The organism is uncultured Phocaeicola sp., from assembly GCF_948499155.1.
Classification (GTDB): domain Bacteria; phylum Bacteroidota; class Bacteroidia; order Bacteroidales; family Bacteroidaceae; genus Phocaeicola; species Phocaeicola faecalis.
Genome location: NZ_CAOOSE010000002.1, coordinates 173,014 through 230,684 on the forward strand (window position 1 = coordinate 173,014; position 57,671 = coordinate 230,684).

57 protein-coding genes (1 of these 57 running past the window's edge) are annotated in these 57,671 nt (G+C 43.2%); 35 read left to right on the forward strand and 22 right to left on the reverse strand.

Annotated elements, in window-relative coordinates:
• Positions 1-108: 108 nt before the first annotated feature.
• Positions 109-348 (reverse strand): DUF4248 domain-containing protein, encoded by a 240-nt coding sequence (locus QYT14_RS02615; RefSeq protein ID WP_005940567.1) that lies wholly within the window; start codon positions 346-348, stop codon positions 109-111.
• A 210-nt stretch (positions 349-558) separates the two neighbouring features.
• On the opposite strand from QYT14_RS02615, the gene QYT14_RS02620 reads away from it, so the two are divergent.
• From QYT14_RS02620 to QYT14_RS02630, 3 genes are all read left to right on the forward strand, one after another.
• Positions 559-1,032: an HU family DNA-binding protein gene (locus tag QYT14_RS02620; RefSeq protein WP_005940569.1), complete on the forward strand. Its 474-nt coding sequence runs from the start codon at positions 559-561 to the stop codon at positions 1,030-1,032.
• 68 nt (positions 1,033-1,100) lie between these two features.
• Positions 1,101-1,205, forward strand: coding sequence for a smalltalk protein (locus QYT14_RS02625; RefSeq protein ID WP_005940571.1), 105 nt, complete (start codon positions 1,101-1,103; stop codon positions 1,203-1,205).
• A gap of 19 nt (positions 1,206-1,224) precedes the next feature.
• The gene (locus tag QYT14_RS02630; RefSeq protein WP_005940574.1) at positions 1,225-1,680 is read left to right on the forward strand and encodes an N-acetylmuramoyl-L-alanine amidase; all 456 of its coding nucleotides are present in this window, start codon (positions 1,225-1,227) and stop codon (positions 1,678-1,680) included.
• Between the two features lie 255 nt (positions 1,681-1,935).
• Here QYT14_RS02630 and QYT14_RS02635 read toward each other — a convergent pair whose 3' ends face one another.
• The 19 genes from QYT14_RS02635 to QYT14_RS02725 all read right to left on the reverse strand — a co-directional run bounded on the left by QYT14_RS02635 (position 1,936) and on the right by QYT14_RS02725 (position 21,758).
• Complete coding sequence (locus QYT14_RS02635) at positions 1,936-2,229, reverse strand: nucleotidyltransferase family protein (protein WP_117463100.1); 294 nt, start codon at positions 2,227-2,229, stop codon at positions 1,936-1,938.
• 152 nt (positions 2,230-2,381) lie between these two features.
• Positions 2,382-3,512 carry a glycosyltransferase family 4 protein gene (locus QYT14_RS02640; RefSeq protein WP_288324235.1) on the reverse strand — a complete coding sequence of 377 codons (1,131 nt, stop codon included), beginning with the start codon at positions 3,510-3,512 and terminating at the stop codon, positions 2,382-2,384.
• 2 nt (positions 3,513-3,514) lie between these two features.
• Complete coding sequence (locus tag QYT14_RS02645; protein ID WP_288324234.1) at positions 3,515-4,498, reverse strand: glycosyltransferase family 2 protein; 984 nt, start codon at positions 4,496-4,498, stop codon at positions 3,515-3,517.
• Between the two features lie 59 nt (positions 4,499-4,557).
• Entirely contained in the window at positions 4,558-5,355 is a 798-nt protein-coding gene (locus tag QYT14_RS02650; RefSeq protein ID WP_270535159.1) for a glycosyltransferase, read from the reverse strand.
• A complete protein-coding gene (locus tag QYT14_RS02655) occupies positions 5,352-6,155 on the reverse strand; it encodes a glycosyltransferase (RefSeq protein WP_288324233.1) in 804 nt (267 codons plus the stop codon). Before QYT14_RS02655 ends, QYT14_RS02650 begins: the two co-directional genes overlap by 4 nt.
• A complete protein-coding gene (locus QYT14_RS02660) occupies positions 6,148-7,212 on the reverse strand; it encodes an EpsG family protein (protein WP_270535161.1) in 1,065 nt (354 codons plus the stop codon). Before QYT14_RS02660 ends, QYT14_RS02655 begins: the two co-directional genes overlap by 8 nt.
• Positions 7,213-7,217: 5 nt before the next feature.
• On the reverse strand, positions 7,218-8,432 hold the full coding sequence (locus QYT14_RS02665; protein ID WP_270535162.1) for a glycosyltransferase: 1,215 nt from the start codon (positions 8,430-8,432) through the stop codon (positions 7,218-7,220).
• Between the two features lie 636 nt (positions 8,433-9,068).
• Complete coding sequence (locus QYT14_RS02670) at positions 9,069-9,482, reverse strand: adenylyltransferase/cytidyltransferase family protein (protein ID WP_270535163.1); 414 nt, start codon at positions 9,480-9,482, stop codon at positions 9,069-9,071.
• Entirely contained in the window at positions 9,479-10,615 is a 1,137-nt protein-coding gene (locus QYT14_RS02675) for a CDP-glycerol glycerophosphotransferase family protein (RefSeq protein ID WP_270535164.1), read from the reverse strand. The genes QYT14_RS02670 and QYT14_RS02675 overlap by 4 nt, the downstream gene beginning before the upstream one ends.
• The gene (locus QYT14_RS02680) at positions 10,606-11,586 is read right to left on the reverse strand and encodes a glycosyltransferase family 2 protein (RefSeq protein WP_288324232.1); all 981 of its coding nucleotides are present in this window, start codon (positions 11,584-11,586) and stop codon (positions 10,606-10,608) included. The genes QYT14_RS02675 and QYT14_RS02680 overlap by 10 nt, the downstream gene beginning before the upstream one ends.
• A 59-nt stretch (positions 11,587-11,645) precedes the next feature.
• Entirely contained in the window at positions 11,646-12,728 is a 1,083-nt protein-coding gene (locus QYT14_RS02685; protein WP_288324231.1) for a glycosyltransferase, read from the reverse strand.
• Between the two features lie 11 nt (positions 12,729-12,739).
• Positions 12,740-13,909: a glycosyltransferase gene (locus QYT14_RS02690; protein ID WP_288324230.1), complete on the reverse strand. Its 1,170-nt coding sequence runs from the start codon at positions 13,907-13,909 to the stop codon at positions 12,740-12,742.
• Between the two features lie 97 nt (positions 13,910-14,006).
• Positions 14,007-15,122, reverse strand: coding sequence for a glycosyltransferase (locus tag QYT14_RS02695; protein ID WP_288324229.1), 1,116 nt, complete (start codon positions 15,120-15,122; stop codon positions 14,007-14,009).
• Positions 15,119-16,663, reverse strand: coding sequence for a hypothetical protein (locus QYT14_RS02700; RefSeq protein WP_288324228.1), 1,545 nt, complete (start codon positions 16,661-16,663; stop codon positions 15,119-15,121). The genes QYT14_RS02695 and QYT14_RS02700 overlap by 4 nt, the downstream gene beginning before the upstream one ends.
• A gap of 15 nt (positions 16,664-16,678) precedes the next feature.
• Positions 16,679-17,353 (reverse strand): CpsB/CapC family capsule biosynthesis tyrosine phosphatase, encoded by a 675-nt coding sequence (locus QYT14_RS02705; protein WP_288324227.1) that lies wholly within the window; start codon positions 17,351-17,353, stop codon positions 16,679-16,681.
• 6 nt (positions 17,354-17,359) lie between these two features.
• Positions 17,360-19,732 carry a polysaccharide biosynthesis tyrosine autokinase gene (locus QYT14_RS02710; RefSeq protein ID WP_288324226.1) on the reverse strand — a complete coding sequence of 791 codons (2,373 nt, stop codon included), beginning with the start codon at positions 19,730-19,732 and terminating at the stop codon, positions 17,360-17,362.
• A 20-nt stretch (positions 19,733-19,752) separates the two neighbouring features.
• Entirely contained in the window at positions 19,753-20,538 is a 786-nt protein-coding gene (locus QYT14_RS02715; RefSeq protein ID WP_288324225.1) for a polysaccharide biosynthesis/export family protein, read from the reverse strand.
• 95 nt (positions 20,539-20,633) lie between these two features.
• Positions 20,634-21,164 (reverse strand): UpxY family transcription antiterminator, encoded by a 531-nt coding sequence (locus QYT14_RS02720; protein ID WP_288324224.1) that lies wholly within the window; start codon positions 21,162-21,164, stop codon positions 20,634-20,636.
• A 369-nt stretch (positions 21,165-21,533) separates the two neighbouring features.
• Positions 21,534-21,758 carry a tyrosine-type recombinase/integrase gene (locus QYT14_RS02725; RefSeq protein WP_354668511.1) on the reverse strand — a complete coding sequence of 75 codons (225 nt, stop codon included), beginning with the start codon at positions 21,756-21,758 and terminating at the stop codon, positions 21,534-21,536.
• 166 nt (positions 21,759-21,924) lie between these two features.
• Between QYT14_RS02725 and QYT14_RS02730 the strand changes: the two genes are divergently transcribed.
• From QYT14_RS02730 to QYT14_RS02765, 8 genes are all read left to right on the forward strand, one after another.
• Positions 21,925-23,052 (forward strand): site-specific integrase, encoded by a 1,128-nt coding sequence (locus tag QYT14_RS02730; RefSeq protein ID WP_288324222.1) that lies wholly within the window; start codon positions 21,925-21,927, stop codon positions 23,050-23,052.
• A gap of 303 nt (positions 23,053-23,355) precedes the next feature.
• Positions 23,356-24,501, forward strand: a complete 1,146-nt coding sequence (locus tag QYT14_RS02735; protein ID WP_004319337.1) for a site-specific integrase — start codon at positions 23,356-23,358, stop codon at positions 24,499-24,501.
• A gap of 63 nt (positions 24,502-24,564) precedes the next feature.
• The gene (locus QYT14_RS02740; RefSeq protein ID WP_004319338.1) at positions 24,565-25,341 is read left to right on the forward strand and encodes a hypothetical protein; all 777 of its coding nucleotides are present in this window, start codon (positions 24,565-24,567) and stop codon (positions 25,339-25,341) included.
• Between the two features lie 147 nt (positions 25,342-25,488).
• The gene (locus tag QYT14_RS02745; protein WP_004319339.1) at positions 25,489-25,851 is read left to right on the forward strand and encodes a helix-turn-helix domain-containing protein; all 363 of its coding nucleotides are present in this window, start codon (positions 25,489-25,491) and stop codon (positions 25,849-25,851) included.
• Positions 25,848-26,297: a helix-turn-helix domain-containing protein gene (locus tag QYT14_RS02750; protein ID WP_004319340.1), complete on the forward strand. Its 450-nt coding sequence runs from the start codon at positions 25,848-25,850 to the stop codon at positions 26,295-26,297. Before QYT14_RS02745 ends, QYT14_RS02750 begins: the two co-directional genes overlap by 4 nt.
• On the forward strand, positions 26,294-27,382 hold the full coding sequence (locus QYT14_RS02755) for an AAA family ATPase (protein WP_004319341.1): 1,089 nt from the start codon (positions 26,294-26,296) through the stop codon (positions 27,380-27,382). The genes QYT14_RS02750 and QYT14_RS02755 overlap by 4 nt, the downstream gene beginning before the upstream one ends.
• Positions 27,383-27,445: 63 nt before the next feature.
• Positions 27,446-28,327, forward strand: a complete 882-nt coding sequence (locus QYT14_RS02760; RefSeq protein WP_004319342.1) for a toprim domain-containing protein — start codon at positions 27,446-27,448, stop codon at positions 28,325-28,327.
• An 80-nt stretch (positions 28,328-28,407) separates the two neighbouring features.
• Entirely contained in the window at positions 28,408-29,844 is a 1,437-nt protein-coding gene (locus QYT14_RS02765; RefSeq protein ID WP_004319343.1) for an RNA-binding domain-containing protein, read from the forward strand.
• Between the two features lie 57 nt (positions 29,845-29,901).
• On the opposite strand, the gene QYT14_RS02770 is transcribed toward QYT14_RS02765, so the two are convergent.
• Positions 29,902-30,216: a hypothetical protein gene (locus tag QYT14_RS02770; protein WP_004319344.1), complete on the reverse strand. Its 315-nt coding sequence runs from the start codon at positions 30,214-30,216 to the stop codon at positions 29,902-29,904.
• A 76-nt stretch (positions 30,217-30,292) separates the two neighbouring features.
• Positions 30,293-31,426 carry a DNA polymerase III subunit beta gene (gene dnaN / locus QYT14_RS02775; RefSeq protein ID WP_288324221.1) on the reverse strand — a complete coding sequence of 378 codons (1,134 nt, stop codon included), beginning with the start codon at positions 31,424-31,426 and terminating at the stop codon, positions 30,293-30,295.
• Between the two features lie 481 nt (positions 31,427-31,907).
• Here dnaN and QYT14_RS02780 point away from each other — a divergent pair, with 481 nt between their 5' ends.
• The 24 genes from QYT14_RS02780 to QYT14_RS02895 all read left to right on the forward strand — a co-directional run.
• Positions 31,908-32,327 (forward strand): hypothetical protein, encoded by a 420-nt coding sequence (locus QYT14_RS02780; protein WP_004319346.1) that lies wholly within the window; start codon positions 31,908-31,910, stop codon positions 32,325-32,327.
• Entirely contained in the window at positions 32,317-32,652 is a 336-nt protein-coding gene (locus QYT14_RS02785; protein WP_004319347.1) for a DUF4134 domain-containing protein, read from the forward strand. Before QYT14_RS02780 ends, QYT14_RS02785 begins: the two co-directional genes overlap by 11 nt.
• A 54-nt stretch (positions 32,653-32,706) precedes the next feature.
• Positions 32,707-33,072, forward strand: a complete 366-nt coding sequence (locus tag QYT14_RS02790; RefSeq protein ID WP_004319348.1) for a DUF4134 domain-containing protein — start codon at positions 32,707-32,709, stop codon at positions 33,070-33,072.
• Between the two features lie 6 nt (positions 33,073-33,078).
• Entirely contained in the window at positions 33,079-33,381 is a 303-nt protein-coding gene (locus QYT14_RS02795; protein WP_004319349.1) for a hypothetical protein, read from the forward strand.
• Complete coding sequence (locus tag QYT14_RS02800) at positions 33,378-34,922, forward strand: hypothetical protein (protein WP_004319350.1); 1,545 nt, start codon at positions 33,378-33,380, stop codon at positions 34,920-34,922. The genes QYT14_RS02795 and QYT14_RS02800 overlap by 4 nt, the downstream gene beginning before the upstream one ends.
• Before the next feature lie 21 nt (positions 34,923-34,943).
• On the forward strand, positions 34,944-35,357 hold the full coding sequence (locus tag QYT14_RS02805) for a hypothetical protein (RefSeq protein ID WP_004319351.1): 414 nt from the start codon (positions 34,944-34,946) through the stop codon (positions 35,355-35,357).
• Between the two features lie 5 nt (positions 35,358-35,362).
• Entirely contained in the window at positions 35,363-38,071 is a 2,709-nt protein-coding gene (locus QYT14_RS02810; RefSeq protein WP_004319352.1) for a TraG family conjugative transposon ATPase, read from the forward strand.
• Between the two features lie 12 nt (positions 38,072-38,083).
• Positions 38,084-38,407 (forward strand): hypothetical protein, encoded by a 324-nt coding sequence (locus QYT14_RS02815; protein WP_004319354.1) that lies wholly within the window; start codon positions 38,084-38,086, stop codon positions 38,405-38,407.
• Between the two features lie 22 nt (positions 38,408-38,429).
• Positions 38,430-40,994 carry a hypothetical protein gene (locus QYT14_RS02820; protein WP_032837722.1) on the forward strand — a complete coding sequence of 855 codons (2,565 nt, stop codon included), beginning with the start codon at positions 38,430-38,432 and terminating at the stop codon, positions 40,992-40,994.
• Positions 40,966-41,721 carry a hypothetical protein gene (locus QYT14_RS02825; protein ID WP_004319357.1) on the forward strand — a complete coding sequence of 252 codons (756 nt, stop codon included), beginning with the start codon at positions 40,966-40,968 and terminating at the stop codon, positions 41,719-41,721. The genes QYT14_RS02820 and QYT14_RS02825 overlap by 29 nt, the downstream gene beginning before the upstream one ends.
• A gap of 31 nt (positions 41,722-41,752) precedes the next feature.
• The gene (locus QYT14_RS02830; RefSeq protein ID WP_004319359.1) at positions 41,753-42,493 is read left to right on the forward strand and encodes a DUF5045 domain-containing protein; all 741 of its coding nucleotides are present in this window, start codon (positions 41,753-41,755) and stop codon (positions 42,491-42,493) included.
• Positions 42,494-42,541: 48 nt separating this feature from the next.
• Positions 42,542-43,390: a phage antirepressor Ant gene (locus QYT14_RS02835; RefSeq protein WP_004319361.1), complete on the forward strand. Its 849-nt coding sequence runs from the start codon at positions 42,542-42,544 to the stop codon at positions 43,388-43,390.
• A 3-nt stretch (positions 43,391-43,393) separates the two neighbouring features.
• Positions 43,394-44,524 (forward strand): hypothetical protein, encoded by a 1,131-nt coding sequence (locus tag QYT14_RS02840; RefSeq protein ID WP_004319363.1) that lies wholly within the window; start codon positions 43,394-43,396, stop codon positions 44,522-44,524.
• Positions 44,525-44,603: 79 nt separating this feature from the next.
• Positions 44,604-45,218: a conjugative transposon protein TraK gene (traK, locus tag QYT14_RS02845; RefSeq protein ID WP_004319365.1), complete on the forward strand. Its 615-nt coding sequence runs from the start codon at positions 44,604-44,606 to the stop codon at positions 45,216-45,218.
• A 1-nt stretch (position 45,219) separates the two neighbouring features.
• On the forward strand, positions 45,220-45,561 hold the full coding sequence (locus tag QYT14_RS02850; protein WP_004319367.1) for a hypothetical protein: 342 nt from the start codon (positions 45,220-45,222) through the stop codon (positions 45,559-45,561).
• Entirely contained in the window at positions 45,539-46,789 is a 1,251-nt protein-coding gene (traM, locus tag QYT14_RS02855) for a conjugative transposon protein TraM (protein ID WP_004319369.1), read from the forward strand. Before QYT14_RS02850 ends, traM begins: the two co-directional genes overlap by 23 nt.
• A 131-nt stretch (positions 46,790-46,920) precedes the next feature.
• On the forward strand, positions 46,921-47,766 hold the full coding sequence (traN, locus tag QYT14_RS02860; RefSeq protein WP_004319371.1) for a conjugative transposon protein TraN: 846 nt from the start codon (positions 46,921-46,923) through the stop codon (positions 47,764-47,766).
• Between the two features lie 11 nt (positions 47,767-47,777).
• Entirely contained in the window at positions 47,778-48,299 is a 522-nt protein-coding gene (locus tag QYT14_RS02865) for a hypothetical protein (protein WP_004319373.1), read from the forward strand.
• Between the two features lie 182 nt (positions 48,300-48,481).
• The gene (locus QYT14_RS02870) at positions 48,482-49,126 is read left to right on the forward strand and encodes a hypothetical protein (RefSeq protein ID WP_080599531.1); all 645 of its coding nucleotides are present in this window, start codon (positions 48,482-48,484) and stop codon (positions 49,124-49,126) included.
• Between the two features lie 18 nt (positions 49,127-49,144).
• Complete coding sequence (locus QYT14_RS02875; RefSeq protein WP_004319377.1) at positions 49,145-51,328, forward strand: type IV secretory system conjugative DNA transfer family protein; 2,184 nt, start codon at positions 49,145-49,147, stop codon at positions 51,326-51,328.
• 273 nt (positions 51,329-51,601) lie between these two features.
• Positions 51,602-52,864, forward strand: coding sequence for a hypothetical protein (locus tag QYT14_RS02880; RefSeq protein WP_004319379.1), 1,263 nt, complete (start codon positions 51,602-51,604; stop codon positions 52,862-52,864).
• A gap of 1,463 nt (positions 52,865-54,327) precedes the next feature.
• Positions 54,328-56,187, forward strand: coding sequence for a YcaO-like family protein (locus tag QYT14_RS02885; protein ID WP_004319383.1), 1,860 nt, complete (start codon positions 54,328-54,330; stop codon positions 56,185-56,187).
• A 67-nt stretch (positions 56,188-56,254) separates the two neighbouring features.
• Positions 56,255-56,428, forward strand: a complete 174-nt coding sequence (itfA, locus tag QYT14_RS02890; protein WP_004319385.1) for an ItfA family WXI-crosslinked RiPP — start codon at positions 56,255-56,257, stop codon at positions 56,426-56,428.
• Positions 56,429-56,535: 107 nt separating this feature from the next.
• Positions 56,536-57,671: the 5' portion of a peptidase domain-containing ABC transporter gene (locus QYT14_RS02895; protein WP_044917720.1), read on the forward strand. 1,054 nt of this gene lie beyond the right edge of the window; the window shows 1,136 of its 2,190 coding nt (coding positions 1-1,136); its start codon is at positions 56,536-56,538; its stop codon lies off the right edge, out of view.

The window sequence follows — 57,671 nt, forward strand, 5'->3', positions numbered from 1 at the left end:
GCTGCGCATATATATGCGTGAGGCTGCACGTATATACGTGTAAGCCCATGCATACGTCCGCGTTTCCAACCATACGGGGATGCCAACAGACAGACACCGGGTCTGTCCCTACGGCCTTCCCAAATACCGGAAAATCAGCTCCACCTGTACCGAATTGAACATCCGCTGCCGGTCGGTATACCCCGAATCCGCCAAAGCACGGTAAAGCACCTTGTGGTGATGCACCCATGACGACAGACGGTTAAGTGCAGCCACCGGAGTGATATCGGGAGCGTATGCCACCGCCAAGTCTCGTTTGTAATAAGGTTTCACCGGCCATCCTTCCCTCTCGTCTTCTCTCTGATTCATATCATTTTTCTATTTGATTAATAGAACAAATGTAATGAAAATCAACCATATAGCCAACTATATAAAGTGCTTTAATTCATCTTAATTCATACTCTGTCATACTTTGCCACAGCACTTCACAGGCATTCATAGCTTTTCATTTTTCCGTTCCTCCGCAATGCTATCTTTGTCATGTTCAATTAATATTAATCTTTTAAAAACAGTAACATTATGGCATTAAATTACAGTGTTTCATTACGCCCCAATCCGTTGGAAAGGGAAGCATCTCCAAAGGCTTACGCCACAGCTCAGATGAACGGTGAACTTTCGTTGAAACAGCTCAGCAGACGTGTGTCCTCACAGACCACCGTGAGCCGCGCCGATGTAGTGGCAGTTCTTACTGCCACCGTAGACAATCTGCTGGAAGCCCTGAAAGAAGGCAAACAGGTAGACTTCGGCGATTTAGGCAAGTTCCGTCTTCAAATCACCAGTCGCGGAGCCGACAGTCTGGAGAAGTTTACCGCCTCGTGTATCACCGGCATCAACATCCAGTACGTCCCCGGAGAAGACCTGAAGACCATTTTCGGCAATCTGGAATTCCAGCCCGTTGCCAGCCGTTCCGCACAAGCAGCCGCACTGCGTGCCGAGAAAGAAGGCAAAGTGGTGGAAGACCTGCTCAAGTCCAAGGAAGAACCGGCTGTCTAGACCGTAGGGGCGGACCCGTGTGTCCGCCCTAATACAAAAAATTATGTATCATTTTAAACCCCACTGTTATGGAAAAACCAAAAGGAAAATCAACCTGGAGCATCATTATCAAAGTAATTATTGCAGTAGCCACCGCCATAGGCGGTGTGCTGGGTATTCAAAGTTGTATCTGATTTTTAATCCTTAATAAAAATGACTTACGACAACATCAGTTCACAGTATCAAAACTACCGGCGCATTGCCTTGATAGTAGTTCACTGTTCTGCCACGCGCGCCGACCGCAGCTTCCCGGTGGAAGCTCTCCGCCGTTGTCACGTGCAGGAACGCGGATTTGCCGATATCGGCTATCACTTCTACATCACCCGCGACGGTATCACCCATGTCTGCCGCCCGATAGACCATATCGGCGCCCATGCCCGCTGTTTCAACGACCACAGCATCGGAGTGTGTTACGAAGGCGGTCTGGACGAACAGGGACAACCTGCCGACACACGGACCATGGAACAGAAAATCGCGCTGATAGCACTGTTGCGGCAACTTCGGCTGGATTATCCCGAAGCCCGCATTGCAGGACACAACGAACTCTCTACGAATGTTCACAAGGCATGCCCTTGTTTCAAGGCAAGCCGGGAATATAAGGATTTATAAAATTGTTTCTATTAGTGGAAGGCTTCCGGTGTATGCCGGGAGCCTTTTATGATTACTTGCCATAAATTCCACTTCTGCGGACTCGTCAACAAAACAAGTATATTTAGACTATCTTTAAATCATCCATCATCCGCGTTATCACTTGATGTAATTGTGGGATGTCTTCTTGGCAAATACGATAAATTTCATCAGCATCTACATCAAAATAATAAAGATTCCTGTATTAGCTCTAGCGTATGGAAAGCAATCAACGTATCATACATAAACCCCCTCCTTTTGTATCTTTTCACGTAAAAAAGAATCCATCTTATCGCGTAACCGCACTATGTCTACTTTACAATCAAGCAATTCTTCTAATTCTTGCTTTATACCTGCCAAAGCGAAAAATCCGTGGAGCTTTCCTTCTACATAAATATCAACATCACTTGTGGGTGTATGTTCATTGCGAGCTACCGAGCCAAAAATTCCCATACGCAAAATACCATATTTTGACGCATTTTGCTGCATATAGCTATGCAATAAGGTAATGTATTCCGGTAATGTTTTCATTATAGCTTTATTCTTTGCAACAAAGAAACGAATTCCTTTTCAGATTTCCTATCACAACAACATTTTTTAATCAAAAGAGCTTCACAGTCAGCATCTAAATAACTGTTTCTATCCTTATAAGGCTTCCGGTGCATGCCGGGAGCCTTTATTTTTTAAAGGCAAGTGTCGTAAAAATCATATAAACACTTGTGCACAAATCCCTGCTCATACCTTGAAGCAATCCACTTACGGGCATTCCTTGCAAGGATATCGCGATAGCCGGCATCAAGCATACGCTTCATGGCATCATAAAGAGCATTCGCATCTTTTGATGGAACAATCGTACCATTTACACCTTCTACGATTATCTCGTTAGCACCATTAATATCAGTCACAACCTGTGGGAGCCCCATTGCTCCGGCTTCAATGACCACATTCGGAAAACCCTCGCGGTACGAAGCAAGTACAGCCACATCGGATGCAGCAAACCAAGGACGCACATCACTCTGAGAACCTACACTTTCAATGGCATCATTATTTTTAATGAGAGAGAGAGTTTCAGGTTTAAGAGGATCAAGCTTTTCCTCATAACCACCCACAAGAATCAAACGTGTATCAGCATTTTCCCTGTTCAATTTGACAAAAGCTTCCACCAATTCATTGATACCCTTATCTCCCACTATACGACCTACAGCAATAAAAGTACAAACACCCTCTTTACGCAACCGACCGGCCTGTTCCATAACCTCCGGTGTCCTGTCAAAACGTTTCAAATCTATTCCGCGACAGTTTCCGTAGCCCAATACTTTAATTGGCTTCTTTGTAATTCCATTATTCAAAAGATCGTTTTTTACTCCTTCTCCTTCAGGAATAATATGTGTGGCACAGGCACAAGTAAGCCGGTCTGTCATCATAAGAATCTTCCTTTTCCCTCCAACAGCCGTAGGAAACACCAATCCGGTAAAGGTATGCACACGTACAGGCACACCCGCCATCCACGCAGCCATCATACAGAGCAACCCCGCTTTGGGAGTCATGGAATGTACCATCTGTGGTTTTTCCCTACGGAATGTACGCCATAACTGCCACAAAGACTTTATATCTTTAATCGGTGAAATATGGCGTTCCATATTCACTTCTATACACTTTATATCGGGATGGGACTTATATATTCTTTCCCATTCGGGACCGGGAGATGACAATAAAACTACTTCATATTTCTTTTGCAAATCGGAAAGCATACCTGCAACAAAACCTAAAGACTGAGGCACTGTACAGGCACGAATTATTTTTTGTTTATTCATCCTTATTTGTATAAGAACTTTTTCATTTTAAACATTAACACAAAAAGCCATCCCAAATGATACTTTACCATACGGAAGCGAAAACGACCTTTTGCCGAAAATGCATTCAAGTCAAGTTCATGAATAATAGACTCTGAATCTTTAAAAGTATTATTATATCGACGTAAATTAGCAAAACTATCTGTCACAAGATTTATTTTCGCCAAAAATTGGAAAGCTTTTACAGTTTTATCAAAATCTTTTGCATCAGGCTTAGACTCGAAAAAATCAGTTAAATGCTCTGCAATGCTTATCATCTGTTCTACCTGTTTAATTCCATATCCTGAAGTCATAGCATTTATATTCGTTCTATTATAATGATAATAGCAGTCATTTGCATATGCTATTGTCTTTGCATAATAAAACACACGTGTTAATAAACCATTGTCTTCCCACATATTCAAACCAACCCAAGGTAAAATGTCATATTTCGTATATATACTACGACGCACTAACTTATTACATGTAGACATATGACAAGTTGATTTATACCAAGAACATAATAATGATTTACCATCTATATTATGTAATTCATTTTTACAAATTTCATTCCCTTTCAAATTCTCATATACAAAACCACATACTACTACATCTGCATTATCCTTAACAGCTTTATTATACATAATTTCATATAAATCAGGATCTACCCAATCATCACCATCACAATGAATAACATATTGTCCTGTAGCCTCAATTATCCCACACCGTCTAACGGCGGACAAGCCACTATTAGACGGTATCCTAATAATTCTCGTCAACGTATTTCTTGCCGGATATTTTTTAAGCGTTTTCTTTATAACTTCTACAGAATTATCTGGACTACAATCATCGATAAATAAAATTTCTAAGCCATCAAGTGTCTGTTCAAACAATGATGTCGCACACTTTTCTATATAACCAGCAACATTATATACAGGTATTATTACTGTTACTTTCGCCTCTCTCATATTAAATAGCTTATATTAACGGACTTCTGATGCACATATATCATCAAATTCACACTTGACTATTTCTTTAATTTCCTTAATGTGGGAATCAAAAATGGTGGAACCAATATCTTAGATAAACTCTTCAAAATTATCAAATAAGGATACTTAACGTTCAATCCCTTGAGAATTTCCCAATGCATCTTTACTCCTCTCAAGCGATCTTTAACTCTACGTCGAGCTATAGCATTCTTATCATCACGCATCATATAAAGTATCTCCTGAATATTATATCCCTTTAATCCAGAACGATACATTTTATACCAAAGATAAAAATCTTCTGCTCGTTCAACTTTTTCACCAGTTGTATAACCATTAACTAGATCATATGCTGATTTCCTAACCATACAAGGAGCGTGACAGAATGGAGCACAATCCCTAAAATCACAATTTTGAGGATACTCAATGGCTTTTCCTTTGCGCCAAATGCCATGTTCATCAAAATGTGCCATAGGAGTACTAACAAAAGCAAATTCTGGATGCAAATCCAAAAAAGCAATTTCCTTCTCAAAACGTGTTGGCAAAGAAATATCATCACCATCCATACGAGCTACATACTCTGTATCAGCATATTTTAAACAATGATTGAGCGTAGCGGCAAGTTTAATATTCCGTTCATTCTGTATCACAACATAATTAGGATGCGTCTCCGCCCATTTTAGTGCAACTTCTAGCGTATTATCCTTTGATCCATCATCACAAAGCACAACTTTAAATCTTTTATACGTTTGAGACTCCAATGATTCAAGAGCTTCTATTAAAGTGTCGGCACAATTGTATATGCCCATAATTACAGTTATACGAGGTAATTCACTCATAAGCATCTTTTTAAAATACGACTTATTTTCATTATCCATTTCTCACCAAATAAACCTATCAGCTTGTTTTTAAGTATATGTAAACGCCAACTGAAAGTATTATGGTCTATCCAAGAGCAGGAATAATGATGAATAGAAACTGTATTGTCTGTCAGAGTGATAATTCCCGTAGTTGAATCCATCGGGCAAAAGTAATCTACGGGATATATCGTCACACCCGCCACCTGTTGCAACCGATGTTCTTCCACTAATCCATGCTTCCGAAGCAGAGCTGTGGTGTAATCCACCACCGTGCCGTCTTCCACTGAAAAATGCTCTTTCGCCTGATAAAACTCGAGCAATTCATGCAGCAGGCCAAGGCCCGGGGCAACCCCGAGGCCAAGACCCGGAGCAACCCCAAGAGCAAGCCCCGATTTTACACCTACTGCTTTCACAGTCGATACAGAACCTTCTTCCTGCAACTTAGTAGCCAAACTCTTCTCAAATGCCATAAAGTTTCCGGCAGCTACGATATGATCCATATTTCGGATAACTTCCACATCTGTATCAAAGTATAATCCTCCTTCGCGATAAAGCACCTCAAAGCGTGCATAGTCACTTACAAATGCATATTTCTTTGCTTGATACGCCTCACGCACATAAGGACAACAATTCACATCAAAATTACTCTCATTCCACTCTTTTATCTCATATCCGGGCAAATACTTTTTCCATGATGCAATACATTTTTGTGCATCTTCGGGAAGGGGATTACCGCCCAACCAACAATAATGAATTATTTTAGGTATCATATTAAGCATAATAAATAAAAGCCATAAACAAGGTGAAAGCCAAATGTAGCAATACCACTTTTTTTCGTATCAACACCAATGGATGAGTTTCATCTCCAATAGCATAACAAGGATAAACCAACAATATGGGATACATGAACCACGACAAATAAGCAATACGATTAGTAAACTGTGCATACATGCAAAGCATCCATATTCCATTACAAGTTAAATATATGTTTAACATTGTATCATATAGTTTATCCTCCAGTTGATATTTAAATTTCACATAGTAGCCCATAATAACAGGCATTGCACTATATATCACAAAGTCTAAACGGAAACCGCTTTTTCCTCCCCAATCCTCGTTAGGATTCCAATTGAGATAGCCTGCACCCGATTCATCTGTCATCCCGGCAAACAAATTCTGAAAGAAAGAGACATGCCCGACAGCCATTAACAGACAGAACAACCACCCATAGAAATACCATTTTTCATTCTTAAAAACCAATGTCAGCAAATAAGCAGCTACCGGCATTTGCATGGAATGGTGAAAACCCAATGACAAAAGCAAAAACAAAATAGAAACCACAAGCTGTTTCCGATATGCCAATGCTACCAAAAATAAAGAAGCAGCTGCCCCTGCCTTAATACCATTCGTACCATACGAAAAAGTAGAAAATGCAGCCAAGCAAACCAAGAATACAATTAATGTATTAGATGGAAACAGTTTACGACAAGTAACAAACATTCCTATAAAATAAATGGCAGCCATCAAGCCAAAGAAAAAGGTTGCGTCAGGAAACACACTACCCATGTATTGATAAAGGTTATCAAACAACAAGTTTGTCGTTTTCCAATCAAATCCCCACCAAGCACCTCCCCACCAATTAGCGTAATTAACCATATCCACAAAAAGCACTGATACAGGACGAAATCCTATAAAAAGCACCATAAAAAAACATAGAAACATACTACCCAAACTTCCCTCTTTTTCGTTTAAACTTCTTAAACGCTGCACTTCCGACAGCGTCAAAACAGTAATAATCAGAAAGTAGATATACTTATATAAAAATGCGGGAACCATATTTTTCACTTATCATTTATCAACGAATAAATCTTCTCCACCTCCGCTTCATTACCGAAATCATGTATGCGAAGATGCGACACAATCTTATTTCTCAGCTCGCTGTTGTTTATAAAATCCACTATCCCCATAGCTGTCTGTACCTCATCAAGCGGCACAATCACTCCATCCATACCATGGGTTATCTGACTTTTGGCGGTGGGATAGTCAGTGATGACCACCGGCTTGCAAAGCATTTGTGCCTCACGCACGGTGACACTTTTCCCCTCATAAATACTAGGCTGCACATAAATGTCGCATGCCTTGATATAAGGATAGGGGTTGCTTTTCTTACCCAACAGCTTCATGCGGTGACGCATGCCGTACTTGTCAAGAGCCTCCTGAATTTCTCTGTCGGGACCGTAACCAATGACGTACCATCGGAAATCAGATCCCAACCGTTCCATCTCGGCACAAATGTGTGGAATACCTTCTATTTTTTTTTGAGGAGAAAAGCGACCTATCGTGAGTATTTTCACTACGCCCGGTTCGTCAGGCATTTCTGCTTTCACCTCGTCCAAATCTCCCTGCTGACGCACAAACAGTGGCGAGAGAATATTTTCTATCAACACTATCTTATCCTTCAATTCAGGAAATGTCTGTACAAAAGTATGAGTGCAGTCATCACTGATGGAAACCACATAGTCGAAAGCATTCCACACAGGTAACTCCAAATCATGATTTACATGGATGGTAGAATAATCAGTATGTATCCAGCATATCTTCTTTTTAGCCTTTACTTTATTGAGAACAATGTTGTGAGGCTGCAAAAAGCTTATCGCCAAATCATATTCACCCAAATGAGCCAAAGAAGGCAAAGCCCCTTCCACCGCATCTGCCACATACTGGAATACACTGGCATCATGTTGCCGCTGTTCGACAGTCAAAGTGTTAAGATATTGTTTGTGCTTATACTTTGCCCATATACGGCGCAAAGCAATCCCCACATGTCCTTCTTTGACAATGGTAGTAATAGGACGCTCAATACAAGTATATTCCGAAATTTCGGGCAGCAAATTCACCCATTCAGGAATAAGTGGCATAAACTCACCGGTATGCTGATTGACAAACAGGTCTATATCTACTTTATCAGGATTGAGAGACGAGAGTAAACCCAGCAGAGCACGTTCTGCTCCTCCAATCTCCAAATAGTGAATATTAATGAATATTCGTTTCTTCATTTATGTTTTATTATTCTTTTCTTCGTACAGTATAACCAATGATGTATTGCAACAGTGACAACTGAAATAGTAAATAAACAATTACAAACAACCCCATAAACATGAGTACTATTATAACAGAAACTTGTAAATAATAAACAACTTGTTCCACCTTAGACTCTCATCTTATCCAAGGAGAGAAAATGGATATAAACAAATATTCCCTAGCAGTTATTACCAATAAATTTAGTATATTTACTACCCATTTAATTATATTCAATCCATAAAAACGGCGAGAAACATATTGTAGAGACTACTATACTCCCTATCACACTTCGCCATTATCCCCTTCTACACGGCTACAACAAAGCTCCGTTTACCATAAAAAATACACAGAATATTGTCATATAACAAGTGTGCACAAGAAAGGGGAACATAAATCACCACTGCTCTATCTCCAGATACAGGAGCATGCATGACAATAACCATCAAACAAGCTACTACATGGATAACATCAAGATATAGGATGCGTTACTTCATTATTTTATTTTTCCAACAGGAAATATATTATTATTGACAAATTCCTTTTTATTTATAGTTTTCTCCTGATAAAAGGAAACAAAAATGCTATCTATGGAAATCTATCTCTTTTTGACATTACTTTTGATTGAGTACTTTTTCGCGAAGAATACTAGAAGACGTTCCTTGCGTATATGGAAAATATACCACTTCGGCACCATTTTTATTTAAATATTCCTCCACTTCAACAAACAGCGGTTTACCCTTCCAATCATCACCAACAAACATTTTATTGAATTTAAATTCGTTGAAAGCAGCAATTTTATCACGGTTCTTTTGTGGAACAACCTTATCAACATACTTTATTGCCTCTACTATCGCAGAGCGCTCCGCATAAGGAATAATAGGAAGTTTATTCTTGTAGCTTTGAACTAATTCATCGGTACTAACTCCCACGATAAGGTAATCACACTGCTCTTTAGCACGTTTCAATATGTTTAGATGCCCGATATGAAACATATCAAACACCCCTGTTGTATAACCTATTATCATAAACTATTCAATATTATGTTCGTTATTCTTTCGCTTGCTCTTCCGTCTTCAAACGAGCCAACATTCTCTATAAAAGCTTCATACCTTGCTATCGCCTTTTCCCTATCAAATGCAGCTACCTGTCTGCATAATTCCTCGTCATCCGTAGATACACTAAAAGGTAACTCTGATATCTTAAAATACAACCCACGGTCATTTTGAGTATAAGAATCCAAATCTCTTGCAAAGATGAAACAAGGACGTTTCATAAATAGATAGTCAAACATTAAAGAAGAATAATCAGTGATTAACACATCAGACACAAAAAGCAGCTCTTGGATGTCAGGATAGGTTGTCGCATCTATAAGAAAAGGATTGGAGTCTGTTAATTGAGATGAATAATTGCGTAAATGGGGATGCAGCCGCACCACCACCACCCAATTTGTATTTTCATATTTAGCTTCCAGTGATTTCAGTAGTCTTTCAAAATCTATTTCGTAGCATTCCATCGAATAATTTTTACGAAACGTAGGAGCATACATCACAATCTTCGCTCCTATCGGAATACCTAATGCACCTCTTACTTGAACAATTTTTGCTTTATCCAATGGCTGCAATAAGAAATCAATACGCGGCGTACCTACTTCTAAAATAGTACCATCATACCAAAAAGCCTGTTTAAAAATTGCAGTACTTGCTTTGCATCCTGAAATCAGATAATCTATACGCTTCGAATCAGCTTTAGCCATTTCTATGTATTCAGGATTTAAGGATTTTTCCGCATCCTTTTCTATCATTTTCAAGCGTAACGAGCTATGCCAAGTTTGAAAATACAATTGACCTCTACGCTTTTTAAAACTTGCTACTGTACGATAATTAGTGACAAAAAAATGCGCTGTTGCCAACTCGTAAAAATAACGCAATGAGTTATATTTCACCGTTTTTACATTCCCTACCGTTGGATAATTCCCGACAAAAGCCCATGTAACTTTCAATTGGGAAGCATTTTTTACAATATATTCGCTTAAATATTTTGGATTACAACCATATTGTGCTCCGTAATAGCTTTCAAATAATATTTTATAGTTATCAATAGGGCAAAAAGTACGGAAAATCCAATAAACACACTTCTTGAGCAACTCCTTCACAAGCATAATTTTTTCTTTATTCTTTCTAATACATAATACCATTTATACAGCAACATACTCTTCACTATTATTCTCAGCTTTCTTTTCTGTATGCTGTTCAGCTGGACGTTTTCTTGTAAATCACAGTCCGCTATGACGCAACGCAATCGGGCTGTAGCTGTTTTTTTTTCGTTATTTTTCAAATAGCGGCATATCATCCACGCGTGATCAATGCAGGTCTGAGCCATTAGACGTTTATGACTATCTGCCAACACCGGATAGTACGTCAGCAAAAAATCAAGACGTTCGGCATATCCATCCAGTATATCAAGGTTCTTTAGCTTATACTGAAATGAAATGCTACCATCCCTTTGTTCGTAATACACCACCGGGGCATTTACAACAGTCACCTTACGAGCACTGTGCAAAATACGATGAAACCAATAGGTATCTTCAAACAACCGTCCTTTGGGAAAGAGATACTTCTGCGCCAACTCGCGCCTTATCAGTTTGCCCCAAGCGAAGTTTTGATAATATTTACCCTCGATAAGCAGTCGTAAAGCCTCTTCGCCCCCTTCTACGGTAAATGTCTGATAGGGCTGGTCATTAAATAATGTAACATGATCGGAATAGTTGTAATAAAAGTTACCACACACCACATCGCTCCCAAGCTCTTTCGCTGCTTCCATTTCCGCTCGCAAACCATCTTTTACCAAATAGTCGTCACTGTCGAGATAGAATACATATTCACCGACAGCATGTGCCACGCCGTAGTTGCGGGCATCTGATAATCCTCCATTGGGCTTATGTAAAACCATCACATGAGATAACCTCTCGGCTATCTCATCGCACAAACGTCCACTACCATCGGTGCTACCGTCATCTACCAACAATACTTCATAGGTAATATTGTCACACTCAGCAATTACGCTGTCTATACAACGAACAAGGTAATCACGAACGTTATAAACGGGAATTACTACTGAAAGAAAGGTCATACTAACTGTATTTATTGTTTCAGATTAAATAAGTCGACTAACCCATGATAAAAACAACTTTAACAACCATTGGCTACGCAGCGATGCCACAGCCAGTATCCACTTCGTAGAGCGGGAAAGGAATCGACTGAATAATCAGCCTGCCTAATATTGGAGCAAAGCAATGAAACCAATATATCATACTGCCGCCTAAATTCACTCTTCCCGGCTATTTGCAAAAGCATATTCGCAACCAATGCTTCACGATTACATTCAGAATCTGTTGTATACTCTCCTTCATTAATATGAGTTTTATATACGCTCAAATATTTATCAAACGTTTGGATATCATAAAGTTGTTCCACCCCTATTCCACTCAAACCGCGATGCCACATACGGTGTATCACCTGCGTCAAATCAATATTAAAACAGTGCTCCAACAAATGTAGCTCCTTTTCCATTAACTCATATTTACAAACAATTTCATCAATTTTCTGACTATACTTCAGCGAAAAATGATACGGTTTGTAGTAGACATATCCGTTTCCCTCTATAACTTTTGCCGCACGGATGTACTTCAAATATTCGAGTACAAACAGATGACCTTCGCCTGCACGAACCATATGATTAAACCTCACCCCATTCTGACGAATAACCTCCATCAGAAAGAATTTAGCATGAACACCTTTCAGCACAGGAGAGTCTACGTATTGATTAAGAAACTCCGTCATACGCTTCTCGTTAAAAAACGCAGTATCACCTTCATGGTGAACAGACAGTATTCCACGATATTCAACGAATATTTCGGAAAGAAATGCCAATTGAAATTCATCCGCTCCTATTCCACGAATGAAACTTTCCAGAAACATCGGTTGAATCTCGTCATCGGCATCCACAAACGTGACCCACTTACCCGTCACACCATCCAGCCCTCTGTTACGCGCACTGCTCACCCCTCCGTTGGACTGATGAAAAGCTTTGATACGCGTATCCTTTCGAACATATTCATCACAGATTACCCCACTGCTGTCCGGAGAACCATCGTCTACTAACAATAACTCCCAATCTTGCCACGTTTGCATCAGCACACTCTCTATACAGCGGTCAAGAAATGCTTCTGCCTTATACACCGGCACTACAATTGATATTATCGGATTCATCATAAACTGATTTTCTAAACCATTATCATCTCCATCACTTTCTTTGCTTCGGTAACAGCAGTGGTATTCACCTCGCTACCAGCAGCTTGCGCTAAACGTTGTGCAAAAGCCTTATCCTTTATTAGGCGTTCCACCCCATCGGCAATCTGCTGTGCTGTCATCTCTACGATAAGTCCGTTTTTTTCATTTTCCAACTGATTGAAAGCCGTAGGAAAATTAGTACACACAATGGCACGCCCCAATATTTTAGCCTCAGTAACAGTCAGACCAAACCCTTCATAACGTGAAGATTGAACATAAACATCCGCTGCTTGAATATAAGGATAAGGATTAGGTTGCATACCTACCAAACGTATTTCTTTATCTACTCCGCGCTCTTTTGCCAACCGTTCAATTTCCTGCCGGCTAGGACCGTCTCCCACAAAAAACCACTGGAATCTGTAACCTTTATTTTGTAGTATTTTCGATGCTTCAATACAAAGGTCTTGACCTTTATTTTGAAGCATCAAACGTGCCACTGTCACAATGGTCACCACATGTTTGTCGGGCACCTCACCCCCGAAAGGCTCACTACCTTGCCTGCGAATTAAATCTTGATTTAATATGTCATACACGCAATGAAGACGTTTTTTATCAACAAGCCCTATCTTGAGTATAATTTCATACAATGCATTGCTCACGGCAATCACTCCATCGTAACGGTCATAAAACCGTTTTACATAACCTAACCGAAACTTGGTTTTCGTTATATCTACATTAATCCAAGCATACTTCTTATCTGCACTCACCTTTTCCAACACATACCAACATGGAAATCCCTGCTGATAAGCAATAGCTACATCATAATGCTCTTTGTGCGGACGGATGGCAGTACTACAAGTCATCCACTCCATAGTAGGAGAGTTTAGCGGTTGATGGCGATACTTGTTCACCCGCAACAAGATTGAGAATGCCATGCGACAAAGACGCAACCATACTTTTTGCAGCAATGTCTCTGCACCCGGTGTATAAGTTATCACCCTCACCTGTCTTGGCACGTAGCTCTCAAACACTCCGCCACGCCCCACAAGCATCAGTGTAACATCCACCTTGTCGTAGTTGAGCAACGGGAGCAGGCTGACTAAACTTTTCTCTGCCCCACCACATGTGAGGCTATCTATCATGAACAGAACTTTCTTTTTCATTTGGAATATATCGTTGCTTTCAATAATCGGTGATAAGCATAAGCCAGCAAGATACCCACTGGTAAATTGAGCAAAGCACATATCACTGCTTGCGCATCTAAGAGATAGGTGATAAACATTTAAGCAATCCCTTTACCCCTCCTGCTATTTCTCGAGCATTATATTCAACAACAGCATGCAAAGGAAGATAATCTTGTAACTGCTCAAATGCTCCTGTAAATGAAGTTGAAACAATGGGAAGATTAAAGATTTTCGCTTCAGCTAAAGTAATGCAAAATCCTTCGTGAGCAGAAGGTTGTACATAAATATCACAATGTTTCATCCAAGGATAAGGATTGGTTTGCAATCCGGCAAAGGTAACACGACTTTCCAGTCCTAGTTTCATTGCCTCCTCTTTGCATCTCTTTACATCTGTACCCGTTCCGACAAAGCACCAATATACATCTGCTCCACCATCCACCAGTTCTTTCAACGCATGGATAGCAGTTAACTGCCCTTTTTCGCTACTTATACGCCCCACCGTACAGATGATAATCTTTGCTTTTATATCTTGATAAGGATTGGGTATAACATTAGCTAAAGACTCTATACTTTCCCTATCAATAATATTATAGACAATAGAAGTACGCTGAGCAAACATTGGAAATTGCAAATCAAAGTGACGCTTACCTTCCGCCGAAACCACATTTATTTTATGGAAAGCAGAATAAACATTTTCTACAACCTTTCGGTCAACCGGAAACCTATCTACATCAAAATGAACCCACGTCCATTTTTCTTTTGCCTTCACTTTCTTCGCTACAAAATTGGCGGTAAACGCTGTAGGTCCGGCATAATCAATGGCAAGATCGTATTCACCGGGATAATCACTCAGTAATGTTTGCACATAATTATGGAGAGGCTGATATGATCTCCGCACTTTAGTCTGTATAAATATCAACAGCAAGCGTAAAGCCTGCAAAAATCGTCCTGATTTCATAGCATTTAAAGCGGATATATGAACAGGATTACGCACTAAGTTGCACACTCTCTTCCATTCTTCATGTTCCACTACCTTGACGTGCTTAGGCAAAAAAGCCAAATAGTCACCACGCTTCTCCCGTAACAACAATGTCACATCACAACTTTCAGACGGATATTGGGTCAGTTGTCCCAACAAAGCTTTTTCTACTCCGCCTACAGTCATCTCCAAAGCATATATAAAAATTTTCATTTAGGCATTTTACTCTTCAACACTGACTGCATCTTATTCCAAAAGAAAAGCCGTTCGCCCTGCGAAAGGCCAAAAACAACACAACACACACACGTCCACAAAACAGAGACAGGAACCATGATAAAGAATCGCACTCCTCCTTGCTCCATGAACTGCGCCAGAATAACAGGCAGAATAAATGAGGTGACAGAGACTATCAGGCAAGGATAAATGCAATCACGCAGATGTTGCTTCACTGAAAATGTCATCAAGCATTTGAGAACGTAAAAACGGACAAAATTGAGCAGAAAAAAATCAATGATATAGATAAGGTAACCCGACCACACCGGAGCCCCCATACGATAGGCAATCCATGTCAACGGAAAAATCACTCCCATAAACAGCGTGACATGAATATTGTATTGTTTCACTCTACCATCTGCCTGCACCAACTTAAATAGATTTTGTCCGGACGAGAAGGCTAAAGACTCAAACATAGCAAACCGTAGAAACAACGGAGCAAGCACAGGTACCTGCCCCAACCAAAGTTGCAATAAGGTTTCGGCTTCCATACAAACCGGAACGATGAAAATATACATCATCAGCCAAGTAAACTTGGTGCCTCTGTTTGCCAAAAGAATGGCATAAGCTTTATCACCCGCTGCATAGCTTTTGGTGATTTGTGGTGAAAATGCCATAGTAAAATTACCCACAAAACCCTGTACAACTCCGTTCACCGTCAGTGCCACCGAACGGGAAGCATTATAAACTACGCCAAAAAATACATTGACCAGCATACTAACCCCTTGCGTAGAAAACACATAAGCACCATGATTAAGCAGATTCCAACCGCTGAACACAGTGAGTTCACGCAACAATCCTTTGTCAAACGTCGTAGGACTGTAATGAGCCTCCTCGAAATGGCGTGCACAATACCATCCATAGAACGCACGCATCAGCAAAGCTACCGCCACTTGTAACAGTGCAAGCAATATCAATCTGTCACCACCATACATCATAATCAAAAAGCAGATGGCAAGTTTGAACGTAACATCCACAATGCTCATATAAGCATAGATAGTCATACGCTCATGAGCCACTATTAAAGCACCAAACGGAGTGCTGACAAGAGAAATCATCAGACTGATAATGGAGCAATGGAGCACCCAATTGGCCGCTATCATACGCCCTTCGGGAATGTTGGCTTCACTATTGAGAAACCAGACCCCTGCCACCTCAAGCACTACAGCTGCCAAGACTGCCATCACGATTTGCGCATTGATAGAAGTGGAGAACATCACTTGCAGCCGAGCACGATCACCCTTACCCAGTGCATAAGTGATATATCGTCCGATAGCTGCTGACATTGTAGAGGTAATGAGTGAACTCATTGCCACTATCCCCCCTACCACTGCATTAATACCATAATTATCAACACCCAATGCCTGAAGCATCACACGGCCGGTATACAGTCCCACAATCATCGTTATGAATGTGCGAAAATACAAAGCAAGGGTATTTTTAGCTATACGTTTATTATTTTGAGATATATCGCTTGACATTTGCTTCAATTATTGTTATTTTCTGATTTTCTCATTCAGCAAATTCTGAAAGAAAACCAAGGAATGAGTGTCGTTACCACACAAAGCATACATGCCTGCCTCTTGCAAGGCTTCCGCTTTTTTCTGCACATGCCTGCCATACATACCTGCCAACGAAGGTATATTCAACTGAAATGCTACTCCTGCCTGCTGTAAGGCTTTATAATCTGCCATCTGCATATATTCGTAGCGTTCGGGATGTGCCAGCAACGGATGATAACCTTTCTCTCGAATATGCTTCAACATAGAAAGCAATCTCATAGGAGGATTGAAATAGGAGGTTTCCACCAACAGGTAGCATTTTTCTTCGTGCAGAGGAAGAATATCGTCTGCCTCCAAACGCCGGACAAAAAGATTGTCCAGCATATATTCCGCTGCCAGTTCCAGCCGGATATTTCCCCGATAACTTTCGCACAACGTTCTGAAACGGGTCTTTAAAGCATCGGTGGTATTGGGAATATCTTCCATGATATGAGGGGTGAGCCATAGCTTACGAATGCCCTGCCGTTCCATCTCTTCCAAAATACGGAGAGACTCTTCGGCAGTGCGCACACCGTCGTCCACCCCCGGAAGGAGGTGGCTGTGACAATCGGTCATACCCTGCAGGATACCTTTAGAAGATACGGATATGTATCTGGAGAACGGCCACATAAAAAACTATTTACCGCTATGATAGTAAGAACCGTAGTGATAGCCGTAACGGTAACTGTAACGACCGTGGCTGCGTTCGGTTCCATTCAGAATCATGGCAAGATTCTTGAAACGCTTTTCGTGATAAATATTTTCCAGTTCGGAAAGCATGGAGCGTTCCAGTAAGCCGGCACGAACCACAAAGAGGGTACGGTCTGTCGCTTTCTCGATAACCTGTGTATCTGCCACAATGTCTATGGGAGGACAGTCCACAAAGATATAGTCGTAGCGGGTGCGGAGCTGTGCAAGCAGTCCGGCAAACTTTCCGTTTTCCAACAACTCTGTGGGATTGGGAGGCACGGTACCTACCGGAATCATCTTCAGATTGGCATATTTATCGTGTGAAACCAAAGTTTCTTCCCAGTTGCCAACACGTCCGCTCAGGTAGTCACTCAGTCCCGGTTGGGGAGAGTTGATATAGGCAGAAAGGGAGCCGTGACGCAAATCGCCGTCAATAAGCAGTACTTTTTTCCCTTTGAGGGCAAAACTGATTGCCATATTTGCCGACAGATAAGACTTTCCGCTGCCCGGATTGAACGATGTGACAGCAAATGCCGTAGCTTCCGAAGTGTTGGCTACCATAAAATCAAGATTGGAACGCAACACACGGAAGGCTTCGTTAATGACGTTCCGATTTCCTTCTTCCACCACAACAACATGTTTGTTGTGAAGCGGTTTCCGTCCGAAAATACTCTTTTTCTCACAGCCGTACAAGGGAATTTCACCGACCAGCGGCAGACTCAGATGCTCCAAGTCCTTTCGTCCGCGCACCTTGCTGTTCATGTTTTCTTTCAGAAAGATGACACCTGCAGGCACTGCCAGTCCGAGCGCAAAAGCAATCAGCAATATGTTCATTTTCTGCGGAGAAACCGGTGCCATGCTACCGCGGGGAGCAGTGATGACACGGGTGTTGTAAGCAGTGAATGCCTGTGAAAGTTCGTTTTCCTCACGCTTTTGAAGCAGGTAAAGATAAAGCTCCTCTTTTACCTTTTGCTGACGCTCCACACTGAGCAGGTATTTCGCCTGACTCGGATTGGAAGCCAACTGGCTGGTAGTGGTTACTTCCTGCTGACGGATGCTGCGTATCTGGGTATTCAGAGAAACTATCAGATTGTCTACCGACTGAATAATGGTGCGCTGCATACTCTGCAAAGAACTGGCAAGATCTTTCACCAACGGATTCTTTTCACTACTGTTATCTATCAACCGGTTGCGGTTCAACACCATATTGTTGTACTCGCTTATCTGACTCTCAATATTGGAATTGGCAATGCCCGAATTGGTAGGCAGCGGCTGACTCAGACTCTTTTCTTTCAATTCTTTCAGAATATACCGAGCGGTGGAAAGCCGGGTATTCAGCGTAAGCAGTTCTTTTTTGTTCTCTGCCGACTGAGCCATGTAAAGGTTGGATGCCGCCTGAACATCGGGTAACAAGTGTTCGCTTTTGAAGCTGGAAATATTCTCGTCCACATGTCCCAACTCGCTTTCGATTACACTCAAACGATCACCTATGAACTGAGAGGTGCTGACGGCAATCTGGTTCTTGTCTTGTATCCACTTTTCGTTGTACACCTCTATCAGGGTGTTCAGGATGTCTTCTGCCCTGGCTATGGATGTATCGTTGATGCTCAGATTAACGATGGTGGCTCCCTTGCTGCCCAATTCGACACGCAATGCATGAAGATAACGGTCGGCGGCACCATCTGCTTTACCCATGGCATAACGGATGGAAGTGCCGATGCAGGCATCGCTATAGAATTTGGTAGGAGAAATGAACAAAGTTCCCGCTGCAGTCTGTATGGAGTCGCCCATCCTGCCGGCAAAGGTATTTTCCGATTCCGCTCCGGCAACCTTCAGACCGGAAATGGTAAAGGCATCCTTGGAATCAATCCGAATGGTGAAGCTGACCGGTTTTTCCATCACCTCACCAAATGTCACCGCCACGGGATTTGCCTTATATAAATCTACATTTTTAAGTCCTTTGCGCACAGTGTAAGTTTCGTTCAGCCTCAGCCGGCGAACCACTTCGGTCATCAATGCGGGAGACTTTAACGTGAACAGCTCGTTATTGATATTGGTATTTGACCTGAATATACCCATATCGGAAAACTCGCTCATGGCTCCACCCGAAGAACCGCTTTTAGAATCGTCTTTCACCAAAATTGCCGCACTGCGGGTATAGATGGAAGGAGTGCTCATCAGACGCAGCACTGCCACAGACATGGTGACAAAGAGAGAAAGAACAAACCAACGCCATTTGGGAACAAACAGTCCCCACAGGTCTTGTATCCGTATAAAATCGTCGGCAGGCTTGCCAGCGGCAGCTTTTTTTTCTATCATATATAATACAATGTAAAAGATTACTTAAATATCAACACGCCCAATGAAGTGAGGAAAGAAGCAATGGTAATCCACATCGAAACAGATTTCACACTGTTCTCGTTCAGAGTAGACTGGCCGGCACGTACCTTATTGGGCTGTACATAAATCACATCATTCTGTTTCAGATAATAAACGGGAGAATTAAACACCTCTTTCGAACGAAGATCTGCCCAATGAGTGACACGCTCTCCGTTTTCTTCACGGATAACGAACACAGCATCACGCTTTCCGTAAATACTTAAATCACCTGCCATACTGATGGCTTCAAGCAAAGTGATTTGGTCTTTGGTAATGCTATATTTACCCGGTGACTTGACTTCGCCCAACACCGAGAAATAAAGGTTCATAAATTCAACCGTCACAACAGGGTCTTTTACCAAATTCTCGTCTATCAATTTCTGCTTCACCAAAGCGGCAATCTGACTCTTGGTCATACCGGCAATATGAAGTGTGCCCAATACGGGAAAGTCAATGTTTCCTTTGTCGTCCAGCGTATAGCCCGATACCTCTCCTCCACCGCTTACCCCTCCTGTTCCTATACTTGCCTGAGCCCTTGTCAGATTGAACAATGCCGCCAACTGCGGGTCCTTACTTGACACAATGATGGAAATCTGGTCTTTGGGCTGCACGGTAATATCTCGTGCGCCACTGATAACCTCAGGCTGATTTACATTGATGTCTTGAAAATAGAGAATCTCCTTGGAAGTATTGCAAGACATCAGCAATATCGCCATTAGAAGCATACTTAAAAATTTTTTTTTCATAAATTATATATTCTGTACAGTTAGTTTTTGTGTATATCACTTTATTTTCTTCAAATTATAACTCTATGATTTAATGATAATAATATAAGAAGGGGTTATATTTTTTCCAGATAGGCTCCCGGAATATAGGTAGTAGCTAAAGAAAACGCTCCTTCCAAGCGTATCACAACCCGCTTATGTCCTTTAATACGAATCAATTCACCTTCTATGCCGGCAAAATCTCCCTTTATGACACGCACACGATCGCCTTGGCGAAGGTTTTCATTGATTACCTGAACCGCATCTTCCGAGAAGTCGAGCAGAAACATGAAATCCTGCATCTGCTTGTCGGGAACTACTAAAAGTTGTCGGGTTTCCAGATTCAGAAGATAACTCATGGATAAGCCGTATTCATTGACCAATGAAAGGCAAGTGGCATAATCTGAACGGATAAATACAAAATTGGGAAGTACGGGTTTTTCCACTTTGACTTTCTTCCCTCTTTTTTCTATCATAACAGTACGAAAAGGAATGTAATGCTCTATTTTTAATCGCTCCAATAATTGCTTTATTTTCTTTGCTGTAGAATATTTTGTTTTTGCTGCAAACCATTTGATAGGCTGCACTGTTTTCTTGTTTGTCGTCATAGTTAAACACGCTTCGCGTCATCGCCTCTTTAGAAGGCGATTTTATAAAAGATTCAATAAGATGAATCATGCTTTTTGTTCCACCTCTTACACAGAGGTAACACATCAGCCAGAGAACGTATAACCCGGATTTTAAACAGAAAAAGAAGAATATAATACTAAAAACATTAGATTTCATAGAAAGGAAGGTTCGATTATCAAGTCATAAAAAAATTGACATAAAAAAGTGCAAAGAAAAGGTAAAGAGAAGAAAATGAAAAAAAATCATTCATAAATTCTATTACCTAAAAAAATAAATATTAACTTTGTGCCGAATTAATGACTTTCATTGCTCCACCTCTGTGTAAGAGGTTATGCAAAATAAAAAAACTACTTAATTGATGACAGCACCTTGCGGTTAGCTTCATCCATTATCACTTGATTCAAAGAAGCCAAATAAATACGTGTCGTTTTTTCTGAAGTATGTCCCATTCCTTCACTTATTACAGATAGTGAAACACCATTTTCACGAGCAATGGAAGCCCAAGTGTGGCGGGATATATAGAATATAAAAACAAAACACAAGAAAAATGCAATTATTGCACAATATATCAATGTATATCAGGTTTTTATAAAAAGAATGTAGAATTGCATTTATTGTTGATTTTAGCCATCGATAGTGTTATTTACAGTTTTTATGTTACTATTTTGTTGTGCAAAAAAGCACCTGTTTTCGATTAAAATCACTATCTTTGTAGAAGAAAATAAGCAATTCAAGTATATGGCTCGTACCAAGAAAATAGAATCAACCCCTGTACGCATCCGGTTCAAGGAACTGGAAAATGGAAACAAGTCTATCTATCTCGATATTTACTACGAGAAGAAGAGGCGGTATGAGTTTCTGAAATTGTACCTTATCCCAGAGAATTCCTCGGAAGCAAGAAAGCAAAACAAGCATACAATGAAAGCTGCTGATGCAATAAGGGCACAACGTATTCTTGAAATATCGAACAACAGAACACCCGTAACCATTTCAGAAAAGGCAAAGGTTTTACTGGTTGATTGGGTAAACGAGTATAAGAACAGAAGTATTCAACAAGGAAAGACATCATCAGAAAACCATGTGCATTCAGCCTTAAAACAATTGCGGAAATACAATGCCAAAGCTCGTTTGTGCGATGTGGATAAGGATTTCTTGGATGGCTTTGTTGAATTTATGAAAGGGCAAAAAGCAAGGCGTACCAAAGTTCCTTTTGCCCAAAAAACCATATCCAATTATCTTGGGGTTATCATTACAGCCTTGAATATGGCAGTTGATGATGATGTGTTGTCTGTAAATCCCGGATTGGCTATTGACAGGAAAGCCATTTGCGGTGAAGAAACTCCACGCGAGTATCTGACTATTGATGAAGTCCGCAAGCTCATAGAGGCGGATGCACCAAGAGCAGATGTGAAAATTGCATTTTTGTTTTCCTGTTTCTGTGGATTACGGTTAAGTGATGTCCGTGCCTTGCAATGGAAAAAAATCATTGAAGATAACGGGAATATTCACATGGAGTTGCGACAAAAGAAAACTGGTCGGATGCTGTACTTGCCACTCAACAAGCAAGCGCAAGCCTATCTGCCTCACACTAAGAGAAGTGCTGAAGATTATGTATTTTCTCTGCCTTGCACTTCTACCATTGATTTACAGTTGAAGAAGTGGGCCCAAAATGCAGGAATCAATAAAAAACTGACCTATCACATGAGTCGGCATACTTTTGCAACAATGGAGCTTACCATGGGGGCAGATTTATACACAACTAGTCAGTTACTTGGTCATGCCGATGTGGAAACAACACAAGTTTATGCGAAAATCATAGATGCTAAAAAAGAAGCCGCTGTATTACTAATAGATTCTCTATTCTAATATTTATAGTCAAACAGAAATATATTGCAAATTTTGCATGTCGCAATTATCTGTGTATCAGTCATAGCAGAAAGAAATTTTTCGTAATTCAATTCTGTTTGACCATGACAATCTTATTTCTATTTTTAAATTATACAGTATGTATTGTTTAATTAAAAATACTGTGTATATTTGCATTTTGTAGAAACAGCCTCTTTATGTCTGTTCCTCAGAAAGCTATGTTATCCATTATTGTATAGTAACATTAATCAAGATAACAAAATGCAATTAATCTTTTCATGAATAATAGTACAACAAAGGTATATGGCACGTACGAAAAAGCAAGTTAAAGTAAAGGAACCTGTCCGTTTACGTTTTAATGAACTCAAAGATGGCAGGAAGTCCATCTATTTGGATATTTACTACAATGGCCGGAGAACTTACCAGTCATTGAAACTCTATCTTGTACCAGAAACGGATGTGTCGGCGCAAATCCAAAATGCCAACACACTCGCAATAGCCAATGCCATTAAGACCGAAAAAATTTTGGACCTGACCAACAAGATAGCAGGTATCACAGACCGTTCGTATAAAGCGAATATGCTTTTCACGGACTGGATGAGAGTTTATCGGCAAGATGTGGAAAAACGGGCTTCGGCATCTGCACTTATTTGGGTAGATCGGGTAACTAATGAATTGGAGAAGTACGATAACAGTGTTACCCTTGCAGAAATAGATAGGGATTATATTATGAGATTTCTCAGCCATTTACTAGATAGACCTGCACTCACACGTGACCATAACCAACTGGCCAAAAATACGGTTTTCCTCTACCTCTCTTATATACGGGCTGCACTGAATTATGCAGTTAAGGAGAACCTGCTCCAGTCAAGCCCATTCAAGAAAATCAAACGGGATATGCTTTCAGGTTCGGAAGCCAAACGTGAATATCTTACAGTAGAGGAAGTAAAACGTCTTATTGCAACTCCTTGCCGTCGGGATGATATGAAGGCTGCATTTTTGTTTTCCTGTTTTTGCGGTTTGCGCATTATGGACATCAAAAACTTGTGTTGGAAACACATTAGTAAAAACGGGAACAGGTGGCAGGTAGAAATACGGCAGTATAAAACCGGCGCATTGTTGTATTTGCCATTGAACATGAATGCACGGAAATGGATGCCGGAACAAGGGGATGCTTCTTCTGAAGACCGTGTATTTCCCAAGTTGAGTATTTGGTATAAAAGCATACTTCGCGATTGGGCCACAGATGCCGGAATAGAAAAGAAATTTTCATTCCACGTGGCGAGGCATACGTTCGCAACGCTGGCCTTGACCGCAGGGGTTGACATCTATACGACAAGTCAATTATTGGGTCATGCCAATATCAGACACACTCAGAGGTACGCACAAATCATCAATTCTAAGAAAGACCATGCCATCTCCCTTTTGGATGACGCATTTATCCAATAACTTAAAACAATAGATTTATGAAGCGTAACCGTAGAAATGATTGCCTTTTTTTAAAACAAGAGATTGGCAAACAAGCCGCACAAGAGTGTCGGAAATGAACGTGATGAACTTTTTGCCTTGCTGAAAGAAGCCTCTTTTACTTATCGGAAGGAAGTTATCGGTGAGAGTAAATTGTATGAACTGTATGTGGAGGATTTTCTGAACGGTCATTATTATAGTGACCACCGGGATGCCGCCGGGAAAAACCGACATCGGAAAAACATCGGTATTCTCAGAGGAATACTGACAAAACGTAAAGACCTTGTGGAGCTATTCTTCTCCAATATACTTTTTGCTCCTAACCGCATGGATGAGTTGCTTCGTCTGTTCAACACAACGAAAGCATCCTCCGGTCTGAAAGAAGAACCGGATAAGCCACGCCCTGAAACGAACCTTCCTGCCTTGTCTTTGGGTAGCTTTTTGAATGACAATCAACTGAGCCTCATTGCGCATTGTGCTAATGAGGCTCAACTTTTCACTACCCCTGTGAATGCAGGCATACTGCGTTCTCTTTTGGAAGGCACGTTGCATCAGCCGTTGAAGTCTGCCAATAACCGGTTGGTAGCTTTCTTTTTCGACCGGTTATGTCACCACCGTCTCATTCTCGGACGTTGGGAACATCTGTTGGAACAGGCCGGTTCCATATTGGGTTCCAAAGACGGCCGTCCGCTCAAACACGGCCAGTATTCCAGTGCACTTAGTCTTGCCAAGAGCAATCCAAACAGTATGCAGGAGGTAATCAGCCAATGCGTACAAGCTGTCAGAGAAATGACAGAAAGAAACACAACGGATAACAAGTGACACAGAAAAGGATAACAGTTCGGATAACACTTCCGAACTGTTACTCTCCTTTTTACAAGCATTGAAAAACACATATCTACCTTTGCCCCGAAGCGATAAAGTTTCGGGGTATCACTCCCCCATGTCTAACTCAAAAAAGAATACAAAATGAACCAACAAGAAGAAAGAAACTGTGTAGCGGTGTCCTGTTCATCATGTTTCCTGAAGCTTAGTATGCTCCAGAAACAAACGGAGAAGATTGAAAATATGCTGTTTTGCATCAAGAAAACACTCAATTTCAAAGAAGCCTGCCTGTATATGGGGCTGTCGAGAAGCCAGTTGTACAAACTTGCCAAGAACGGGCATATCCCCCACTACAGACCGTCCGGTAAACTGTTGTATTTTAACAAGCAGGAATTGGACGAATGGCTCTGCCGGAACCAAGTGGAAGAAACCGAAAAAAACTGTCCAAAGGAGATGCCGGACAGCATGAATGAATGTGTTGAACCCGATAAACAATTTGCATCATGACAGAAGCCGGATTTCTTGAAACACTTAAACGGGTAGAAGATGTGGCCGTCATCCTGACCCGAATGGAAGATATAAACGTAGTATTGGGCAAGATAACCACCATTGAAGCCTTCATTGATCGTTTCGGGACGCTTGAAGCCTTGATAGAGCGTTTTGAAAGCGTGGAGAATCAACTCTATTACCTGAAAGATATGCTGAATATTGATGAAGCCGCCAAATACCTGAATATCTCCAAAGGGCATATGTACCGGCTTACCTCCAACCGTGACATATCCTACACCAAACCGAATGGCAAGAACATCTTCTTTGAAAGGAAGGAACTGGATGAATGGAAACGGCGCAATCCAGTCCTTTCACAAAGGGAACTGGAAAGACAGGCTGCTATAATGACCGCCCATGACCACACCGGCAAGCCCAACCATAAAAAGAAAGGGGGAAAGCCATGATACCGACCCACCTGCTTCAAACCGGAAATGACATAGATCGTTCGGTTTATGAACAAATCCTGCAATTCATCCGCCTACGTGTCACCGAGACCTACGCTTTTCCGCCGGAAATTGTCCGTGTCGATGACATAACCATTGCCACGCTCGGCAACTTCAGTGCTTCGGTCGGTAAGCCCAAAAGCAAAAAGACTTTCAACATCACGGCAATTGTGGCTGCAGCGTTGTCGGGCAAAAACGTGTTACGCTACAACGCACATTTGCCGGAAGGCAAGCACAAGGTGCTTTATGTAGATACGGAACAAAGCAAATGCCATTGCCACAAGGTGCTTGAACGCATCCTGAGACTGGCCGGGCTACCTACTGACCGTGAAACGGACAACCTCGAATTTTTCATGCTGCGGGAATACAGCCCCAAACAACGCCGACAGATTATCAACCATGCGCTGGCTTCCGATCCGGGTATCGGTTTTGTTGTCATTGACGGCATCCGTGACCTCCTGTATGACATCAACAGTCCCAGTGAGTCTGTTGATTTGATAAACGACCTCATGCGCTGGTCAAGTATGCACGACCTCCATATCCATACAGTATTACATCTGAACAAAGGAGATGACAATACGAGAGGACATATTGGCACAGAACTGAATAACAAAGCGGAAACCATTCTGCAAATCACCAAGAGCCAGTTTGACGGTAATATCAGTGAAGTAAAAGCCATGCACATTCGTGAAAAGGAGTTTGAGCCGTTCGCTTTCCGCATCAATAACGATGCCTTGCCTGAACTGGTGGGAGAATACTCGTTTACACAAGAGCGTAAGGGCTTCTGCGAATCCATTTCCGATGTACAACACGCCCAGGCTCTCAGGCTGGCATTCAGCGAGGGGGACATAACCGGATACAGACCGCTTATCAAAGCGCTCCAACAGGGATATACCGAAATCGGCTTCAAGCGTGGCCGGAACATCTGCATTGAACTGAACAAGTATCTGATGGGGCGTGGCATTATCGTGAAACAGGATAAGAGCTACCATTACAATCCGAAGGTGCTGGAGTATAGCGGCTGTACCTCCGATAAAGAGGTTTAGTTTAACGTCGGTGTATATATAAGATAAACTTTATTAAACCCGAATAGAAACACAAAAGTTATTATGAACATAGCCCAGACCAAACAAATAGATATTGTGGACTTCTTGAAAGCAATCGGTTGTTTCCCTACAAGGGAAACCGCTTGTGCGGCATGGTTCCGTGCCCCGTATAGGGAAGATATGACACCTTCATTCAAAGTCAATAAAAATCGGAATATCTGGTATGATTTCGGACTTGCCCGGAGTGGCGACATCATAGACTTGGGTATTCTTATCTATCATACCAATGATATATCCCGTGTACTGAAACTGATAGAAAACGCCACCCCGGGAGTACCTGTCAAGGCAAGAACATTCCTGCCCTCTTCTGAGGAAAGGAATGAGATCTTGCGGAACATCCAAATCGGTGCGCTGACTTCGGTAGCCTTGAAGTCCTATCTGGCTTCACGGGGCATTGATATGGAAATCGGAATCAGGGAATGCTGGGAGATACACTATACCTGCCGTGGAAGAGCCTACTTCGCTATCGGTTTTCCTAATATAGCCGGTGGATATGAAATGCGCAGTCCGTACTACAAAGGGTGCATTGCACCTAAAGACATATCAGTGACCAACACCACAAAGACCACTTTGGCATGTTGCCTGTTTGAAGGCTTTATGGACTTTCTTTCTTATTTGACACTAGTAAAACAAGGAAAGTTGCCGCCTCCGTGCAGACAGCCGGATTTAATTGTACTGAACTCGGTGAACAACCTGTCCAAAGCTCTGTCCCGGTTGAAAGCATACAAGAAAATCTATTGCTTCCTCGACAATGACGATGCCGGACGAAAGGCGGTGGATCTGCTTCGGGAAATGAATACGGCTACGGTATATAATGTGATGGAGGCGTTTCCTTATTATAAGGATGTCAATGACCTGTTGCGCGATAAGAAAAGGATGCCGTGAATTGACTTTAAACAAAAGAATCATGTCCTACACAAGTTTATGTGCTGGATATTTTGTATTTTTGCCTAACAATTAGAACAATGGAACAAGAACGATTTAAAGAAATACTGGAAATAGGAGAAACCATTCGGGTGGAGTTTAAACGCTGTGGAAATGGCATTGAAAGCGATACCTATGAAACGGTATGCTCTTTTCTCAACCGTTTTGGCGGTGATCTATTTTTAGGCGTGACGGATTCCGGTCGTGTTGTCGGCGTACCTGAAAATTCCGTATCTTCAATGATTAAGAATTTTATCAGTTGTGTCAGCAATTCGGATTTGATAACTCCTACTGTTTATTTGGAGCCCAGACCGCTTCTCTATGAGGGTAAAACCGTGATACACATTCATGTCAATCCGAGTGCAGAAGTCCATTCCTATAAAAAGGAGATATTTGACCGGGTGGATGATGCGGACGTACACGTGACCAGCACCTCACAAATAGCGATGATGTATATCCGTAAGCAAAGTATCTTTACAGAACGGAAGGTATTTCCATATATAAAAGTGGAAGATTTGCGACTCGACCTTTTGCCGACTATCAGACAAATGGCTGCTAATTCCGCTAACGGTCGGCATATTTGGCAAAAGACGGATGATATGGAGTTGTTACGCTCTGCCGGTCTGTTCGGTACGAATCATGAGACAGGAAAGCATGGACTGAATCTTGCAGCCGTATTACTGTTAGGTCGTGACGACGTTATAAAAGATGTGGCACCGGCTTATGAAACGGATGCTTTGCTTCGCCGAATCAATATAGACCGGTATGACGACAGGGAGATTGTATGTACCAACCTTGTGGAAAGCTATGATCTGTTGATGGAATTTGCCCAAAAACATTTGCCGGATCCGTTTTATCTTGAAAATGAACAACGGATAAGCCTGCGTGGAGTAATATGCAGGGAAATGGTATCAAACATACTCATCCATAGAGAATTTTCAAGTTCTTATCCTGCCAAATTCGTTATTGAGAATAACCGTATATACACGGAAAATGCTAACCGTGCCTCGTGGTCGGGTGAGATAACCCCGGAAAATTTTGAGCCGAATCCCAAAAATCCAATCATCGCCTCCTTTTTCCGCAATATCGGATTGGCCGACAAACTCGGTTCCGGTGTGCGTAATATTTTCAAATACGCCAAGTATTATCAAGGTGGGCATCCCCATTTTTTTGAACAGGATATTTTCCGTACAAGTGTTGAGTTTGAAAGTGAGACTATAAAAGTGGCAGATGCGACTATAAATGCGACTATAAGTGATGCTGATGCGACTATAAACGCGACTATAAGTGAAGAGGATTTGCAGATGTTGAGACTTATTCAAGCCAAGCCTGACATCACCTATACGGAATTGTCCGAACAGTTGAATTTGCATCGTGCTACGGTTGCCAGACGTATCAAGAGCCTTGCGGAAAAAAGAGTCATATCGAGAATCGGTGCCAGAAAAACAGGTGCATGGAAAATTAATATTTCTTTATAAAACAGGAATATATAAAATGGAAGAAGGTATCTACTCTGATACCTTCTTTCATGTATATTAATCTGTTATCTCACAAAAATAATCCAACTCGTCGCCTTTTAGATTCTCCATTGCATATTGTTCGGTCTGTTCCCAAAGTTTTTCATACAGTTCTGAAAATTGTGGTTTTGTTTCATGGTGTTGCCATACTTTATGGTTGAGTACCAATGTTAGCTCCGTGAGATACTTACAATTATCTTTCCATTCTTCAAACGCACGGTTGAAGGTGTCCTGAATACCTGCAAGTCCAAAATGGTCGGCTATCGTAAAATCGTTCCAGAAGGTGGTCTGCAACTCGTAGTCGTTTTCTTTCATAAATTCTCTGAATGTCATGTCATTTCAATTTTAGGATTTTATTATTAATCCCCTGCCGCAATTGAAGTGCAGGGGAATTTCTTCAATACCGGTATCAAGCCGATAGCAGTATGGGCATAATCAATGCTACGGTTTCCATCTGGTCATCGTCGGTTACAGGGGTGATAACACCTGCACGTTCTTGCGTGCTTAACTTGAACTGTACCTCTTTGGTGGTGATATTTTCCAGCGTTTGTTTCAAAAACTCCGCTTTGAAGCCGATGCGCAAATTGCCGCCTTGATAGGCACAAAATACCGTTTCTTCAGCATGGGTGGAACAATCAATATCCTTTCCCGAAAGCACCAACGACAATCCCGAAAAGTTCATGGCCACCTCGCAACGTGCCTTGTCCGCAAATACGCTTACCCGTCTGACGGCCGCCAACAGTTCGTTTTTGTCGAGAATGGCTTTTTTGTCACTATCCGTGGGGATAACGGCATTGTAGTTGGGGTATCTTCCCTCTATCAGCCGTGTGCGGAAATAGTCTGTTTCTGTTTGGAAGGCCATTTCACGGTCAGTAATGAATACCTGCACTTTCTCATCTGACTTACTTGTCATACTGCGCACAATCTTTGCAGCTCTTGAATGTAACAGGAAATTGTACTCTTGTCCGTCATCCTCAACCTTGTAAATGTTCCGTACCAACATGGAGCCATTGGTAGCGGCACATTGCAATTCATCGCCCTTCTTAGTGAAATAGATGCCGCAAAATATAGGACGAAGGTCATCGTTGCCAACGGCATATAAAGATTTGCCGATACTATCATTCAAGACAGATGCTTCGATAGTGGCCTTCACGTTTTTCTCCATTGTGCCAGGAAGGACGTAATCCTTTGCCGGAAATCCCACCATGTCGAACTGGCCGTTGTTGTAGCGGATAACTACCGACAAATTTTCCTCGTCCGCTTCAAAAGTGACAGGCTGGTCTCCTAAATTCTTCAACGAATCAAGCAAAAAACTCGCTGTGACACATATACTTTCGCTGTGTCCGTTAGCTCCGTCCATATCTATGACAGGGAGCGTGCTGCATCGGCTACAATCCATGTCGGATGCCGTTATTCTCAATACACCGTCTTTGAGTTCCAATAGGAACGTGGAATAGATAGGCAATGCCACCTTACTGTTCATTACTTTTGCCAATGCAATTAACTCGGCGTTCAATTCTGTTGCTGAAATTGTGAACTTCATAACTGATTTGATTTATTTCCCTATCATCGGGAGCCTTTGCCCCTTATTGTGAGGAAGTTATTTATGGTGCTCCGACTTGGCAGGTGCGTATGGCACAAACTTTTTGGTTGAAATACGCTTTTTACGCGTGTGGAAAAAGGAAGATTTCAATCACTGGGGCACTGATTATCCGAAAATCCGCTGCCTCCCGCCCTAAAAGTTTGGAGCAATCAAAGCAAGCCTGCCGGAACTTTGCGCCAGAAATGCCTCCGCCCAATGAGGGCATAGATGTGTATGATTCATATCTCCTTGTATATAAATGGTAGAGAGCGGAATACCTGTAATTGTGGTATCGGAGTATGATTGACAGTCTGATTTTTCACTGCAATCATAAACCCGGTTAAAAAAGGAGGCTTTGTTGCTTTGTCTTTCATCGTGTACCTCTATTTCATTATTCCTTTGCGGCATCAATCGAACAATCAACGCATAAACACAATACGAAATGAGTCCATTTTTGACATTTGCCATTTGCCTGAGCATCGCCTACCTCCTTTACTACGGTGCCAACATCGGCAAGGATTTATACGCTACCGGAAAGCAACTTACTTCCAACGAGGAAGTGTTTGAGATTGAAGACGTTCCAGTTGAAACCGCCGTCTCTGTGAATGAACAGGGAGACGGCTTTTTTATTGGCGATGCCGAACCGGAAGAACCTGCGGAAGTGCTTGACCCGGAAAAGGAAAGCGAAAAGAAAGAAACTGCCGAGACAGAGAGACGCATTGCTTCGCTGCAAGAGAATCTGGATGAAGCGGACGTAACGAGCGAATACGGCATCAAAGCCCCAGAACTCCATGAGTTACTGGAAGGCAAGAAAGCTTCGCTGTTCAAACCCGAAATCAATGTCATCCGAAATGTATTGTAAGAAGATTATCCGTTATAGCCTGCCGGTGTCGTGCCTCCTTTCGGCGCAGTCCGTTTTCGCCAAATGTGGCGGCGTGGATTACAGTTGGGGAGCCGATGCGCTGGCACTGATGCACGACTATGTAGTGACCATGATGCTCTATGTGCTGTATTTGACCTATGCCATTGCTGCACTTGTTACTATTTACGCCAGCCTACAAATCTTCATCAAGATGAATGCCGGCGAGGAAGGTATCGTCAAGGAGATACTCATGGTTGTGGGAGCCTGTATGTTCATGATTGGAGCCTCTATCGTGTTCCCAGCTTTCTTCGGCTATCAAGTTTAAAAAATACTCATCTGCGCAGAGAGTACCATAATGTCTAATTAAAAACAAGAACGAATGTTGCAAAAAATTAAGAAAATGATGAAGGGCATCTGCTCTTCCGAAAGAATCAAGATGCTTTCATTTATGCTGCTGGTCGGAACGGTGACAGCTTTCGCCCAGAACGCGGCCGGTGACTACTCCGCCGGAACGACCGCCCTCGGCACGGTGACGGACGAAATCGCCAAGTACGTGCCGTATGTAGTGAAACTGTGTTACGCCATTGCCGGCATTGTGGCCGTTGTGGGAGCAATCAGCGTGTATATCAAAATGAACAACGAGGAACAGGACGTGAAGAAGTCTATCATGATGATTGTAGGAGCTTGTATCTTCCTGGTAGCTGCTGCACAGGCACTTCCGTTGTTTTTCGGTATCTCCGCTTAACGGCGCATGGGAACCCAAACGGACAACAGCCGCTACACGGGGTACCCACTGTTCAAGGGGCTTCAACGGCCTCTTGAACTGATGGGACTTCAGGGGCGGTACATCTATTGGGCGGCCGGAGCTGTCGGCGGGGCCATTCTCGGCTTTATCCTTGCCTACTGCCTGATAGGTTTCCTCGCCGGACTGCTCACTTTGGTGGCCTCTCTCGCCGTGGGTGCCGGATTTATCCTGCTGAAACAGCGCAAAGGGCTGCACAGCAAGAAGAACGATAAAGGAGTATTCATCTATGCTTATTCAAAAAGGAAATGACAATAACCGTAGTTTGTAGAAAAAGTAAAATTGCTTGGCTGTTTCTTCCATGTGTCCTACTGCTCGCATCCTGTGGAAAACGACAGGTAACGAAATCAGCCACGGTAGAAGCGCAACAGACAGCCGGTAAAATTCGGCAAGGCTGGGCTACAGCCTGCCGTCCGTTGACAATCACTTCAGAGGGAATGGAAACAGGACTGCCGGACATCGGGGTGTATATGCATCTTGCGGACGCCACAGACACGGAACGGAACGCCTTTTACGGAGTGCCGTTCATTTATGATAACGGGCGTTATGTGGCGCAGAAACATCATACCGTGACCGCTGACACGCTTGCCGCCATCTATGCCTGTTTCCCTTATCGGCAAGGACTTGCCGCAGATGATAGTCTTGTACTGGCTGCTCCTTTCGGGGAAAACCTGTACGCTGTGGAAACGGCCCGGCATATCGGCAAGGAGATTTCCGTGGAAATGGATTGGCGCAGTTCAATGGTGCTACTCTGCATCGGATGCGAGAGTGACCGGTTGCAAGAGCGGCTGGATGAACTTACGCTTACGGGGGAGAACCTTTGCGGACAGGCTGTCTATCAGCCTTACTTGGGTAAATGGAGACCTGTGGGCAAAGGAGGCACGTTGAACGCCACGGATGCGGACTGCCTGTTGAACAATGGCCGGAAACATGACTTTTATCTGGTGCCTACCGATACGGAAGGCGCGGTGACGATTGCCGCCACCATTGACGGACACCCATACGCCGTGCGGACAACATTGCCTCCCATGCAAGCAGGAAGCCTTGTAAGGCTAAACCTGCGCAAAGGCAAGGAAGGATTGGCGGTGAATGGCAGTTGGGTGGAAACCCGGCGCAAGCTCCGCTACCAGCCTGTGCAGCGTGTGGATTCCGTGGAAGTGGGTCACTACCTGCAAAAAGACGGTGGGATATGTCCTCAACGTGACAGCAATTCAATTGCCATGGTAGTGGAAACGGACGGGAGGCACGGCAAAGCGGTGGCGTTGCGCGACAGCGAGGGTCGGTATTGCTATTCGGGAAAAGTTTTGACTTCCGGTAAAACTTTCCAGACCATTGATGGTAAACGTAAAGAGGGAGTCGTCAATCCCAGGCAAACGGATGAAATCATCGATGAGAACAAACTCATCTTTACTTCGGGAATGCCCTACGGTGAGCAATGCGCCTTCGGCTATGCAGACGGTGCCGATCTTACCCAAAGGCTGATTGACAAGTACCGTCAAACGGAGCATGCCTACCGAAGGAACGGGAGGCTGCTCGCCAGGAAAGAAATGCTTGCTGAAGTGGAGCAGCATCCGGGAAGCTATGTGCCGTCACTTGCGGAACTGGCACAGCTCTATCATCACCGGCAACTCGGAGAAACAGTCGGCTGTGAACCGATGCGAGGAGAATACCTGACCGTCAGCGAGAGTTCGGACAAGACCTTTTATCTGATTGACATGGAGAACGGTATTGTGACCGGAACCTTGTCAAAACAATATGCCAGCTTACGGCTGCGGTTATTTTATCTATTTTGATTCACCTAAAAAACAACACAAATGAACAATCTGGTAATATACAACGAAGCGGAAATCAACTCAGTGGAAATCTGCGTGCTTCCACCTTTATTCAAAGTAAAGGTAGTTATGGACTCCGATACCGATGCCACTGTGACGATTACAGACATTAACGGTGCAGAGGATTTTGCATCCGTGTGCATTGAAACGAACCGGAAGGAGCTTTCCGATGTACAGTTCACCGACAAGGAAAGGCTGTATATCGGTCGGGAGGTGGCACGCTGTATTGCGGCAGACATCGCCCTGTTTGTGGGACATGGCATTGTGCCTTATGAGTGCTACGATGAGCATCCTACGTTTGACCTGTTCAAGTTTTCGGATAAATGGGAGAATGATTTAGCTTTCGGAATCCGAAAGGTTTATTTCGCCCGATGTGACGGAAGCCAAAAACAATAACGCCCATGACGATTTATATTCTACTGATTCTTGCGGCTGTAGGCACGGGTATGGCCATATCGGTATATGCCTTTGGCACAGGAGGAAAGCGCAAGCGCATCTTCCAAGACATTTACTTCTCCGTGGAAGACAACGAGGGTGTCGGCGTGGTATATACCAAAAACGGAGAGTATGCGGCTATCCTGCGCATGGAGAACCCGGTGGATAAATACTCCGCTGACATAGACGGGTACTATGAATACACCCGGCTGTTCACCGCCATTGCCCAAACACTCGGCGAAGGGTATGCGCTGCACAAGCAGGACATATTCGTGCGCAAACCGTTCTGTGATGAGAGCGAAAGCAAGCGCGAATACCTGTCCGAATCCTACTTCCATTACTTCAATGGCAGGGAATATACGGACAGCCAGACCTATCTGACCGTGACGCAGGAAGCGCAAAAGAGCCGCCTTTTCTCTTTTGACGGCAGAAAGTGGCGTGACTTCCTGGTGAAAATCCGCAAAGTGCAAGACCAATTGAAGGATGCCGGTGTACGTGCCGAATTTCTGACAAAGGAAGATGCCAGCGAGTATATCGACCGCTATTTTGCCATGGATTTTACCCACAAGACACTCTCAATGAACAATTTCAAGGTGGATGAGGAATGTGTGCGCATGGGTGACCGGAAATGCAAAATATTCTCACTTGTGGACGTGGACAGCATCAACCTGCCCAGCTTGGTACGTCCCTTTGCCAACATCGAGGTGAACAACACGCAGATGCCTGTTGATGTGATGGCGGCCATTGACCAAATCCCGGAAGCGAGGACGGTCGTTTACAACCAGATGATTTTCATTCCTAACCAAAAAAGGGAGCTTGCACTGTTGGAAAAGAAGAAAAACCGCCACGCAAGTATTCCCAATCCGGGCAACCAAATGGCCGTGGAGGACATCAAGCAGGTACAGGAAGTCATGGCCAGGGAGGGAAAGCAACTAGTCTATACGCACTACAACCTGGTGGTGTGCTGCGACAGTGATGCCGACCTGCAAAAGCCCACCAATCATCTGGAAAACACGTTCGGACGTATGGGCGTCCATATCTCCAAGAGGGCTTACAACCAACTGGAACTGTTCGTCAATTCGTTTCCGGGAAACTGTTACGGCATGAGTGCGGAGTATGACCGCTTCCTGACGCTGGGCGATGCCGCCGCCTGTCTGATGTACAAGGAAAAAATACAGCACAGCGAGGACACGCCGCTGAAGATTTACTATACGGACAGGCAGGGCGTGCCGGTGGCCATTGACATTACGGGAAAAGAAGGGAAACACAAACTGACGGACAACTCCAACTTTTTCTGCCTGGGGCCTTCGGGAAGCGGCAAATCGTTCCACATGAACAGCGTGGTACGCCAACTACACGAACACGGAACGGATGTGGTGATAGTGGATACAGGTAATTCCTACGAGGGATTGTGCGAATATTTGGGTGGGAAGTATATCAGCTACACCGAGGAAAAGCCCATTACGATGAACCCTTTCAATATCACGAAGGCGGAACTGAACATCGAAAAGATAGACTTCCTGAAGAACCTGATTCTGCTGATATGGAAAGGTTCGGATAGTAAAATTTCGGAACTGGAGTTCCGTATCATCGAGCAGATTGTGACAGACTACTACGATGCCTACTTCCACGGTTTCAAGGGCTATGACCCGTTGCAGCGTGAGACCCTGCGCAAGACACTAACCGCCGCCGAAAAGCGCAAGGGTACGTGGAGTGTGGAGGAAATGGCGACACTCGGTAAGAAGATTGATGCGAAAATCAAGTTGCTGGAGGAACGGCGAAAAGCTTTGGCGGTGGCTTCGCTGTCGTTCAATACCTTCTATGAATACTCTTGTGAACGGTTGGAGCTTATCTGCCTAGAGAACAACATCACGGAAATCGACTACGACAAATACGCATACATGATTCAGCCTTTCTACAAAGGCGGCAACTATGACAAGATTCTCAACGAGAATGTGGATACCACGCTGTTCTCAGAGACCTTTATCGTCTTTGAAGTGGATGCAATCAAGGAAAATAAGAAACTTTTTCCTATTGTCACGCTTATCATCATGGACGTGTTCTTGCAGAAAATGCGTCTGAAAAAGAAGCGAAAAGTCCTGGTAATAGAGGAAGCATGGAAGGCAATCGCCTCGCCACTCATGGCCGAGTACATCAAGTTTATGTACAAGACGGCAAGAAAGTTTTGGGCAAGTGTCGGCGTGGTGACACAGGAGATACAGGACATCATCGGCAGCGAAATCGTAAAAGAGGCCATTATCAACAACTCCGATGTGGTGATGCTTCTTGACCAAAGCAAGTTCAAGGAACGCTTCGACAACATCAAGGCTATTCTCGGACTGACGGAAACGGACTGCAAGAAAATCTTTACCATTAACCGACTGGAGAACAAGGAAGGACGCAGTTTCTTCCGGGAAGTATTCATCAGGCGTGGTACGACCAGCGAAGTCTATGGCGTGGAGGAACCGAGGGAATGCTACATGACTTACACCACCGAACGGGCGGAAAAAGAAGCGTTGAAACTCTACAAGGCAGAACTGAAATGCAGCCATCAAGAAGCTACGGAAGCCTATTGCCGAGACTGGAAACGGTCGGGTATTGAAAAATCGCTGCCTTTTGCACAAATGGTAAATAAGGCAGGCAAAGTATTGAACCTGAAAGAAAAACAATTCTAAAATCATATTATCATGCAAGAAGAAAAATTTATCAGCGAGTTTTGGAAATCCAACGAACGTAGCAATTTCTCCAAGGAAGCAACGGTACTGTTCTTCTACCTTATTTATATTTGGAAGAACGAGAACAAACCAGAAAAGTTCTATGTGCATCCGGCGAGCCTGCTTTGCAAGGTACGCGGATTTACCGTAAAAGATGTGCTGTCAGCCAGCAAGGAACTGCAAGAGCGGAACTACATCAGCTTCACGGCACCGGAAAAGGACTGGTGTTCGGGGGAATACAGCCTGTGTATGGAACGAGCAGGACAAGGGAAAGAGATAACGGCTAACGGCAAATAACCCCTTACCCCCCCACCTCGCCATGTATAGAATCCTATTGCTTCTGACCTTAGCCTGCACCTTTGTCTTTCCAACAAGGGCGCAGTACGTGCGTGTAAACTACGACAAGAAAACGGTGGCCGCCATGGTCGCCGCCTATGGGACGGAAACGGTGGCTGAAGCCTACTACAATGAGCAGGTGAAAGCCATACTGGAACGGTACAACGCCGCCGAAATCGCCGCCGCCGGAATTTTTACATCCAAATTCCTTGACCGCAAGGGATTGACGGAACTAGGTATCTGGAGCAGCCACACGGAGAACCAATACTACCGGAGGATTTACCACCTGGTAAGTGTCAAAATCATGCCGAAGATATGGACGGTAGCCGGGATGATGCTCCGCTCGCCCCAGACCGCCCTTTATTGGGGAAGCTACCTGATGAAAATCTGCACGGAAGTGAAAACGCTCTGTATGCAGTTTGAGTCGGTAGTGACCAATGGCAGCCTGTCGTTCAGCGACATCGCTTTCCTGCAACTGAATCCGCAGGTGGCCTCGCTGTTCACCCTGTCGGAGAATGGCGGTATCGACTGGGAAACCTTCCTTGACGATTTGGGCGACGTTCCGCACCACTTCACCAAAGAGAACCTAAAGGCTGACTTGGACAAGCTCTATAACATGGGGGTGAGTATCGCCACTGCCGGTACGGAGAACTTAAGCGGACGTATCTTGGGAGAGAGCAGTTTCCACGACCTGTTGCAAGGAAACGTGACTGCCATTGCCCACGCCGTGGAAAACAGCTACGACCTGTACCAAAGCCTTGACAATTCGGTAGGTAGCACGTTACTCTCCTTAGTCGGAGGACCGGAGAACGTAGCCGGGCTGTTCCAACTCGACAATTACAATCTGACGGCGTGGATGACCGATTACCTGCGTGAGACGATGGGGCAATACTATACCCAACGGTGGTACATTTACCGCAAGGATGCCGGCCAGGAGGTGCTTTGCGACTACTCCCCTGCCACAGACGACAACAGCGTAATCAATGGTGGGGAATGGGCACGCTTCAATACTTCCGATGCCAACTTTTACCCGAATACCGCCCAGACCGAACAGGTGCTTAGCAATTCGGAACGATATGCCGGATGGTCAAGGGCGCAGGTGGAACAACTGAACCGCCGAAACGACGGAAACACTTACAGTATCAGCTATTACCGCTCCAGTTATATCATATCCAAAGGAGGCAAGCAGACTAAGAAAGCCTATGCATACAGCATCAAGGTGACGAAAAGCTGGAACCATACAGAAGAAGTGTATGAGGACGTGTTCGATTCATATACCATGGACTTGAACACTTTTAAAGGGCAGCTTCAAGCCCGCCTGTCGGAATACAACGAGAACGAGGAAGGCACCGTGTATTACATCGGCTCCGATGCGAAAAACTATTACCAGGCTACCGATGAAGCGAAGCTGAAAGGCAGCGAAAGCGTAATGATAAGCGTAACCTGTCACGAGGGGGTAAGCCTGATTTCCGGTATCACCCAGTACAAATGCCGCAGTTGCGGAAGCAGCCTGAATGCCCACTCGAAGGAATGCGTGATGCGAACGTCCGTGTCGGGAGACGAGGTACTTGACTTGTCCGGCTTGGATGAACTGGAACAGGAATACAACGGGGAAGCCGCCGTGCTGCAAGCCCGGATAGACAGACTTAAGGTAGAAAATGCGGAACTTGTCAGGCAGATAGCTTCCGCCACTGTGGAGGAAGCCGCCGTGCTTCGGCAAGCCTATAACCGTAACAAAGACGAGATTGGCCGGATAGAGACGGAACTTTCCGTCGTGCGCCGGAAGCAGGAGGAACTGGCACAGGCCAAAGAAGAAGCCGCCGCCGACAACGACGTGCCTACCGATGATTACTACCGTATTCCGGCTATCATGCAGGACTGCAAGGCCGCCTACGACCTGACATGGAAAGGCGAAGGTTGGTGGTCGGGCTATACCTACCTGCGTGAAGCTGTCGCTCCGAACATCAACGGGGTGATTACATTCCGTGCCTCCCTGCAGATTGCCCGGAAGCCGAAATACTTCCTCGGCATCAAGATACACCGTGCCATTATGGAAATCAGTTGGGAGCTGACCGCCGAATACAGCGATACGGAGGTGGTGGATATTATCCAGTTTGATCCAGAGAAAAGCGAGACTGAGAAAAAGGACGAAGTGAACAGCCGCCTGTCGGAAATCGCCCGTGAATACCCCTCCTGCAAGATAAGCACGGAATACTTTCGAAGCGAACCGCCGGAAACGGACAATACTGGCGATACCTATCACCTGCTATGGTCGTCAGACCGGCTGGAAATCGCCCGCCAGGTACATACAAGGCTGAGCCATATCTATGCCGACCTGGTATCGCTGGAGAAAATGATGCACTACAAGCTCTCCATTGTGGACGTGCTGCGTGATGCGGCTCCCTATATCAATGACGAACGGGGCAGGCGGCTGACTTTAGTGGAACAATGCCGGAAACGGTGGTTGCACGGGGCGGCTGAAAACCTGCACTCCGTGGACTACAACGGCAAATACGAAGATGAAGAAAGGGGGAACGGAAATGAATGACCGGACACGATACCTACTCCTGTTGCTGTTGGCGGTGCTGCCCACCGTAGTGAAGGCGCAATGGAACTTCGACATTCCTGTGGTGGAAGCCTATATCAACGACCACAAGCAGCAACGGAGCCTGTTGCTGGCACGCTCCACACTGGAGCTGAGCAACCAACTGTTGCATGAATACAGCAGCGATGCCGCCGTGGAATACAAGGAACTGAACATCGACCTTGACAAATACACGAGGGCGTTCGATGTGATTGACGTGCTGTACCAGTCGCTCCGTACCTCGCTGAATGTCTATTCTACTTATGACACAGTGAGTGACCGTATCAGGGATTACAAGGATCTGTTGGACGATTATCGGGAAAAGGTATTGGAACGGGGGAAAATCTCTCCGGCCGACACCTTGCTTATCAGCGTGAACCTGCGCTGCATACGGAAGATTACCGATGAAGGGGAATCGCTGTACCGTTCGGTGGCTGACCTTGTGCTGTACGCCACTGGTGCCGCCGCCTGCTCGACCTCAGACCTGCTGTTGATACTGGAGGGTATCAATATCGGACTGGATAACATCGAAGCGCATCTGAACCGGGCATACTTTGAGACTTGGCGGTATATCCAACTGCGGATTGGCTACTGGAAAGAGAGCATTTATCGGAGGCAAAGCAAGCTGGAAATCATAGAGGGGGCGTTTGGACGGTGGAGGGAAGCCGGTCTGAATCCGGGAACGAAATGAAAAATTAAGAATAAAGAATGAGGAATCGGACATGAAGAATCGGAAGATGGGGAAAGGAATTTTAGTAGTGGGGCTTGTGCTCTATGGGGCGATGGATGTGGTGGCGCAAAGCGTGACCTATAGCCACGATGCTGCCAAGATGAACCAGATAACGGTGGGTGAAATCGGCTCCGGGTCGCTTACGCCCGGACTCTATTACCAAGCGTTGCACAAGTCGTACAGCAAGAGTGCGGCGAGCAAGAACAAACTGTCGTACCGTACCCTTGCCGGGGTGAACCTGTATAACCAGGTGGATGAAGCGGAAGCGTTGGACTCGGCAATGGTGGCACGGGCGAAAATTGAAGCCCTGAACGTGGCTGACCGTAGCGGCGGTGCGCTCGATGTGGCTTGGGCAGCGGAGGGAGGAAAGATAACCGACAAGATGGGTGACTTTGGGCGGAACATCAACCGCATCCTGCAAACAGGCGGCAACGGTGATGACCAAAGCTATTGGAAGGAGCATTACCAGATGTTCCAATGCGCCATAAGAGCCACGCAGGACGCTTATATGCCCAATGCCCAGCGCAAGAAACAATACCTGCGCATCTATACGGATGTGGCAAGGAAGAACGAAGAACTTATCCGCTACCTCGTCCGGCTATCCAACGCACGCAAGACCTCAGAACTGCTTGCTGCCACCAATCAAATAGAAAACCGGAAAGCGCAAGTAGTGGCTGCCGCCATGGGGCGGTGGCGTTCTGCCGGATGGACTACCGTGGATGGCAGGGAATGAAAAAGGAAAGGGAAAAAGAATTTATTAACTCTATAAATAATGACAAACATGAATCATCAAAACCAAGTGTTCAATCATCCGCAATTCGGGGAGATTTGTACCGTTCAACAGGAAGAAGGGAAAGTGTTGTTCAAGGCTAATGATGTGGCCCGTTCTTTAGGGTATGCAGAAGCTGCAAAGGCCGTCCGTACCCACTGTAAGGGGGTGTCCGTTTTAGACACTCCCATTGAGAATCAATACGGTACGGTTGTAATGCAACCTACCAAGTTTATCAGCGAATCCGATGTATATAGATTGGTGATGCGCTCCAAACTTCCGGAAGCTGAAAAGTTTCAGGACTGGGTCTGTGAGGAAGTGCTGCCTGCCATTCGGAAGGACGGGGCTTACCTGAGCGAGAAAGCCCTGCAACGCGCGGTGACAGACCCGGAGTTCTTTATCGGACTTGCCAATGCCATTCGGAAGGAGAAAGAGCAACGGCTGGAGATAGAGAGCTGTTGCACGGAACAACAGCTTTTGATTGACCGCCAAAAGGAAACAATCGAGGAGCTTGGCAAGCGTTCCGCTTACGCAGAGACCGTATTGCAGAACAAGGACTTGGTGGATATTACACAGATTGCGCAAGACTACGGTCTTTCAGGACGCCGTCTGAACGCTATTCTCCATGAAAAAAGGGTGCAATACAAGAGCGGCAAGCAATGGATTCTCTACGCTCCCTACAAGGGGAACGGGTATGTGGGTAGCGAAACCTCCCAGTTGGAGAACGGTAAGACCGTGATGCGTACCCGGTGGACACAAAAAGGCAGGCTATTTATCCATGACTTGCTGAAAGCGGACGGCATATTGCCGGTACATGAGATTGAAACGGAACAAACGGAAACATCCTCTAATATCCAGTAATGTATGGCAGACAATATCTTATCGGATTTCGGCATTGACATTCTCGAAGAAGAAATAGATGATGTGATATTCCAGACCAATGAGTTCCTGTGCGATGCGACTTTCACCGGCTCACAAGGGCCGTTTTGGTGGATCCTCCAAATGTGCATGGCGTTGGCAGCACTCTTTTCCATTATTGTGGCGGCGAACATGGCTTATAAAATGATGGTGAAACATGAGCCGCTGGACGTGATGAAACTATTCAAGCCACTGGCAATCGCTATCATCCTGTCGTGGTGGTATCCTCCTGCAGATACCGGCATGAACCGGAGCGGAAGCAGTTGGTGCGTGCTGGACTTCTTGTCGTACATTCCGAATGCCATTGGCTCGTACACGCATGACCTGTACCAGGCGGAAGCCACACAGATAAGCGACAAATTCCAAGAGGTGCAGGAATTGATTTATGTACGGGACACGATGTACACGAGTTTACAGGCACAGGCGGATGTCGCCCATTCGGGGGTGAGTGACCCCAATCTGATAGAATCTACCATGGAGCAGACCGGAGTGGATGAGGTGACGAATATGGAGGTGGATGCAAGCCGACTCTGGTTTACCTCGCTGGTAAGCGGTGCAACTGTGTGCATTGATAAAATCGTGATGTGTATTGCGCTGATTGTCTTTCGGATAGGCTGGTGGGCAACCATATACTGCCAGCAAATCCTGCTCGGTATGCTGACGATTTTCGGACCGATACAATGGGCATTCTCGTTATTGCCGAAATGGGAAGGTGCATGGGCAAAGTGGATGACACGTTATTTGACGGTGCATTTTTACGGAGCCATGCTCTACTTCGTTGGTTTTTACGTGCTGCTACTGTTCGACATCGTGCTGTGCATACAGGTGGAGAACCTGACGGCGATAACGGCGAGCGAGCAGACGATGGCCGCCTACCTGCAGAACTCCTTCTTCTCGGCAGGCTATCTGATGGCGGCAAGCATTGTAGCCCTGAAATGCCTGAACCTTGTGCCGGACCTGGCGGCATGGATGATACCGGAAGGCGATACGGCATTCAGTACCCGAAACTTTGGCGAGGGTGTGGCTTCACAGGCTAAAATGTCCACCACGGGGGCGATAGCGCACATGATGAGATAAGGGATTATGAAAAATTGAGAATGATGAATGAAGATTTTCTGAAAATAGGGAGTGAATTAAATAAAATAGAAAAAGCTGTATGGTAATCAAAAACTTAGAAAACAAAATCAAGCTGGTGACGATATTCTGCGGATTTTTCCTTGCCGGATGCGTCCTTATCAGCCTGTCAAGCATCTGGACAGCAAGGGTGATGGTAACGGATGCCCAACAGAAGGTATATGTATTGGACGGCAATGTACCTATCCTTGTGCAACGCACTACAATGGAGGAGACCCTCGATGTGGAAGCGAGAAGCCATGTGGAAATGTTCCACCACTTCTTTTTCACGTTGGCACCGGATGACAAATATATACGCTACACCATGGATAAGGCGATGTACTTGGTGGACGAGACCGGACTGGCACAGTACAATACACTGAAAGAAAAGGGATTTTACAACAATATCATGGGAACGAGTGCGGTATTCTCGATATTCTGTGACAGCATCAACTTCAACGAGGAGAAAATGGAGTTTACCTACTATGGCCGCCAACGCATCGAGCGGAGGACTTCCATTCTCACCCGTGAACTGGTGACCGCCGGCAAACTGAAACGGGTACCCCGGACGGACAACAACCCGCACGGGCTGCTGATAGTGGACTGGCGCACCCTGCTGAACAAAGACATCGAACAAAAGAATAAAAACAATTTCTGATATGAGCTGGAAAAAAATGATTTTCGGCGAGAAGATGCCGGACAAGGACGATCCGAAGTATAAGGAACGGTATGAAAGAGAGGTGGCGGCAGGTCGTAAGGCTGCCCGGCTGCTGAGACTAGACAAGGCGGCAGGGGGCGTGCAACGCTTCGCCTGCAAGCACCCCAAGTGGTTTCTCGCCATTGTGTTCGGCATTGTGCTGACCTGTTTGGGACATAACATCTATCGTATGGTAGCAGTGTATCAAATCCACCGGACGGAGGAACGCATGACTGCCACGGAACACCAGGAACAATTATTGAAACAAAGACATAAGACGCATGATGATAACAGACAAGATTAATTTCAAACAGCCGAAGTACGTGCTGCCTGCCATACTCTACCCGTTGCTGCTGATTAGCGGTTATCTGATATTCGACATTTTCGACACGGAACCGGCAGAAACGGGAAATACGCTGCAAACCACGGAGTTCCTGAACCCGGAACTGCCCCAGGCACGTGTGGATAACAACGGAGGCATCGACGGCAAATATGAGAGCATGGTGAAATCATACGGCAGAATACAGGACTTTTCCGCCGTGGAGAACATAGAACGCAACAACAATAAAGATGACAAAGAAGCATACGAATCCAAATATACGGAAGACGACCTCGCCCTGCTCGACACGGAAGCAGACAGGCGGATGGAAGAACTGGAGCGGCTGCGTGAGATGCAGGAACGCTTGCGAAAAAGTGCCGAGAAAGGCGAAGCAATGAACCATGACACCGTTTCCCTACCATCGCTTGATGAGCATGAACGCATCGCCCGAAGCGAGCAACGGCGCAAGGAAGCATTGGCGGAACTGGACAAGGCTCTTGCCGAAGCGAGGTCGCAGGGCCGAAAAGGATTGGAACCTACACCGGATAATACTGACACATCCGTTTACAGACCGGTGACGACAGGAACGGTGACGGACAGAAATGTAGAAGTGAACGGAAACGCCGTGCATGAGCTTGGCGATGACGCGGAGACCGGACAGGTGGTGAAAAAAATCAAGACTTCCTCCGACTACTTCCACACCCTTGCGGAGAACGAGCCGGAACCCAAGCTGATAAAGGCTATCATTGATGAAAACATCAAAGCAGTGGACGGCTCACGGGTACGGCTCCGCCTGCTCGATGATGTGGAAATCAACGAGACAGTAGTGCCCAAAGGCTCGTACCTCTATGCCACGATGAGCGGCTTCGGCAACCAGCGTGTGAAAGGCAGCGTGAAAAGCATACTGGTGGACGATGAACTGGTGAAGGTAAGCCTGTCGCTCTATGATACGGACGGGCTGGAAGGGCTGTACGTGCCGGGCAGCACTTTCCGGGAAACGGCGCAGGACGTGGCTTCCAACGCCATGAACAACACAATGAGCATCAACAACGGCACTTCGGGCAACACTTTCTCCCAATGGGGTATGCAGGCTATACAGAACGCCTACCAACGGACAAGCAACGCTCTATCGAAAGCGGTGAAAAAGAACAAGGCCAAACTGAAGTACGGCACATTCGTGTATCTGGTTAATGGCAGGGAGAAAAGGAAATAAGGTCTTAAACGAGTATAGCATATGATAGAATTACATCGGCTTTGAGAAAGAGAAGGTTTATTATGACATCGCCAACAGGCGCATAATGGAAGCATATACAATAACTAATAATGTAATAAATAGAAAATAAAATGAATGTACGAATTAAAATCTTGAATCTGGTGGCCGGGGTGCTGGCGGTTTGTCCGCTGGCGGCACAGACCACGTATGAGGAAATGGAACAACTGACAGTGAATGAACAGGTGACAACGGTGATAACGGCTACCGAGCCGGTTCGCTTCGTGGATATTTCTACGGATAAGGTTGCCGGAGACCAACCTATCAACAATACAATCCGGCTGAAACCCAAAGAGGCAGGGTACGAGGACGGCGAAGTGCTTGCCATAGTGACCATCGTGACGGAACGCTACCGCACACAGTACGCACTGGTTTATACTACCCGACTAACGGAAGCGGTAACGGACAAAGAGATACACGCGGCAGAGACCACGGCTTACCATAACCCGGCAGTGTCGCTCTCCACGGAGGATATGTACCGGTTTGCCCGTAGGATATGGACTTCCCCAGCGAGATACCGGAACGTAAGCTGCAAGCAACACCGTATGAACATGCGCCTGAACAATATTTATACCGTAGGCGATTACTTCTTCCTTGACTTCTCGATAGAGAACCGTACACGCATCCGTTTCGATATAGACGAGATACGAGTGAAACTCGCTGACAAAAAGATGTCGAAAGCCAGCAATGCGCAAATGATAGAACTGCAACCGGAAATGATACTGGAACAGGGTAAATCGTTCCTGCACGGCTACCGTAACATCGTGGTGATACGGAAAATGACCTTCCCCAATGACAAGGTGCTGACCATTGAACTAAGCGAAAAGCAGATTTCGGGGCGCAATATCTCGCTGAACATCGACTATGAGGATGTGCTGAGTGCGGACAGTTTTAATGAAGTCTTACTTAATGAAGAATGAGGAATTAAGCAATGAAGAATTTTTATTATAAAAAGATATTTGCGGCAGTGGTAATCCTGTTTACTACTTGTGTTCCGGGATTTGCGGACGACCATAAAGGGAGGTTGCAGATTGGCACCGGATTCTTGTATGAGCGAGGCATGGACTTGACGGTGGCTTACGAGCATGAGACACGCTATCATAACGCTTGGGAATATTTCGGGAACGTATATCTGAAATGGGACGAATGCGCTTCGTGCGGCCACGTGTGCCCGAAGTCGTTCTGGAACAACTACAACACGTGGGGCTTGGGCGTAGCCTACAAGCCTTGCGTGACACGAGGACGCAACCACCACGGCAACCTGCGCATAGGCGGTTCGCTCGGCTCTGACCGACACGGCGTAGTGGGCGGCGTACACGCAGGATATGAGCATAGCTACTCCTTACGCAAGGGGTGGCAGGTGTACTGGCAGGTGAAAAGCGATCTGATGATTGGCGGGGAGGATTTGTTTCGCACGGGAGTGGTTATCGGGGTGAAGCTGCCGGTGAAATAAAGAATTAAGAATGAGGAATGAAGAACCGGCTACCTGACACGATAATGAATAATGGCAGGGATAAATAATGAATACGGATAATGATAAATAAGATACAGAACATGAATGGAATAAAGATACGAATCGGAGGAATGGCGAAAGCTATATATAATAAGATAGGGAAAGGAATGAGACCAGGGAGAATGGCCTTGGGTATGATGCTGGCCACTATGTTGGGGTTGGTGGCTTGTGATGAACATCGGGATTTCCCGGACACCGGTATGAAGGTGGGCCATATCCTTTGTACAGACGGTGAGGTAATGAGCTATGAGGATTACAACCAATCGGGAAAGGAGGCCATAGCCGTGGTGTTCCACCTGAACCGGGATGAAGCGGTGGCAGGAAACGGATATGCAGTCTATCTACATGACCTTGCGCCGGAAGCCTTTGCGGACAGCATCGGGATTGTACAGGGCACATCGGCTGACCCAGCAGCCTTGGACGGCAATGAGAACACGTTTGCCTTGTATGAAACAACGGAAACCGCTTCACCGATGGCCGAGCAAGTTTTTGATTTATGGAAATATGGGCAGAGTGCCTATGTACCTTCGGTGGCACAGATGCGCCTGCTGTATGCCAGCCGTGAGGCGGTGAACCCGTATATCGAGCGGTGCGGCGGTGTGCCTATCCCGGACAGTGCCAACGAATGTTGGTACTGGACTTCGACCGAAGTGGCCGGACAGGAGGCCGCCAAAGCATGGCTCTACTCGACCGGCAGCGGTGCGATACAGGAAACTCCCAAATGGCAAGCGCACAAAGTACGTCCGATAGTCACGCTGAATGAATAACCACCCAACAATATCACTATGGAAGAGAGTAAAGAATTGCAGGGAGTATATAAGATATTCCGCACAGCAATCTATGTATCCTTACTTATAGAGTTCTTCATGTATGCCATTGACCCGGAAATGATGGACTATTGGAACGGGGTGGTATGCGATGTACATAGCCGTATTAAAAGCTGGTTCCTTTACCATGACGACCACTTGGCTTACAGTAAAATTGCCACGTTCGCACTAATATGTATCACCTGCGTTGGAACGAGAAACAAGAAACACTTGGAATTTAACGCACGGAAACAGGTGTTGTATCCGTTGGTATGCGGCATCGCACTGCTGATTGTTGCTGTATGGCTATTCAACCTTACGACAGACTTGCGTCTATATTCTCTCCGGCTGAACATCATCTTATATATGGCGACCTCAGTAGTCGGAACAATATTGGTACACGTGGCCTTGGACAATATATCGAAGTTCCTGAAAGAAGGATTGCTGAAAGACCGGTTCAACTTGGAAAACGAGAGCTTTGAGCAATGCACGGAACTGGTGGAGAACAAATACTCGGTGAATATCCCGATGCGGTTCTACTATAAAGGAAAGTTCCGAAAAGGCTGGTGCAACATCACCAACCCGTTTCGTGGCACATGGGTGGTCGGCACCCCCGGTTCGGGAAAGACCTTCTCGATTATCGAGCCGTTTATCCGGCAACACTCGGCAAAAGGCTTCGCAATGGTGGTATATGATTATAAATGGCCTACCCTTGCTACCAAACTGTACTACCATTATCTTAAAAACCAGAAACTCGGCAATCTACCCGAAGGGTGCAAATTCTCGGTAATCAACTTTGTGGATGTGGAATACTCCCGAAGGGTGAACCCCATTCAGCAGAAGTATATCAATAACCTTGCTGCTGCCTCGGAGACGGCCGAGACCCTGTTGGAATCGCTGCAAAAGGGCAAGAAGGAAGGCGGTGGCGGCAGTGACCAGTTCTTCCAGACCTCGGCGGTGAACTTCCTTGCTGCCTGTATCTACTTCTTTGTGAACTACGAGAAAGAACCCTACGACAAGGAAGGTAACAAATTGCGTGCAGAAATGACGGAGGAACCACAGACCAAACGGCTGAAACCTACCGGAAGGGTGCTTGACGCACAGGGGAATGAGGCAGAGCCTGCCTATTGGTTGGGCAAATATTCCGATATGCCGCATATCCTTTCATTCCTGAATGAAAGTTACCAGACCATTTTTGAAGTACTGGAAACCGACAATGAAGTGGCTCCGCTGTTGGGACCGTTTCAGACAGCCTTGAAGAACAAGGCAATGGAACAATTAGAGGGTATGATTGGTACGCTGCGTGTCTATACCTCCCGACTTGCCACGAAAGAGAGCTATTGGATATTCCATAAGGACGGTGACGACTTCGACCTGAAGGTGAGCGACCCGAAGAATCCGAGCTATCTACTAATCGCCAATGATCCGGAAATGGAGAGCATTATCGGTGCGCTGAATGCATTGATATTAAACCGACTGGTAACGCGCGTGAATACCGATCAGGGGAGAAATATCCCGGTGAGCATCATCGTGGATGAGCTACCAACACTGTACTTCCATAAAATAGACCGGCTGATAGGTACGGCACGAAGCAACAAGGTAAGTGTGGCGTTGGGCTTTCAGGAGCTTCCGCAGCTTGAAGCGGATTATGGCAAAGTAGGTATGCAGAAGATTATCACCACAGTGGGCAATGTGGTATCCGGTTCGGCACGCGCGAAAGAAACCTTGGAATGGCTGAGCAACGACATCTTCGGCAAGGTAGTGCAACTGAAAAAAGGGGTGACGATAGACCGGGATAAAACCAGCATCAACCTGAACGAGAATATGGATAACCTTGTGCCTGCCAGTAAAATTTCCGATATGGCTACGGGCTGGATATGCGGACAGGTGGCACGCGACTTCACAAAAACAAAAACCGGAATGCGAGACCAGATGAACATACAGGAGGCTGAGGAATTTAAGACCTCAAAGTTCTTCTGCAAGACAGATTTTGATATGGCATCCATTCAAAAAGAGGAATCGGAATATATACCCTTGCCAAAATTCTATACGTTCAAATCCAAAGATGCGAGAGAGCGTATCTTATATGCCAATTTCATTCAAGTAAATAAGGATGTAAAGAATATGATTAACGAGATTTTTCGGAAAAAGAGAGCTATCTAAAAAATATTCCATATTGGTAGAATACAGAAGAATGAGTATGCAAATAGAAAATTAATATTTCTCTCCTCATCTGTTTTTTTATACAAATTCGATGTAAATAATTGATTTACAAAAACTTTTATTCAATAAACAGTCCTAGTTATGTTTTGAGACATGTTAATTAATCACAAAATGCTCATTGATTATTTTATAAACAGTCCGTACTGTTATATATTTGCAAAAAGTTGCAACTTTAAAAACATTTAACAGTTTTGTAGATTAAAAATTAAATTCATGAAAAAGATTTTTTTTGTTATCGCCGCAATCGTTGTGAGCTTACTTTTGCACTCATGTGGAAATGATTACAATGACGTTTTAGAAATTGATAATTCTATTATTCAAACTCGTGCCTTAAATGTTGATAGTATTGATAAAGGAGAGATTATACCTGTGCCAGAATCTCCTCATAAACGAAAAGATCTAAGTCTTTATTTTATAAATGAGAACAGTTCATTTTTTGATATAAGAGAACTTCCTGTAAACATAATTGTAAGAGAAAACACTCATAACTCTGAGGCGAGATATTTAACCTCCAATGGAGTGCAATCTGAAGTAAGCATGGAGCCTAGGAATGACTCTGATAATCAAAAATTTAAGTTGTACATAATGCCATTAACTGGATATATATACATCAAGGATTATCAAGATCATTTGTTGTCTTTGGGAGTATATACTAATGCTCCAGATGTACGTGTTTTATATATTAAAGATGGAACTTCTTCTCAGGGAGCTTGCTGGGATTTTCTCAAGGGAGAGCAAAGAGAGAAATCTAATATATTAGAGAATGCAGATGCGATAGCACAAGGTCCTGGTGGAATGTGGGATGTATATAATGAAGTCATTGGTGTGAAAAATTCAAAGATATATTTTGATAAATATAGAAATAGTGCTACGCAAGAATTTGAAATTAGATTAGTTGAAGATTTGACTATAGTTAGCGGTCCAACATATGATTTGGCAGGAGTTACACCTGAAGAAAAGCCAAGTTATATATTACGTGGTACAGTTCACAATAGATATACAACTCCTACTCAGATGACTATTCAATATACAGAAGGAGCAAATGTATCATCCTCATTTCAAGAAAGTAATTCATATACTACGACTGTTAACGCAAATACTGGAATAAATACTCCCATTTTTTCTTTTGGTGGTAGTCTCTCATCTAGCAATACTTATGGATTTTCATATACAAATGGTACTGTAAAAAACATTTCATATATGTTTAACCAAACAGTTACTGTAGAACCTCTTTCTTCTGTAAGAGTTACAGCCGTTGTCAAAAATTACCATGTGTCTTGTGATTATAATGCTCTTGTGGAAGGTCGTTCAGGGAGACGTTTCACTATTTATGGAAGATGGAATGGTATATCTTGTGCTGATGTTGATTATGAAATTGAACCTTTAGATGCTAATGGAAATGCAATAAAAAAAATTAGATTAAAGGGGAAGATTAACGAACCTTTAGACTTAACCAGAAAAGCGTTGAACTATTAATATTTTTATTATGATAAAGTGGCTGTATATATTACTTTGTTGCATAATTTATTCTTGCAAGCCATTACATATAATCACAGGCAATAATAACTATATAGCAAAATCTAATGGCGTAGTCATAATGGCAACTTATAGCAATGGCTACGTCCTTGATTCATTGGGAAAAACAATCGCTACTTATAGTAATGGCTACGTCCTTGATTCATTAGGAAAAACAATCGCTACTTATAGTAATGGTTATGTCCATGATTCGTTAAGAAAAACAATCGCTACTTATAGTAATGGTTATGTTTACACCATATATAGGGAACCTAAAAAATGAAAAACATTGTAATATTAGAGCTTCTTTATAGATAAATTGCAGAAATCTATTATTCCTGAAATACAATAATAGATTTCTGCAATTTAAAATATAATCTTTAATGAAGTAATTTTTTGTCATTCTGTAATGACACCCGCTAAATGTTTGCAGATTTTTCGCTTTGTTCAAATGATAATACAAAAAGAAAATGAAAAAATACTTTTTGAATGGCCTAGGGAATATAACTCTAATTTACTCTTATTCGACATCTATATTGCCATATTTTTTCAACTCTCCATTCCTTAATAATGGCCACTGCGTACCATAGACATCTGTATAAACCAGATTAAATATGAAGCACGGTTATTGACAAATGCTTAATGGCCATTTTTTTGCTTCGATTAAGTTGATTCTTATTTCACATATTTTTTAGTCCAACGAAATCTTTTTGTCTTACACTCAAAAAAACATTTCTATTTTCTTGGGGATATTTCAGTATATTCCTAATATAGCCAATCTATTTGAGCTACACTATAGGATGATGATAAATGCGGAAGTTTCATCAATCAAGTTGTTATCAACACTAATATCTGTGAGAAATATTTCAATGTATATTGATTAGATTGCCTATCTACTTGATTTTTGGTAGTTCGGCAGAAATTTTCTCTAAATATTAATTCTTCTGAGATTTGCATATAACTGTTAATCGCCTATTTATCAAAATAAGCAAAAGTAGTATTTGTAATAATACGTAGTTAAAGAGCAAATTATCATTTATATATCAGGAATATAAACTAATTTGCATGACTTTGTATTAAACTCTGCTGACATGTAACTACTCAGCAAATAATTTCATCATCTGAAAGCTATCTGACACAAAAGCCTTTCAAATAGATAGAATAGTAAATGATTCATATGCAAATAGAAAGATTTATGTTCTGCTTTTCATAAAGCTTTTCTACTTTTTCTATTTATTATTTATGTAAATGACTGATTTTCAATTATAATTATTCGCTGAGTAGTTACGCTGACATTGTGTAGTTATAATTAATGTTAATTTATTTACAGTATAGACTGTTTGCAATAAAAACATATTATATTTGTTGCTGTATTGAACCAGTATTCTAGAATAACTCAAAATCAATTATAAAAAAATGTTTTTATGAAAAAGTACAAAGAATATAAAGATGAAACGCCTGAGAGGACTATTAATCTCATCAGGTCTATCTTGACGGATTTAGATCTTTTGCTATTGGATAGCAATGCTAATTGTGACAATATATTTGCATGTAGAGTCATTTTAGGAAATCACGATTTAGCCAAGCTAGGAATTGGAATGAACGGTAAAGGTTCTACTTTTGAATATGCTTTAGCAAGTGGATATGCTGAGTTTATGGAAAAAATACAAAACCGATTTCTTTGCGATTATATACATACTTTTTATGGAACAAAGGAGTTTGTAAATACTCTCCCACCTGACTCTATGTATAAGAAAAAAATACATAAAGAAAATGTTGCTCTAGATTTTAGATATGATGAGCGTGAAGAATATTGGACTTTAGAAAAAGTATTAACTTCATTTGGAAGTGAATTAATGTTGTTGTATCATGCAAATAACATAGAAGAACTTAAATCCATTTTAATTGATGTGATTAAAATAGAAGAAAATCACATTTTAATGATTCCTTGTTTCTCAAAAAGAGATAATGATGAAGTATTTGTTCCCATTGATTTGATTTTGCATGCTATTGGATCAAATGGTATGACTGCCGGTAATTCAGAAAGTGAAGCCTTGCTACATGGCTTTTGTGAGATATTTGAACGATATGCACTAAAGAATATATATTATGGAGAATTAACTCCTCCAACTATTCCAATAGACGAATTCTCAGATACTCCTGTCTATGAGAAAATCAAATACCTAATAGAAAAAAAAGGATATGAGATAATCATTAAAGATTGTTCTTTAGGAAAGGGGCTTCCTGTTTATGGAGCTATCATTATTGATAAACAAAATCATTTATATAACTTTAAACTTGGTTCTGATTTCGTTCCTTATATAGCCGTAGATCGCTGTTTGAATGAAGCTTATCAATCAACCAAGGGATTTATCGGTTTGCCTATTGATTTTAGTTGGACTAATAATCAAAAGAATACACTTAATGAAGAGGTTGTAAATTCCAACTACCATAGAATACTTGAATCTAGTTCTGGAATATGGCCTTTATCCATATTTTCACCAATACCTTCTTATGAATATACAGGTGAAAATCCAACTTGGGGTATCTCGAATGATAGTGATCTTCAATATTGTTTCAATATTGTAGAACAACTAGGTTTCAATATTTACATTAGGAATAATTCGATTACGGATTTTCCAACTTATTATATCATAATTCCTGGAATGAACCAAGTTTTATTTTCAAGAAAAGCTTACGAAGAAAAATTTCGATATGGAATATTGGGATATATGAAGTCTTATCCTAAATTAGTAAATATGTCTACCGCTGAAGTAAAAGAATTAGCACAAGGTATTGAGTCCCGAATCCAAGGTGGTTATACAATTGATATCACCCATGATTATTTTCTTTTTAATACCCACGAAGGTATTCTTAATTTGGATATTAATATCTTTCTCTGTATGTTGTTCTATTTTGCAGAGGATTATATTAATGCAAAAAAATATCTCAATATATATATTAAGCGCAAATCAATAAAGAATCAATATTTGTCTGCTTTTTCCGACTTTATCCAGTTCGCTAATATAGATAAGTTACCTCTTGATGAGGTTGAATTTATTATGAGTCAGATTCATGGGAAAAAGCTGGCCGCTGAAGTTATATCAGATTTATCAGCCCCTCAAAATATATTTCAACATTACGATTTTCCAACTTGCTTTAACTGTGAAAATTGTAAAATAGAGAAAAATTGCCGATACTTTGAAATACTAAGAATAGAAAAAAAAGTCAATGAAATGTCTGTTAAGAATAAAATTTCTTATAAACAAATCTTGAAATTATAAATACTTAAATAGGCGGTGCCCGAAAGGCCTTAAAAGAGTAGGGAAAATTTAATAATTTATTTTTATTATGAACACACTTAATGAAAGCACTAAGTCGTTGAATACAATGACAGAAGTGCAAGAAGAACAAATTCAAGGCGGTTTGAAGTCAGCTCTTCAAGAAGAAGCTTATGGCGTTGTGGCCTCTGTTGCTACAGAGTCAGACAATGGCAGTCTTTCACCTTGGACAATCACTTTCTAAAAGTTGATTGAAGATTAATTGAAGATTGCTCAAAATCTAATTTTGAGCAATCTTCTCCTAAAAGGAGTAAGCTAATTTGAATACATTCTTTGGTTATATAGTATTCTATGAGATTTCCTATTCGTAAACAATATGATGCAATGGATTGCGGACCGACATGCTTGCAGATGATTGCAGAATATTACGGACAATATTATTCATTGCAGACTTTAAGGGAAAAATCTTATTTAACGCGTAATGGTTCTTCTCTTAAAGGCATTAGCAGTGCTGCAAAATCAATAGGGTTCAAGACAGAGTCTGTATGGATGAATTGGGAGCAATTGATACAAAATACCCATTTACCTTGCATTATCCATTGGGACAATAATCATTTTATAGTAGTTTATTCTATAAAAAGTGAAAATAAAATTTTAGTTGCAGACCCAGCTTTTGGAAAACTTACTTATAATAAGGACGATTTCTTAAAGCATTGGATTACCGATAAGAAAAATAATGTTGGCATAGTCTTTCAACTAAAGCCAACATCAAAGTTTTATGAAAATAAACCAGATACTCGAAAGGACTTTCCCTTCAAACGTCTTTTTAAGTATCTAAAGCCGCATAAGAAATATTTATGTTTCCTAATGACAGCTTTAACTATAGGGTGTTTTCTAAATTTATCTCTCCCTTTTCTTACCCAAGCAATTGTCGATATTGGTATTACTACACAAGAAAATAGTATTATATTGATTATTTGTATTGCCCAATTGATGTTAATTGCAGGACAATTAGGCAATGAACTATTCCAAAGCTGGCTAATGCTACACATGACGCAGCGAATTAGCATTACATTTATTTCTGATTTTCTTAATAAATTAATGAAATTACCCATTGCGTTCTTTGACACAAAACTCACAGGAGATATTATGCAAAGGATAAGCGACAATAATAAGATACAGAAATTTTTAACAAGTACATTGATTAGCAGTGTGTTTTCATTTGTAACATTTACTGTTTTCTCTATTGTTATTGGGCGATATAGCTTAAAGATTTTTCTTTTTTTTCTTATTGGAAGTAGTATTTATGTTATATGGATTCTAAGTTTTCTTAAAAAGTGCAGAGTCTTAAACTTTAGAGAATTTAGAGAGGCTTCATCTAATCAAAGTAATTTAGTGCAATTGGTAACTTCAATGCAAGAAATAAAGTTAAACAATTGTGAAAGAGGGAAGCGATGGGAATGGGAGAATATTCAGTTTAAGCTTTA

Coding starts and splice junctions, on each gene's coding strand:
- QYT14_RS02615 (WP_005940567.1), bottom strand. CDS start 348: ATGAATCAGAGAGAAGACGAGAGGGAAGGATGGCCGGTGAAACCTTAT.
- QYT14_RS02620 (WP_005940569.1), top strand. CDS start 559: ATGGCATTAAATTACAGTGTTTCATTACGCCCCAATCCGTTGGAAAGG.
- QYT14_RS02625 (WP_005940571.1), top strand. CDS start 1,101: ATGGAAAAACCAAAAGGAAAATCAACCTGGAGCATCATTATCAAAGTA.
- QYT14_RS02630 (WP_005940574.1), top strand. CDS start 1,225: ATGACTTACGACAACATCAGTTCACAGTATCAAAACTACCGGCGCATT.
- QYT14_RS02635 (WP_117463100.1), bottom strand. CDS start 2,229: ATGAAAACATTACCGGAATACATTACCTTATTGCATAGCTATATGCAG.
- QYT14_RS02640 (WP_288324235.1), bottom strand. CDS start 3,512: ATGAATAAACAAAAAATAATTCGTGCCTGTACAGTGCCTCAGTCTTTA.
- QYT14_RS02645 (WP_288324234.1), bottom strand. CDS start 4,498: ATGAGAGAGGCGAAAGTAACAGTAATAATACCTGTATATAATGTTGCT.
- QYT14_RS02650 (WP_270535159.1), bottom strand. CDS start 5,355: ATGAGTGAATTACCTCGTATAACTGTAATTATGGGCATATACAATTGT.
- QYT14_RS02655 (WP_288324233.1), bottom strand. CDS start 6,155: ATGCTTAATATGATACCTAAAATAATTCATTATTGTTGGTTGGGCGGT.
- QYT14_RS02660 (WP_270535161.1), bottom strand. CDS start 7,212: ATGGTTCCCGCATTTTTATATAAGTATATCTACTTTCTGATTATTACT.
- QYT14_RS02665 (WP_270535162.1), bottom strand. CDS start 8,432: ATGAAGAAACGAATATTCATTAATATTCACTATTTGGAGATTGGAGGA.
- QYT14_RS02670 (WP_270535163.1), bottom strand. CDS start 9,482: ATGATAATAGGTTATACAACAGGGGTGTTTGATATGTTTCATATCGGG.
- QYT14_RS02675 (WP_270535164.1), bottom strand. CDS start 10,615: ATGCTTGTGAAGGAGTTGCTCAAGAAGTGTGTTTATTGGATTTTCCGT.
- QYT14_RS02680 (WP_288324232.1), bottom strand. CDS start 11,586: ATGACCTTTCTTTCAGTAGTAATTCCCGTTTATAACGTTCGTGATTAC.
- QYT14_RS02685 (WP_288324231.1), bottom strand. CDS start 12,728: ATGATGAATCCGATAATATCAATTGTAGTGCCGGTGTATAAGGCAGAA.
- QYT14_RS02690 (WP_288324230.1), bottom strand. CDS start 13,909: ATGAAAAAGAAAGTTCTGTTCATGATAGATAGCCTCACATGTGGTGGG.
- QYT14_RS02695 (WP_288324229.1), bottom strand. CDS start 15,122: ATGAAAATTTTTATATATGCTTTGGAGATGACTGTAGGCGGAGTAGAA.
- QYT14_RS02700 (WP_288324228.1), bottom strand. CDS start 16,663: ATGTCAAGCGATATATCTCAAAATAATAAACGTATAGCTAAAAATACC.
- QYT14_RS02705 (WP_288324227.1), bottom strand. CDS start 17,353: ATGTGGCCGTTCTCCAGATACATATCCGTATCTTCTAAAGGTATCCTG.
- QYT14_RS02710 (WP_288324226.1), bottom strand. CDS start 19,732: ATGATAGAAAAAAAAGCTGCCGCTGGCAAGCCTGCCGACGATTTTATA.
- QYT14_RS02715 (WP_288324225.1), bottom strand. CDS start 20,538: ATGAAAAAAAAATTTTTAAGTATGCTTCTAATGGCGATATTGCTGATG.
- QYT14_RS02720 (WP_288324224.1), bottom strand. CDS start 21,164: ATGACGACAAACAAGAAAACAGTGCAGCCTATCAAATGGTTTGCAGCA.
- QYT14_RS02730 (WP_288324222.1), top strand. CDS start 21,925: ATGGCTCGTACCAAGAAAATAGAATCAACCCCTGTACGCATCCGGTTC.
- QYT14_RS02735 (WP_004319337.1), top strand. CDS start 23,356: ATGGCACGTACGAAAAAGCAAGTTAAAGTAAAGGAACCTGTCCGTTTA.
- QYT14_RS02745 (WP_004319339.1), top strand. CDS start 25,489: ATGAACCAACAAGAAGAAAGAAACTGTGTAGCGGTGTCCTGTTCATCA.
- QYT14_RS02750 (WP_004319340.1), top strand. CDS start 25,848: ATGACAGAAGCCGGATTTCTTGAAACACTTAAACGGGTAGAAGATGTG.
- QYT14_RS02755 (WP_004319341.1), top strand. CDS start 26,294: ATGATACCGACCCACCTGCTTCAAACCGGAAATGACATAGATCGTTCG.
- QYT14_RS02760 (WP_004319342.1), top strand. CDS start 27,446: ATGAACATAGCCCAGACCAAACAAATAGATATTGTGGACTTCTTGAAA.
- QYT14_RS02765 (WP_004319343.1), top strand. CDS start 28,408: ATGGAACAAGAACGATTTAAAGAAATACTGGAAATAGGAGAAACCATT.
- QYT14_RS02770 (WP_004319344.1), bottom strand. CDS start 30,216: ATGACATTCAGAGAATTTATGAAAGAAAACGACTACGAGTTGCAGACC.
- dnaN (WP_288324221.1), bottom strand. CDS start 31,426: ATGAAGTTCACAATTTCAGCAACAGAATTGAACGCCGAGTTAATTGCA.
- QYT14_RS02780 (WP_004319346.1), top strand. CDS start 31,908: ATGAGTCCATTTTTGACATTTGCCATTTGCCTGAGCATCGCCTACCTC.
- QYT14_RS02785 (WP_004319347.1), top strand. CDS start 32,317: ATGTATTGTAAGAAGATTATCCGTTATAGCCTGCCGGTGTCGTGCCTC.
- QYT14_RS02790 (WP_004319348.1), top strand. CDS start 32,707: ATGTTGCAAAAAATTAAGAAAATGATGAAGGGCATCTGCTCTTCCGAA.
- QYT14_RS02795 (WP_004319349.1), top strand. CDS start 33,079: ATGGGAACCCAAACGGACAACAGCCGCTACACGGGGTACCCACTGTTC.
- QYT14_RS02800 (WP_004319350.1), top strand. CDS start 33,378: ATGACAATAACCGTAGTTTGTAGAAAAAGTAAAATTGCTTGGCTGTTT.
- QYT14_RS02805 (WP_004319351.1), top strand. CDS start 34,944: ATGAACAATCTGGTAATATACAACGAAGCGGAAATCAACTCAGTGGAA.
- QYT14_RS02810 (WP_004319352.1), top strand. CDS start 35,363: ATGACGATTTATATTCTACTGATTCTTGCGGCTGTAGGCACGGGTATG.
- QYT14_RS02815 (WP_004319354.1), top strand. CDS start 38,084: ATGCAAGAAGAAAAATTTATCAGCGAGTTTTGGAAATCCAACGAACGT.
- QYT14_RS02820 (WP_032837722.1), top strand. CDS start 38,430: ATGTATAGAATCCTATTGCTTCTGACCTTAGCCTGCACCTTTGTCTTT.
- QYT14_RS02825 (WP_004319357.1), top strand. CDS start 40,966: ATGAAGAAAGGGGGAACGGAAATGAATGACCGGACACGATACCTACTC.
- QYT14_RS02830 (WP_004319359.1), top strand. CDS start 41,753: ATGAAGAATCGGAAGATGGGGAAAGGAATTTTAGTAGTGGGGCTTGTG.
- QYT14_RS02835 (WP_004319361.1), top strand. CDS start 42,542: ATGAATCATCAAAACCAAGTGTTCAATCATCCGCAATTCGGGGAGATT.
- QYT14_RS02840 (WP_004319363.1), top strand. CDS start 43,394: ATGGCAGACAATATCTTATCGGATTTCGGCATTGACATTCTCGAAGAA.
- traK (WP_004319365.1), top strand. CDS start 44,604: ATGGTAATCAAAAACTTAGAAAACAAAATCAAGCTGGTGACGATATTC.
- QYT14_RS02850 (WP_004319367.1), top strand. CDS start 45,220: ATGAGCTGGAAAAAAATGATTTTCGGCGAGAAGATGCCGGACAAGGAC.
- traM (WP_004319369.1), top strand. CDS start 45,539: ATGATGATAACAGACAAGATTAATTTCAAACAGCCGAAGTACGTGCTG.
- traN (WP_004319371.1), top strand. CDS start 46,921: ATGAATGTACGAATTAAAATCTTGAATCTGGTGGCCGGGGTGCTGGCG.
- QYT14_RS02865 (WP_004319373.1), top strand. CDS start 47,778: ATGAAGAATTTTTATTATAAAAAGATATTTGCGGCAGTGGTAATCCTG.
- QYT14_RS02870 (WP_080599531.1), top strand. CDS start 48,482: ATGGCCTTGGGTATGATGCTGGCCACTATGTTGGGGTTGGTGGCTTGT.
- QYT14_RS02875 (WP_004319377.1), top strand. CDS start 49,145: ATGGAAGAGAGTAAAGAATTGCAGGGAGTATATAAGATATTCCGCACA.
- QYT14_RS02880 (WP_004319379.1), top strand. CDS start 51,602: ATGAAAAAGATTTTTTTTGTTATCGCCGCAATCGTTGTGAGCTTACTT.
- QYT14_RS02885 (WP_004319383.1), top strand. CDS start 54,328: ATGAAAAAGTACAAAGAATATAAAGATGAAACGCCTGAGAGGACTATT.
- itfA (WP_004319385.1), top strand. CDS start 56,255: ATGAACACACTTAATGAAAGCACTAAGTCGTTGAATACAATGACAGAA.